50 protein-coding genes (2 of these 50 running past the window's edge) are annotated in these 55,940 nt (G+C 68.2%); 32 read left to right on the forward strand and 18 right to left on the reverse strand.

All coding sequences use genetic code 11. The annotated features are described in order from the left end of the window. From SFB74_RS08930 to SFB74_RS08950, 5 genes are all read left to right on the forward strand, one after another. Positions 1 to 6,181, forward strand: the 3' portion of a protein-coding gene (locus SFB74_RS08930; protein ID WP_432730437.1) for an ESPR-type extended signal peptide-containing protein. The gene continues 2,507 nt to the left of window position 1, outside the view; the window shows 6,181 of its 8,688 coding nt (coding positions 2,508–8,688); its start codon lies beyond the left edge, outside the window; it ends in the stop codon at positions 6,179 to 6,181. 105 nt (positions 6,182 to 6,286) lie between these two features. Then, the gene (locus SFB74_RS08935) at positions 6,287 to 7,438 is read left to right on the forward strand and encodes a DUF2827 family protein (RefSeq protein WP_432730438.1); all 1,152 of its coding nucleotides are present in this window, start codon (positions 6,287 to 6,289) and stop codon (positions 7,436 to 7,438) included. Next, positions 7,435 to 8,559 carry a DUF2827 domain-containing protein gene (locus tag SFB74_RS08940; RefSeq protein WP_432730439.1) on the forward strand — a complete coding sequence of 375 codons (1,125 nt, stop codon included), beginning with the start codon at positions 7,435 to 7,437 and terminating at the stop codon, positions 8,557 to 8,559. Before SFB74_RS08935 ends, SFB74_RS08940 begins: the two co-directional genes overlap by 4 nt. Positions 8,560 to 8,567: 8 nt before the next feature. Then, on the forward strand, positions 8,568 to 9,185 hold the full coding sequence (locus SFB74_RS08945) for a hypothetical protein (protein WP_432730440.1): 618 nt from the start codon (positions 8,568 to 8,570) through the stop codon (positions 9,183 to 9,185). Positions 9,186 to 9,317: 132 nt separating this feature from the next. Continuing rightward, entirely contained in the window at positions 9,318 to 11,591 is a 2,274-nt protein-coding gene (locus tag SFB74_RS08950) for an acyl-CoA dehydrogenase (RefSeq protein WP_432730441.1), read from the forward strand. On the opposite strand, the gene SFB74_RS08955 is transcribed toward SFB74_RS08950, so the two are convergent. After that, on the reverse strand, positions 11,482 to 12,342 hold the full coding sequence (locus tag SFB74_RS08955; RefSeq protein ID WP_432730442.1) for a helix-turn-helix domain-containing protein: 861 nt from the start codon (positions 12,340 to 12,342) through the stop codon (positions 11,482 to 11,484). The two genes, SFB74_RS08950 and SFB74_RS08955, sit on opposite strands and share 110 nt — an antisense overlap. Positions 12,343 to 12,483: 141 nt before the next feature. On the opposite strand from SFB74_RS08955, the gene SFB74_RS08960 reads away from it, so the two are divergent. Further along, entirely contained in the window at positions 12,484 to 12,918 is a 435-nt protein-coding gene (locus SFB74_RS08960) for a hypothetical protein (protein ID WP_432730443.1), read from the forward strand. 170 nt (positions 12,919 to 13,088) lie between these two features. After that, positions 13,089 to 15,956 (forward strand): aconitate hydratase, encoded by a 2,868-nt coding sequence (locus SFB74_RS08965; protein ID WP_432730444.1) that lies wholly within the window; start codon positions 13,089 to 13,091, stop codon positions 15,954 to 15,956. A gap of 31 nt (positions 15,957 to 15,987) precedes the next feature. On the opposite strand, the gene SFB74_RS08970 is transcribed toward SFB74_RS08965, so the two are convergent. After that, the gene (locus tag SFB74_RS08970) at positions 15,988 to 17,433 is read right to left on the reverse strand and encodes a C13 family peptidase (protein ID WP_432730445.1); all 1,446 of its coding nucleotides are present in this window, start codon (positions 17,431 to 17,433) and stop codon (positions 15,988 to 15,990) included. Positions 17,434 to 17,498: 65 nt separating this feature from the next. Between SFB74_RS08970 and SFB74_RS08975 the strand changes: the two genes are divergently transcribed. The 9 genes from SFB74_RS08975 (at position 17,499) to SFB74_RS09015 (ending at position 26,238) form a co-directional block, all read left to right on the forward strand. Continuing rightward, the gene (locus SFB74_RS08975) at positions 17,499 to 17,960 is read left to right on the forward strand and encodes a metallophosphoesterase family protein (protein WP_432730446.1); all 462 of its coding nucleotides are present in this window, start codon (positions 17,499 to 17,501) and stop codon (positions 17,958 to 17,960) included. 187 nt (positions 17,961 to 18,147) lie between these two features. Continuing rightward, entirely contained in the window at positions 18,148 to 18,984 is an 837-nt protein-coding gene (efeU, locus tag SFB74_RS08980) for an iron uptake transporter permease EfeU (protein ID WP_432730447.1), read from the forward strand. 8 nt (positions 18,985 to 18,992) lie between these two features. Beyond that, positions 18,993 to 20,186 carry an iron uptake system protein EfeO gene (efeO, locus tag SFB74_RS08985; protein WP_432730448.1) on the forward strand — a complete coding sequence of 398 codons (1,194 nt, stop codon included), beginning with the start codon at positions 18,993 to 18,995 and terminating at the stop codon, positions 20,184 to 20,186. A 16-nt stretch (positions 20,187 to 20,202) separates the two neighbouring features. Next, positions 20,203 to 21,492, forward strand: coding sequence for an iron uptake transporter deferrochelatase/peroxidase subunit (efeB, locus tag SFB74_RS08990; RefSeq protein WP_432730449.1), 1,290 nt, complete (start codon positions 20,203 to 20,205; stop codon positions 21,490 to 21,492). Between the two features lie 53 nt (positions 21,493 to 21,545). After that, positions 21,546 to 22,382 carry an iron uptake system protein EfeO gene (efeO, locus tag SFB74_RS08995; protein WP_432730451.1) on the forward strand — a complete coding sequence of 279 codons (837 nt, stop codon included), beginning with the start codon at positions 21,546 to 21,548 and terminating at the stop codon, positions 22,380 to 22,382. 132 nt (positions 22,383 to 22,514) lie between these two features. Further along, positions 22,515 to 22,817 carry a FeoA family protein gene (locus SFB74_RS09000; RefSeq protein ID WP_019654612.1) on the forward strand — a complete coding sequence of 101 codons (303 nt, stop codon included), beginning with the start codon at positions 22,515 to 22,517 and terminating at the stop codon, positions 22,815 to 22,817. Next, positions 22,810 to 24,705, forward strand: a complete 1,896-nt coding sequence (gene feoB / locus SFB74_RS09005) for a ferrous iron transporter B (RefSeq protein WP_432730452.1) — start codon at positions 22,810 to 22,812, stop codon at positions 24,703 to 24,705. Before SFB74_RS09000 ends, feoB begins: the two co-directional genes overlap by 8 nt. Before the next feature lie 46 nt (positions 24,706 to 24,751). Further along, complete coding sequence (locus tag SFB74_RS09010) at positions 24,752 to 25,048, forward strand: DUF6587 family protein (RefSeq protein WP_432730454.1); 297 nt, start codon at positions 24,752 to 24,754, stop codon at positions 25,046 to 25,048. A gap of 5 nt (positions 25,049 to 25,053) precedes the next feature. Beyond that, positions 25,054 to 26,238 (forward strand): FAD-dependent monooxygenase, encoded by a 1,185-nt coding sequence (locus SFB74_RS09015; protein ID WP_432730455.1) that lies wholly within the window; start codon positions 25,054 to 25,056, stop codon positions 26,236 to 26,238. Between the two features lie 138 nt (positions 26,239 to 26,376). Here the strand turns inward: SFB74_RS09015 and SFB74_RS09020 are convergent, their stop codons facing one another. The 7 genes from SFB74_RS09020 to SFB74_RS09050 form a co-directional block, all read right to left on the reverse strand. Then, positions 26,377 to 27,627, reverse strand: a complete 1,251-nt coding sequence (locus tag SFB74_RS09020) for an SMI1/KNR4 family protein (protein ID WP_432730456.1) — start codon at positions 27,625 to 27,627, stop codon at positions 26,377 to 26,379. A gap of 117 nt (positions 27,628 to 27,744) precedes the next feature. Then, entirely contained in the window at positions 27,745 to 28,605 is an 861-nt protein-coding gene (kynA, locus tag SFB74_RS09025; RefSeq protein ID WP_432730457.1) for a tryptophan 2,3-dioxygenase, read from the reverse strand. Further along, a complete protein-coding gene (gene kynU / locus SFB74_RS09030) occupies positions 28,602 to 29,879 on the reverse strand; it encodes a kynureninase (RefSeq protein ID WP_432730459.1) in 1,278 nt (425 codons plus the stop codon). The genes kynA and kynU overlap by 4 nt, the downstream gene beginning before the upstream one ends. Positions 29,880 to 29,889: 10 nt before the next feature. Further along, a complete protein-coding gene (gene kynB, locus SFB74_RS09035) occupies positions 29,890 to 30,543 on the reverse strand; it encodes an arylformamidase (protein WP_093198608.1) in 654 nt (217 codons plus the stop codon). 81 nt (positions 30,544 to 30,624) lie between these two features. Next, on the reverse strand, positions 30,625 to 30,939 hold the full coding sequence (locus tag SFB74_RS09040) for a YkgJ family cysteine cluster protein (RefSeq protein ID WP_432730460.1): 315 nt from the start codon (positions 30,937 to 30,939) through the stop codon (positions 30,625 to 30,627). A gap of 28 nt (positions 30,940 to 30,967) precedes the next feature. Then, positions 30,968 to 31,900, reverse strand: a complete 933-nt coding sequence (argF, locus tag SFB74_RS09045) for an ornithine carbamoyltransferase (protein ID WP_432730461.1) — start codon at positions 31,898 to 31,900, stop codon at positions 30,968 to 30,970. Further along, positions 31,897 to 33,105 carry an aspartate aminotransferase family protein gene (locus SFB74_RS09050; protein ID WP_432730463.1) on the reverse strand — a complete coding sequence of 403 codons (1,209 nt, stop codon included), beginning with the start codon at positions 33,103 to 33,105 and terminating at the stop codon, positions 31,897 to 31,899. The genes argF and SFB74_RS09050 overlap by 4 nt, the downstream gene beginning before the upstream one ends. Before the next feature lie 161 nt (positions 33,106 to 33,266). On the opposite strand from SFB74_RS09050, the gene SFB74_RS09055 reads away from it, so the two are divergent. Beyond that, positions 33,267 to 33,596 carry a DUF3579 domain-containing protein gene (locus tag SFB74_RS09055; RefSeq protein WP_432730464.1) on the forward strand — a complete coding sequence of 110 codons (330 nt, stop codon included), beginning with the start codon at positions 33,267 to 33,269 and terminating at the stop codon, positions 33,594 to 33,596. 169 nt (positions 33,597 to 33,765) lie between these two features. On the opposite strand, the gene rpsT is transcribed toward SFB74_RS09055, so the two are convergent. Further along, entirely contained in the window at positions 33,766 to 34,080 is a 315-nt protein-coding gene (gene rpsT, locus SFB74_RS09060) for a 30S ribosomal protein S20 (RefSeq protein WP_432730465.1), read from the reverse strand. 118 nt (positions 34,081 to 34,198) lie between these two features. On the opposite strand from rpsT, the gene murJ reads away from it, so the two are divergent. The 7 genes from murJ to SFB74_RS09095 all read left to right on the forward strand — a co-directional run bounded on the left by murJ (position 34,199) and on the right by SFB74_RS09095 (position 41,108). Then, positions 34,199 to 35,752, forward strand: a complete 1,554-nt coding sequence (murJ, locus tag SFB74_RS09065; protein WP_432730466.1) for a murein biosynthesis integral membrane protein MurJ — start codon at positions 34,199 to 34,201, stop codon at positions 35,750 to 35,752. A gap of 83 nt (positions 35,753 to 35,835) precedes the next feature. After that, complete coding sequence (locus tag SFB74_RS09070) at positions 35,836 to 36,687, forward strand: SirB1 family protein (protein ID WP_418119556.1); 852 nt, start codon at positions 35,836 to 35,838, stop codon at positions 36,685 to 36,687. A gap of 1 nt (position 36,688) precedes the next feature. Further along, positions 36,689 to 37,117, forward strand: coding sequence for a bleomycin resistance protein (locus tag SFB74_RS09075; protein ID WP_432730467.1), 429 nt, complete (start codon positions 36,689 to 36,691; stop codon positions 37,115 to 37,117). Positions 37,118 to 37,256: 139 nt separating this feature from the next. Next, on the forward strand, positions 37,257 to 37,688 hold the full coding sequence (locus tag SFB74_RS09080; RefSeq protein WP_432730468.1) for a YciI family protein: 432 nt from the start codon (positions 37,257 to 37,259) through the stop codon (positions 37,686 to 37,688). A 37-nt stretch (positions 37,689 to 37,725) separates the two neighbouring features. Continuing rightward, positions 37,726 to 38,151: a YciI family protein gene (locus SFB74_RS09085; RefSeq protein ID WP_093307031.1), complete on the forward strand. Its 426-nt coding sequence runs from the start codon at positions 37,726 to 37,728 to the stop codon at positions 38,149 to 38,151. Further along, positions 38,148 to 39,452 (forward strand): RNA polymerase sigma factor, encoded by a 1,305-nt coding sequence (locus SFB74_RS09090; RefSeq protein WP_432730469.1) that lies wholly within the window; start codon positions 38,148 to 38,150, stop codon positions 39,450 to 39,452. Before SFB74_RS09085 ends, SFB74_RS09090 begins: the two co-directional genes overlap by 4 nt. Before the next feature lie 48 nt (positions 39,453 to 39,500). Beyond that, the gene (locus SFB74_RS09095; protein ID WP_432730470.1) at positions 39,501 to 41,108 is read left to right on the forward strand and encodes a M14 family zinc carboxypeptidase; all 1,608 of its coding nucleotides are present in this window, start codon (positions 39,501 to 39,503) and stop codon (positions 41,106 to 41,108) included. A gap of 6 nt (positions 41,109 to 41,114) precedes the next feature. Here SFB74_RS09095 and SFB74_RS09100 read toward each other — a convergent pair whose 3' ends face one another. The 5 genes from SFB74_RS09100 to purM all read right to left on the reverse strand — a co-directional run bounded on the left by SFB74_RS09100 (position 41,115) and on the right by purM (position 45,591). Then, positions 41,115 to 42,116, reverse strand: a complete 1,002-nt coding sequence (locus SFB74_RS09100; RefSeq protein WP_432730471.1) for a GlxA family transcriptional regulator — start codon at positions 42,114 to 42,116, stop codon at positions 41,115 to 41,117. Beyond that, a complete protein-coding gene (locus SFB74_RS09105; protein WP_432731902.1) occupies positions 42,080 to 42,709 on the reverse strand; it encodes a DJ-1/PfpI family protein in 630 nt (209 codons plus the stop codon). The genes SFB74_RS09100 and SFB74_RS09105 overlap by 37 nt, the downstream gene beginning before the upstream one ends. Before the next feature lie 5 nt (positions 42,710 to 42,714). Next, positions 42,715 to 43,275, reverse strand: coding sequence for a cysteine hydrolase family protein (locus tag SFB74_RS09110; RefSeq protein ID WP_093307035.1), 561 nt, complete (start codon positions 43,273 to 43,275; stop codon positions 42,715 to 42,717). A gap of 127 nt (positions 43,276 to 43,402) precedes the next feature. Beyond that, positions 43,403 to 44,497 carry an AI-2E family transporter gene (locus SFB74_RS09115; RefSeq protein WP_432730472.1) on the reverse strand — a complete coding sequence of 365 codons (1,095 nt, stop codon included), beginning with the start codon at positions 44,495 to 44,497 and terminating at the stop codon, positions 43,403 to 43,405. A 53-nt stretch (positions 44,498 to 44,550) separates the two neighbouring features. Next, positions 44,551 to 45,591 carry a phosphoribosylformylglycinamidine cyclo-ligase gene (purM, locus tag SFB74_RS09120; protein ID WP_432730473.1) on the reverse strand — a complete coding sequence of 347 codons (1,041 nt, stop codon included), beginning with the start codon at positions 45,589 to 45,591 and terminating at the stop codon, positions 44,551 to 44,553. Between the two features lie 129 nt (positions 45,592 to 45,720). Here purM and hda point away from each other — a divergent pair, with 129 nt between their 5' ends. The 6 genes from hda (at position 45,721) to SFB74_RS09150 (ending at position 51,503) form a co-directional block, all read left to right on the forward strand. Further along, positions 45,721 to 46,407 (forward strand): DnaA regulatory inactivator Hda, encoded by a 687-nt coding sequence (hda, locus tag SFB74_RS09125; protein WP_301506698.1) that lies wholly within the window; start codon positions 45,721 to 45,723, stop codon positions 46,405 to 46,407. 27 nt (positions 46,408 to 46,434) lie between these two features. After that, positions 46,435 to 48,042: a polynucleotide adenylyltransferase PcnB gene (gene pcnB / locus SFB74_RS09130; protein WP_432730474.1), complete on the forward strand. Its 1,608-nt coding sequence runs from the start codon at positions 46,435 to 46,437 to the stop codon at positions 48,040 to 48,042. Further along, positions 48,039 to 48,653, forward strand: a complete 615-nt coding sequence (folK, locus tag SFB74_RS09135; protein ID WP_432730475.1) for a 2-amino-4-hydroxy-6-hydroxymethyldihydropteridine diphosphokinase — start codon at positions 48,039 to 48,041, stop codon at positions 48,651 to 48,653. The genes pcnB and folK overlap by 4 nt, the downstream gene beginning before the upstream one ends. 126 nt (positions 48,654 to 48,779) lie before the next feature. Beyond that, positions 48,780 to 49,424 (forward strand): DUF47 domain-containing protein, encoded by a 645-nt coding sequence (locus tag SFB74_RS09140; protein ID WP_093198661.1) that lies wholly within the window; start codon positions 48,780 to 48,782, stop codon positions 49,422 to 49,424. A gap of 14 nt (positions 49,425 to 49,438) precedes the next feature. Next, positions 49,439 to 50,449, forward strand: coding sequence for an inorganic phosphate transporter (locus tag SFB74_RS09145; protein WP_432730476.1), 1,011 nt, complete (start codon positions 49,439 to 49,441; stop codon positions 50,447 to 50,449). 94 nt (positions 50,450 to 50,543) lie between these two features. After that, positions 50,544 to 51,503, forward strand: coding sequence for a class I SAM-dependent methyltransferase (locus tag SFB74_RS09150; protein ID WP_432730478.1), 960 nt, complete (start codon positions 50,544 to 50,546; stop codon positions 51,501 to 51,503). On the opposite strand, the gene SFB74_RS09155 is transcribed toward SFB74_RS09150, so the two are convergent. After that, the gene (locus tag SFB74_RS09155; protein WP_432730479.1) at positions 51,491 to 53,131 is read right to left on the reverse strand and encodes a methyltransferase domain-containing protein; all 1,641 of its coding nucleotides are present in this window, start codon (positions 53,129 to 53,131) and stop codon (positions 51,491 to 51,493) included. The genes SFB74_RS09150 and SFB74_RS09155 overlap by 13 nt on opposite strands. An 89-nt stretch (positions 53,132 to 53,220) precedes the next feature. On the opposite strand from SFB74_RS09155, the gene SFB74_RS09160 reads away from it, so the two are divergent. Next, positions 53,221 to 54,564 (forward strand): rhamnan synthesis F family protein, encoded by a 1,344-nt coding sequence (locus SFB74_RS09160; RefSeq protein WP_432730480.1) that lies wholly within the window; start codon positions 53,221 to 53,223, stop codon positions 54,562 to 54,564. Positions 54,565 to 54,574: 10 nt separating this feature from the next. Here the strand turns inward: SFB74_RS09160 and SFB74_RS09165 are convergent, their stop codons facing one another. Next, entirely contained in the window at positions 54,575 to 55,021 is a 447-nt protein-coding gene (locus tag SFB74_RS09165; RefSeq protein WP_184635628.1) for a TM2 domain-containing protein, read from the reverse strand. Beyond that, on the reverse strand, positions 55,018 to 55,542 hold the full coding sequence (locus tag SFB74_RS09170) for a GNAT family N-acetyltransferase (protein ID WP_432730481.1): 525 nt from the start codon (positions 55,540 to 55,542) through the stop codon (positions 55,018 to 55,020). Before SFB74_RS09170 ends, SFB74_RS09165 begins: the two co-directional genes overlap by 4 nt. A 179-nt stretch (positions 55,543 to 55,721) precedes the next feature. Here SFB74_RS09170 and rpsP point away from each other — a divergent pair, with 179 nt between their 5' ends. Next, a protein-coding gene (gene rpsP / locus SFB74_RS09175; protein WP_093198680.1) for a 30S ribosomal protein S16 crosses the window boundary here: on the forward strand, positions 55,722 to 55,940 show its 5' portion. Its footprint extends 45 nt past the window's final position; the window shows 219 of its 264 coding nt (coding positions 1–219); the start codon lies at positions 55,722 to 55,724; its stop codon lies beyond the right edge, outside the window.

Genomic DNA, 55,940 nt, shown 5'->3' on the forward strand with positions numbered 1-55,940 from the left:
CAGCAGCGTCGCCAGCCTGTCGACTTCCACATCGACCGGCATCACCAGCCTGTCGACTGGCCTGAGCACCACCAACAGCAGCGTCGCCAGCCTGTCGACCTCGACCTCCACCGGGCTGAGCACGGCGACCAGCAGGATCAACAGCTTGTCGACGGGGCTGAGCACTGCGACGAGCAGCATCGGCAGCCTCTCGACTGGCCTGAGCACGACGAACAGCTCCGTCACGAGCCTGTCGACCTCCACCTCGACGGGCATCACCAGCCTGTCGACCGGCCTGAGCACGACGAACAGCTCCGTCACGAGCTTGTCGACTTCCACCTCGACGGGCATCGGCAGCCTCTCGACCGGCCTGAGCACGACCAACAGCAGCGTCGCAAGCCTCTCGACCGGTCTCAGCACCTCGGCGAGCGGCATCGCCAGCCTTTCCTCGGGCCTGAGCACCACCAACAGCGCAGTCGCGAGCCTGTCCACTTCGACTTCTACCGGCATCACCAGCCTGTCGACATCCACGTCGACCGGCATAACCAGTCTGTCGACCGGCCTGAGCACGACCAATAGCGCCGTCACGAGCCTGTCGACTTCCACGTCGACCGGCATCACCAGCCTTTCGACCGGCCTTAGCACCACCAACAGCTCCGTCACCAGCCTGTCGACCTCCACCTCGACGGGCTTGAGCACCGCGACCAGCCGCATCAACAGCCTGTCGACGGGCTTGAGCACGACCAACAGCACGGTCACCAGTCTTTCGACTTCGACCTCGACCGGCATCGCCAGCCTGTCGACTTCGACCTCGACTGGCCTGAGCACGACGAACAGTTCCGTGGCGAGCTTGTCGACCTCCACCTCGACCGGTATCACCAGCCTTTCCACTGGCCTGAGCACCACCAACAGCGCTGTGGCCAGCCTGTCGACCTCCACCTCGACTGGCCTGAGCACGACGAACAGCTCCGTGGCGAGCTTGTCCACTTCCACTTCGACTGGCATCGCCAGCCTGTCGACTTCGACCTCGACTGGCCTGAGCACCACGAACAGCGCCGTGGCGAGCCTGTCGACCTCCACCTCGACCGGCATCAGCAGCCTGTCGACCGGCCTGAGCACCACCAACAGCGCTGTCGCCAGCTTGTCGACCTCCACCTCGACTGGCCTGAGCACGACGAACAGCTCCGTGGCGAGCTTGTCCACTTCCACTTCGACTGGCATCGCCAGCCTGTCGACTTCGACCTCGACTGGCCTGAGCACCACGAACAGCGCCGTAGCGAGCCTGTCGACCTCCACCTCGACCGGTATCACCAGCCTGTCTACCGGCCTTAGCACGACCAACAGCTCCATCACGAGCCTGTCGACCTCCACCTCGACCGGTATCACCAGCCTGTCTACCGGCCTTAGCACGACCAACAGCTCCATCACGAGCTTGTCGACCTCCACCTCGACCGGTATCAGCAGCCTGTCTACAGGCCTGAGCACGACCAACAGCTCCGTGGCCAGCCTGTCGACTTCTACTTCGACTGGCATCACCAGCCTGTCGACTGGCCTGAGCACAACCAACAGTTCCGTCGCGAGCCTGTCGACCTCCACCTCGACGGGTATCAGCAGCCTGTCGACTGGCCTGAGCACGACCAACAGCTCCGTCACGAGCCTGTCGACTTCCACCTCGACGGGTATCAGCAGCCTGTCGACTGGCCTGAGCACGACCAACAGCTCCGTCACGAGCCTGTCGACCTCGACCTCGACGGGCATCAGTAGCCTGTCGACTGGCCTGAGCACGACCAACAGCGCTGTCGCCAGCTTGTCGACCTCCACCTCGACTGGCCTCAGCACGACGAACAGTTCCGTGGCGAGCCTGTCGACTTCCACCTCGACGGGCATCACCAGCCTGTCGACTGGCCTGAGCACGACGAACAGCGCCGTGGCCAGCTTGTCGACTTCTACTTCGACTGGCATCACCAGCTTGTCGACCGGCCTGAGCACCACCAACAGCACCGTGGCGAGCCTGTCGACTTCCACCTCGACCGGCATCAGCAGCCTGTCCACCGGCCTGAGCACGGCAACCAGCGGCATCGGCAGCCTCTCGACCGGCCTGAGCACGACCAACAGCAACCTGAGCACCCTGAGCTCCTCGGTCAGCTCGATCTACAACACCGGCACGAAGTACTTCCACGCCAACAGCACCGGCGCGGACAGCCAGGCCATCGGCGCCAACAGCGTGGCCATCGGGCAGAACGCGATCGCCACCGGCGACAACAGCGTTGCGCTCGGCGCGGACTCCGCCGCCAGCCGCACCGCCGCGGCTATGACGAACTACGACGCCTTCGGCCTCACGAGCAAGCAGACCGCGGCCGGCGAAGTGAACGTGGGCAACCGCGTGATCACGGGCGTGGCGCCCGGCACCGCTGACCAGGATGCGGTCAACGTCCTGCAGGTGAAGACAGTCACCGCTTCGCTGTCCAACGGCCTGAGCACGACAAACAGCAGCGTCGCGAGCCTGTCGACCTCCACCTCGACCGGCCTGAGCACTGCCACCAGCAGCATCGGCAGCCTGTCCACCGGCCTGAGCACGACCAACAGCACCGTCGCCAGCCTCTCGACGAACCTCAGTTCCTCGACGAGCGCCATCAACAGCCTGTCCACGGGCTTGAGCACGACCAACAGCAGCGTCGCGAGCCTGTCGACGTCGACCTCGACGGGCCTGAGCACGGCGACGAGCAGCATCGGCAGCCTCTCGACCGGCTTGAGCACGACCAACAGCAGCGTTGCGAGCCTGTCGACCTCCACGTCGACTGGCCTGAGCACTGCCACCAGCAGCATCGGCAGCCTGTCGACCGGCCTGAGCACGACGAACAGCAGCGTCGCGAGCCTGTCGACCTCCACGTCGACTGGCCTGAGCACTGCCACCAGCAGCATCGGCAGCCTGTCGACCGGCCTGAGCACGACGAACAGCAGCGTCGCGAGCCTGTCGACTTCCACTTCGACCGGCCTGAGCACTGCCACCAGCAGCATCGGCAGCCTGTCGACCGGCCTGAGCACGACGAACAGCAATGTCGCCAGCCTGTCGACCTCGACCTCCACGGGTCTGAGCACGGCCACGAGCAGCATCGACAGCCTGTCCACATCGACCTCGACCGGCCTGAGCACCGCGACCAGCAGCATCAACAGCCTGTCGACCGGTCTCAGCACCACCAACAGCAGCGTTGCGAGCCTGTCGACCTCCACCTCGACGGGCATCGCAAGCCTGTCGACCTCGACCTCCACGGGTCTGAGCACGGCCACGAGCAGCATCGGCAGCCTGTCCACGTCGACCTCGACGGGCCTGAGCACCGCCACCAGCAGCATCAACAGCCTGTCGACCGGTCTCAGCACCACCAACAGCAGCGTTGCCAGCCTGTCGACTTCCACATCGACCGGCATCAGCAGCCTGTCGACCTCGACGTCGACCGGCCTGAGCACGGCCACGAGCAGCATCGACAGCCTGTCCACGTCGACTTCTACGGGCCTGAGCACCGCGACCAGCGGCATCAACAGCCTGTCGACGGGGCTCAGCACCACCAACAGCAGCGTTGCGAGCCTGTCCACCTCCACCTCGACGGGCATCGCCAGCCTGTCGACCTCGACCTCCACGGGTCTGAGCACGGCCACGAGCAGCATCGACAGCCTGTCCACGTCGACTTCGACGGGCCTGAGCACTGCCACCAGCGGCATCAACAGCCTGTCGACCGGCCTCAGCACCACGAACAGCAGCGTTGCGAGCCTGTCGACTTCCACGTCGACCGGCATCAGCAGCCTGTCCACCGGGCTGAGCACGACCAACAGCACTGTCGCGAGCCTGTCGACCGGCCTGAGCACGACCGCCAGCAGCATCGACAGCCTGTCCACGTCGACCTCGACGGGCCTGAGCACTGCCACCAGCAGCATCAACAGCCTGTCCACCGGCCTCAGCACCACGAACAGCAGCGTCACCAGCCTCTCGACCTCCACCTCGACGGGTATCAGCAGCCTGTCGACGGGTCTCAGCACCACCAACAGCAGCGTCACCAGCCTGTCGACTTCCACGTCGACCGGCATCAGCAGTCTGTCCACGGGCCTGAGCACGACGAACAGCAGCGTTGCGAGCCTGTCGACCTCCACGTCGACTGGCCTGAGCACTGCCACCAGCAGCATCAATAGCCTGTCGACCGGCCTCAGCACGACCAACAGCAGCGTTTCGAGCCTGTCCACCTCGACCTCGACGGGCATCGCCAGCCTGTCGACCTCGACCTCCACGGGCCTGAGCACGGCGACCAGCAGCATCGACAGCCTGTCCACGTCGACCTCGACGGGCCTGAGCACGGCGACCAGCAGCATCAACAGCCTGTCGACTTCCACCTCGACCGGCATCAGCAGCCTGTCCACCGGCCTGAGCACGACGAACAGCAGCGTCGCGAGCCTGTCGACCTCCACGTCGACCGGCCTGAGCACTGCCACGAGCAGCATCGACAGCTTGTCCACGTCGACTTCGACGGGCCTGAGCACGGCGACCAGCAGCATCAACAGCCTGTCGACCGGCCTCAGCACCACCAACAGCAACGTGGCGAGCCTGTCGACCTCCACCTCGACCAGCATCAGCAGCCTGTCGACGGGTCTCAGCACCGCCACGAGCAGCATCGACAGCCTGTCCACGTCGACCTCGACCGGCCTGAGCACCGCGACCAGCAGCATCGGCAGCCTGTCGACGGGCCTCAGCACGACGAACAGCAATGTCGCCAGCCTTTCCACCGGCCTGAGCACGGTGTCCAGCACGGTCGACAGCCTGTCCACCGGCCTGAGCACCACGACGAGCAACATCGGCAGCCTGTCGACGGGGTTGAGCACGACCAACAGCAGCCTGGCGAGCCTGTCGACCTCGACGTCGACCGGCCTGAGCACGGCCACGAGCAGCATCGACAGCCTGTCCACGTCGACCTCGACGGGCCTGAGCACCGCGACCAGCGGCATCAGCAGCCTGTCGACGAGCCTGAGCAGCACGAACAGCAATGTCGCGAGCCTGTCGACCTCCACGTCGACCGGCCTGAGCACCGCGTTCAGCGGCATCGGCAGCCTCTCGACCGGCCTGAGCACGACCAACGTCAACCTCAACAGCCTGAGCACCTCGGTCAACAACATCTACAACACCGGCACGAAGTACTTCCACGCCAATTCGACGGCGGGCGACTCGGTGGCCAGCGGCCAGGAAGCCGTGGCGATCGGCCCGCAGTCGGTGGCCAGCGGCGCCAACTCCTTCGCCGCCGGCAACGGCGCGAAGGCGACGGCCGACGGTGCGGTGGCGGTGGGCTTCGGCGCGCAGGCGACGGGTACCAACGCGATCGCCATCGGCACCGGGGCATTGGCCACGGGCTCGCAGGCCATCGGCGCCAATGCACGTGCGGGCGGCGGCGGCGTGGCCCTGGGCGACAACGCGGATGCCGGCGGCACGCCGCTGAGCCAGGCGCAGAACGTCTCCAAGGGCACGGCCATCGGCTTCGGCGCGGTGGTGCAGCAAAGCGGCGGCGTGGCGCTGGGCTCGGGCTCGGTGGCTTCCACCGCGGCGGGCGTGGCCGGCTACGTGCCGGGCAGCGCGACGGCGCAGGACCAGGCGGCCATCAGGGCGACCACCAGCACCCAGGCAGCGGTGTCGGTCGGCGACGCAGCCAACGGCCAGTTCCGCCAGATCACCGGCGTGGCGGCGGGTACGGCCGACAGCGACGCGACCAACGTGGCGCAGCTGAAGGCGGCATCCGCGGCGGCGAAGGCCAGCAGCGTGCAGTACGCGACCAACCCCGACGGGTCGGTCAACTACAACCAGATCACGCTGGGCAACGGCCAGGCCCCGGGCGGCACGCGCATCAGCAACGTGGCACCGGGCATCCTGCCGGGCGACGCGGTCAACGTGCAGCAGCTCAACCAGGTGCAAGGCCAGGTCGGCGACGTGGCGCGCATCGCCTACTCGGGCACCGCCATGGCCTTCGCGATGTCGGGCACCTACCTGCCGACGCTGTACCCCGGCGAGAAGACCGTGGGCGTGGGCCTGGGCAGCTACAAGGGCTACAGCGCCGTGGCGCTGACCTTCAAGGCGCTGTCCGACGACGGCAAGATGTCCTGGGGCGCGGGCCTGACGACCACGGGCAAGGAGTGGGGCATCAACGCCGGCATCGGCTGGAAGTGGAAGTAAGGAAACAAGGAAATAAGCCACTGAAAGGCCGCTCACCCGGCCTTCGAACGGGCGCTCCCGTGCCGATGGCGCGGGGGCCGTTTTTTTTGGTACACACTCCGCCTCATGCGCATCGGTATTTCAGTCCTCACCCACGCCGGCCAGAACATCTGGGAGAACGGGATGGGGCAGAACGTCCTGTTCCTCGCCCGGCTGCTGCAACGCATCGGCTTCGTCGAATCCGTCACGCTGATCGACGCGGGCGACCAGCAGGCGATGCCGCCCCAGGTCGACACGGCGGCCATGGGCCTGTCCTTCGGACGCGCGCGCGAGCTCACCGACTCGCTGGACGTGGTCATCGAGATGGCCGGCGCGCTCGACGTGCAATGGCTCTCGTACTTCCGCGCATGCGGCGGCCGCGTGGTGTTCCATTGCGTGGGCCAGCCTTTCGCGGCGCTGGCCGAGCCGATCGTCTTCACCGACAAGGGCCACTTCAGCAGGCCCGACCGCTGCGACGAGGTGTGGCTGCTGCCCAAGGACGCGACCTTCGCGCCCATGATGCGCACCATGCACCGCTGTCCGGTGTTCGAAGTGCCTTACCTCTGGTCTGCGCAGTTCCTGGCCCAGCGCGTCGCCGAGGTCGAGGCCGCGGGCCACCGCTTCGGCTATGTGCCGCGCACGGCCGAGCAACCGGGCTTTCGCGTCGCGATCTTCGAGCCCAACATCTCGGTGGTGAAGTCGAGCAGCGTGCCCATGCTGATCTGCGACGGGGCCTATCGCACAGACCCGTCGGCCGTGACCTCGATGCAGGTGCTCAACACGCTGCACCTGAAGGACCACCCGACCATGCTCTACCTGGCGAACTCGCTGGACATCGTGCGCGAGCACAAGGCGATCTTCCACGGCCGGCACGACTTCGCGGGCTTCATGGTGCAGTTCGCCGACGCGGTGGTCTCGCACCAGTGGCAGAACGACCAGAACTACAGCTATCTCGACGCGCTCTACGGCAACTACCCGCTGGTGCACAACTCGCCCTGGCTGCGCGACGCGGGCTACTACTACCCCGACTTCGACATCGCCGCCGGCGCGGCGCAGCTGCTGCAGGCCGTGCGCGGCCACGACCGGCAGCTCGACGACTACCGCGCTCGTTCGCTGCGTGTCGTCGAGTCGCTCGATCCGCTCAATCCGGCGAACGTCGAGGGCTACGCGCAGCGCCTGCTGCACCTGGTGGGCGGCGACCCCGCGTTCCGCGCCGATGCAGCGAGGGCCGCCGCATGATGCCGGCGAAGCTCAAGGTCGGCGTCTCCATCTTCATCCGCAAGGGCGAGCAGAGCCTTTGGGAGAACGGCGTCTACCAGAACTGCCTGTTCCTCGTGATGCTGCTGCTGCGATCGCCGCGCGTGGAAAGCGCTGTGCTCGTGGCCGGTGGCGGCGACGGCGGCCCGGCGGATGCCACCAGCTTTCTCGCCGATTCACCGGTGCCCATCATCGACATGGCCACCGCGGGGCAGCAGCTCGACCTCATGATCGAGATGAGCGCCCAGCTCGCCATGCCGTGGTCGACGGCCTTCCGCGAGCGCGGTGGCAAGATCGTGTCGATGCGCGTGGGCAACGACTACGTGATCGACATCGAGCGAATGATCTTCGACAAGCCGCACGGCCTGCTGATCTCGGGCGCGCCCTACGACGAGGTCTGGACGATTCCCGAGTACGAGGTGTCGTGCAAGCCCTATTTCGAGAGCACCTTCCGCGCGCCGGTGCGGCTCATGCCGCACCTGTGGAGCCCGATGGTGCTGGAGCGTGCCATGGCTCGTGCGCCCGGCAGCCCGCCCTTCGCCTATGAGCCCGGCCGCAGGCAGTGGCGCGTGGCCATCTTCGAGCCCAACATCTGCATGGTGAAGACCAGCTTCATCCCGATGCTGGGCTGCGAGGCGGCGCACCGCGCGCAGCCGAGGCTCATCGAGAAGATGTGGGTCTTCAACAGCTTCCACCTGAAGGACAAGCCGCTGTTCGTCGGCTTCGCGCAGAGCCTGGACATCGTGCAGCACGGCCTGGCCACCTTCGAGGGCCGCTTTCCGGTCTACCAGGTGATGCCCGGCAAGATCGACGCCGTGTTCGCGCACCACTGGGAGAACGCGCAGAACTACGTCTACTACGAGGCGCTGTACGGCGGCTATCCGCTGATCCACAACTCGCACCTCATCGGCGACTGCGGCTACCGCTATCACGGCTTCGACTGCGAGGAGGGCGGCCTCGCGCTGCGGCGCGCCTTCGCCGAGCACGACGCCGACCTGCCTGCCTACCGCGAGCGCGCGCGCCGCTTCATCGCCACGCTCGACCCCGAGGGCGAGGAGAACGTGCGCGTCTACACCGCCGCCATCGAGAACCTTTACGCATGAGGACCGGTATGAAGCCGACTCCACGATTCCCCCGTCCGCTGCTCGCCATCCTGGCGTGCACTGCCGCCGGCGCCGCGTTCGCCCAGGGTGTGCTGGTGCCGCAGGCACCGCCCGCGCAGCCGCAGGACACGCTCACGCGCGCCGCCACCAGCGTGGGCGTCAAGCGCTGCCTGCCGGCGATCACGCGGCTTTCCACGCTCACCGTGCAGGGCAGCCGCAGCCACGACGTGCTGCTCGACTGGGACCGCAAGCGCCCCGACGCCGGGCCGATGTTCTCGCTGATCGGCATGGAGTTTCCCAACGCGGGCGTTGCGGCGTCGATCACCGCCATTCCCGACGAGAGCGGTGCCTGCACCGTGTCGGCCGAGCGCATCTCGGTGGCGCCCTTCACCTGCGCGAGCGTGGGCCAGCAGGAGCTGGGCAACTACAAGATGACGCGGCTGCTGCCCAACTACGCGGTCTACACCGACGAGAAGGAGCCGACCTCGTCGGTCTCGCTGATCGATTCGCCGCCGGGCTGCCTGATCATCCGGCGCTACGTGGAATACGGCTGGCGCGATCCGGCGGCCGCACCCGCCGCGGCGCCCGCCGGGGCCGGCGCGGCCCAGCCGGCGAAGAAGCGCTAGGCGCCGGGAGTCGACAGGCGCCCGTCTCCGACAAGCGGGGACGCCCTTGACCGGCCTGCGGGGCCGGCCGCAAGCCCGAAGAATGGTGCCGATCCGCACGCGAATGCGCTGCGGAAAAGGAAGGAACGCACCATGCCTCTGGCTTCACTGATCGGCCGATGGGCCATGCAGCCTTTCTCGAAGGCACTGCCGCCGTTGGGCGACACCGAGCGCGCCGCGCTCGAGGCCGGCACCGTCGGCTTCGAGGGGCGGCTCTTCGCGGGCCGGCCCGACTTCGACGCGCTGACCGCCATGGGCCCGAACGGGCTCGATGAGCGCGAGCAGGCCTTTCTCGACAACGAAGTGCGCGAGCTGTGCCGCATGCTCGACGACCACGCCATCGACCAGGCCCGCGACCTGCCGCCCGAGGTGTGGCGCTACCTGCGCGAGAAGCGCTTCTTCGGAATGATCATTCCCGGGGAGTTCGGCGGCCTCGGCTTCGGCCACCATGCGCACGCCACGGTGGTGGCACGCATCGCCACCGTCAACGTGGCCACTGCCGTCACTGTGATGGTGCCCAACTCGCTCGGGCCGGCCGAACTGCTGCTGCGCTATGGCACCGACTCGCAGAAGGCCCACTACCTGCCGCGCCTGGCCGACGGCCGCGAGCTGCCGTGCTTCGGGCTGACCTCGCCCTATGCGGGCTCTGACGCGGCCTCGATTCCCGACCGCGGCGTGCTGGTGGAGCGCGAGATCGACGGGCGCAAGAGGCGCGGCTTCCTGGTCGATTTCGACAAGCGCTACATCACGCTCGCTCCGGTCGCCACCGTGGTCGGGCTGGCCTTCCATGCCGTCGACGAAAGCCGGCCCGGAGGCGAGCGCGAACTGGGCATCACCTGCGCGCTGATTCCCGTGCCGCAGGCCGGCATGGAGATCGGCCGCCGCCACAGGCCGATGGACAGCGCCTTCATGAACGGCCCGATCCATGGCCGGCAGGTGTTCGTGCCGATGGACTGGATCATCGGCGGCGAGCAGCAGGTCGGCCAGGGCTGGCGCATGCTGATGGAATGCCTTGCCGCGGGCCGCGCCATATCGCTGCCGGCGCTGGGCTCGGCGATGCAGCAGACCGCGCTGTACGTGGCCAACGGCTACGGCCAGATCCGCGAGCAGTTCGGCATGCCGGTGGGCAGGTTCCACGCGGTCGCGGGGCTGGTCGCGCAGATGTCGGCCGAGCTGTACGCGAGCGATGCGGCGCGCCGCTTTACGGCCGCCGCGCTCGACAAGGGCGAGCGGCCCAGCGTGGCCAGCGCGATCCTCAAGGTGCAGCTGACCGAGGCGGGCCGGCGCGCGGTCAACCACGGCATGGACATCCTCGGCGGCAAGGGCATCATCTCGGGCCCCTCGAACCTGCTGGGCGTGGCTTACCGCCAGGCGCCCATCGCGATCACGGTGGAGGGCGCGAACATCCTCACGCGTGCGCTGATCGTGTTCGGGCAGGGCGCGGTGCGCTGCCACCCGCACGTGCTCGACGAAATGGCCGCCGTGCAGGCCGGCGACGAAGAGGCGCTTGGCAAGGCGCTGATGGCACATGGCAGGCATGTGGCGCGAAACCTGTGGCGCAGCCTCTTCGGCGCGCCGGTGCTCGGCACGCCGCCGGACGACCTGATGCACGAGGCACGGCTCATCGCGCGCATGAGCGCCAAGTACGCGCTCACGGCCGACCTCGCGATGGGCATGCTCGGCGGCAAGCTCAAGCGCATGGAGCTGCTCTCGGCGCGCCTGGGCGACGTGCTCGCGCATCTCTATCTGGCGAGTTCGTGCGTGTGGCGCTACCGCGCCGATGCGGCGCCCGAAATGCTGCCGTTCGCGCGCGCGGCGATCCGCCTGCAGATCGACGAGGCCGGCAGCATCCTGCGCGATCTCTACGCGAACCTGCCGACGCCGGGGCGGCGCCTGATCGGCGCGATGGTGCTGCGCCGCACCGCGCACCTGGCGCCGCTGCGCGACCTGCAGCTGCTCGAACTGGCCGAGCTGCTGCGCAAGAACCCGCGCATCGTCGAGCGCCTCGCGCCCGACCTGAGCGAGCCCGCCGCGGGCGGCCTGCTCGACCTGATGCATGCGATGGCACTGGGCGCGAAGCTCGGCGACGGCACGGCAGCGCTCAACAAGGTGCTGCGCCGCACGAATTCGCTCGAAGAAGCGGCGCGCTCGGCGATCGACCCCGACCTGGCGCTGGCCTACCTGAAGGCGGCGGACAAGGTCATCCAGGTGGACGACTTCGAAGGCCCGCCGCGCGACGCGCAGGGCAGGGCGGACCTCAGCGCGGTTGCTGTTGCTGCTGCTGTTGCGCCACCAGGGCAGCCAGCGCCGCCGCCGTCTGCTCGTCCGCCGGAAAGAACGATTCCACCGCGAGTTCCTGCAGCGTGACGTCGACCGGCGTGCCGAAGATCGTGGTGGTGCTGATGAAGCTCAGCATGCCGCCGGGCATCATCACCTGGAAGGGCACGGCCACCGCCGACAGCGCGGTGTCGATGATGGGCGCGTCGTGGCTCACGGCGGGAGCGGGGTAGGCCGCGAGTTCGTCGTGCAATGACTGCAGCACGGCGTCGCCGGTGGCGGCGATCTGCTGCTGCAGCCGCTCCAGCAGATGGACGCGCCACTGCGCGAGGTTGGCGATGCGCGGCGCCACGCCCTCGGGGTGCAGGCTCAGGCGCAGCACGTTGATCGGCGGCTTCAGCAGCTCGGGCGCGGCGCCCTCCATCAGCAGCGGCACCAGCGCGTTGTGCGCGACGAGGTTCCAGTGGCGGTCCACCGCCAGCGCCGGAAAGGGCTCATGGCCCTTCAGCACGAGGTCGATGGCGCGCCGCGCGGAAGCCATCGCCGGGTCGTCGAGCGAGCGCTGCCTGTACATCGGCGCGAAGCCGGCGGCCACCAGCAGCGCGTTGCGCTCGCGCAGCGGCACCTCGAGCCGCTCGGCCAGGCGCAGCACCATCTCGCGGCTGGGCGCGGCGCGGCCGGTTTCGACGTAACTCAGGTGGCGGGTCGAGACCTCGGCCTCCTGCGCCAGGTCGAGCTGGCTCAGCCGGCGGTGGGTGCGCCAGTGCCGCAGGTGCGCACCGAAAGGGTCGCGCGCACCGGGCTGGCCGGCCTTGGTCGTGTGGGAGCGGATGGTGTTCATGGGCCTGCATTCTGGCGTGGCGATGGCGCGGCGCCATGACCTCCCAGGTCATCGACCCGATGCACCCGAGCCGGAATCATCGACCCCAACGCGGCAGGACTGGCTTGCGGCGTAACCACCGAGACCCTGAAGGAGATCCACATGTCCGTCTTCGCATCCCCCCGCTTCCTGCCCAACGTCATGTGGGCCGACGCCGCCTCCTGCGCCGCGACCGGCGCGCTGCAGGTGGCCTTCACCGGCGCGCTCGCACGGCTGACCGGGCTGCCCGCACCGCTGCTCATGGGTACCGGCGTGTTCCTCCTGGCCTATGCCGCCATGGCCGCCTTCATGGCCAGCCGCGCCACGCCGCCGCGCACGCTGATCGGCCTTGTCGTCGTCGGCAATTTCGGCTGGGCCGTGGCCTGCATCTCGCTGCTGGTGAGCGGCATCTTTCCGGTCACCGCCGTGGGCGTGGCCTGGGTGCTGGCGCAGGCCGTGTGCGTGATCGTGCTGGCCGAGCTGCAGTGGACCGGACTGCGCCGCAGCCGGGGCGGCGCAAGCCTTGCCGCCAGCCTGACGCCGGCCGGCCGCTGGTGAGACCGTACGTGCCCGCGGCGCCCCTGTTTCCCGTGTTTTTCGCGATGAGGAACAGGGGGCCGGACATCTCGCCGGAAAGGGCCCGCAGGGGAGAAGACCGACTACAACGGTTGACATTCATCCCAGCTATCCTTGAGGAGCTTCCACGAAACAAACTCAGGAGTTCCTCCATGGCCAAAGCACCGGCGCATGCCTTTGCGTCCACCCTCAAGACCTTCAAGACCCCGTCGGGCAAGTCCGGCAGATACTGGTCCCTGAAGGAACTGGCCAAGCAATATCCCTCCGTCGATCGCCTGCCCGTTTCCATCCGCATCGTGCTCGAATCGGTGCTGCGCAACTGCGACGGGCAGAAGGTCTCGGCCAAGCACGTCGAAGAGCTGGCCCACTGGGCGCCGAACGCCGAGCGCGTCGACGAGATCCCCTTCGTCGTCACTCGCGTCGTGCTGCAGGACTTCACCGGCGTGCCGCTGCTGGCCGACCTGGCCGCCATGCGCAGCGTGGCCTCCAAGCTGGGCAAGTCGCCCAAGACCATCGAGCCGCTGGTGCCCGTCGACCTGGTGGTCGACCACTCGGTGATGGTCGACTACTACGGCACGCCCAAGGCGCTCGACCTGAACATGAAGCTGGAATTCCAGCGCAACAACGAGCGCTACCAGTTCATGAAGTGGGGCATGCAGGCCTTCGACACCTTCCGCGTGGTGCCGCCGGGCTTCGGCATCGTTCACCAGGTCAACCTCGAATACTTCGCGCGCGGCGTCTACAAGAGCCCGAACGACAAGGAAGACAAACCTACGTACTACCCCGACTCGCTGGTCGGCACCGACAGCCACACCACCATGATCAACGGCATCGGCGTGGTCGGCTGGGGCGTCGGCGGCATCGAGGCCGAGGCGGCCATGCTGGGCCAGCCGGTCTACATGCTCACGCCCGACGTGGTGGGCTTCGAGCTCACCGGCCAGCTGCGCGAAGGCGTCACGGCGACCGACTTGGTGCTGTATGTCACTTCCATCCTGCGTGCCGAGAAGGTGGTGGGCAAGTTCGTCGAATTCTTCGGCCCCGGTGCCGCGTCCATCGCCGTGCCCGACCGCGCGACCATCGGCAACATGGCGCCCGAGTACGGCGCGACCATGGGCTTCTTCCCGGTCGACGAGATGACCGTGGCGTACTTCGAGGGCACCGGCCGCACCAAGGAAGAGGTCGAGCGCTTCGAGGCCTACTACAAGGCGCAGGGCCTGTTCGGCATGCCCAACCCCGGCGACATCGACTACACGAAGGTCGTCCGCCTCGACCTGGGCACCGTGTCGCCCAGCCTGGCCGGCCCGAAGCGCCCGCAGGACCGCATCGACCTGGGCCACCTCGCCACCAAGTTCTCGGAGCTCTACAGCAAGCCCAACGACGCCAACGGCTTCAACCAGCCGGCCGACAAGCTCAAGCTGCGCTACCCGCTGGCCCCGGCCGGCAAGACCGGCGACGACGAAGCCGCCCCGCCGCCCGCGGGCGCCCCGCTCGACGTGGTCGAGATGGTGGCCAACCGATCGACCAAGGCCGCCGCGCACGTGAGCGCCAGCGCGCCCGCGGCGCCCAAGGGCGAAGTCACCATCGGCAACGGCGACGTGCTGATCGCGGCCATCACCTCGTGCACCAACACCTCGAACCCCAGCGTGATGCTGGCGGCCGGCCTGCTGGCCAAGAAGGCGGTGGAAGCCGGCCTCACGGTGAAGCCGCACGTGAAGACCTCGCTGGCCCCGGGCTCGCGCATCGTCACCGAGTACCTCGAGAAGGCCGGCCTGCTGCCGTACCTCGAGAAGCTGGGCTTCTACCTCGCGGGCTACGGCTGCACCACCTGCATCGGCAACGCGGGCGACCTCACGCCCGAGATCAACGAAGCCATCACGAAGAACGACCTGATCGGCGCAGCCGTGCTCTCGGGCAACCGCAACTTCGAGGCGCGCATCCATCCGAACCTGAAGGCCAACTTCCTGGCCTCGCCGCCGCTGGTGGTGGCCTTCGCCATCGCCGGCAACGTGATGACCGACCTGATGACCGAGCCGGTGGGCAAGGGCAAGGGCGGCAAGGACGTCTACCTCGGCGACATCTGGCCCACTCCGAAGGAAATCGACCAGAACCTGCGCTACGCGATGAACGCCAAGTCGTTCCGCGCGAACTACGACAAGGTCAAGACCGACCCGGGCAAGTTCTGGAGCAGCATCAAGGGCACCAACGGGCAGGTGTACGACTGGCCGAAGTCGACCTACATCGCCGAGCCGCCGTTCTTCGAGGGCTTCAAGATGAAGCCGCACGCGTCGGACGCGGGCTTCAAGGGCGCGCGCATCATGGCGCTGTTCGGCGACTCGATCACCACCGACCACATCTCGCCGGCCGGCTCCATCAAGGAAAGCTCGCCCGCGGGCATCTGGCTCAAGGCGCACGGCGTGGCCAAGGCCGACTTCAACAGCTACGGCTCGCGCCGCGGCAACCACGACGTGATGATGCGCGGCACCTTCGCCAACGTGCGCATCAAGAACCTCATGATTCCGCCGGATGCCAACGGCACGCAGGAAGAGGGCGGCGTCACGCTGTTCCAGCCGTCGGGCGAGAAGATGTTCATCTACGACGCGGCCATGAAGTACATCGCCGAGAACACGCCCACGGTGGTGTTCGGCGGCGAGGAATACGGCACGGGCTCGTCGCGCGACTGGGCCGCCAAGGGCACGCAGCTGCTGGGCATCAAGGCCGTGGTGGCGCGCAGCTTCGAGCGCATCCACCGCGCCAACCTGGTCGGCATGGGCGTGCTGCCGCTGCAGTTCCGCGGCGCCGATTCATGGCAGACGCTGGGCCTTACCGGCAACGAGCAGATCGACGTGGTGATCGGCAGCGAGCTGAAGCCGCAGATGGACGTGAAGCTGGTGGTGCACCGCGCCGACGGCACGCACCAGGAGGTGACGGTGCGCCTGCGCATCGACACGCCGATCGAGGTCGACTACTACAAGCACGGCGGCATCCTGCCGTTCGTGCTGCGGCAGTTGCTCGAGGCCTGAGGGCCGACGGCGGCAGCGGGAGCGGGCCTGCCTACTTGCCGGCGGCGTCGAGCCGCTGCGCAAGTCGGTCCAGCAGCGGGCGGATTTTTTCGCCCACGCTGATCTGCGGGTTCGAGAAGCCGTCTTCCTTGCCGGCGTCGATCTCGCGCTGCTTGATCAGCGGCACGGCCGCGGCGAAGGCGGTCTCGAACGAGCGGGTCTTGCGCAGTTGCTCGTCGAACATCGCGCGGCCGAAGAAGGTCAGCTCCGACAGCCGGCCGCATCCGTACGAGGTGTGGTTGGCGTCGGCGGCGGTCATCACCAGCGTGTCCTCGCTGGCCAGCGGCTCGATCCAGCCGCCCGAGAAGCAGGCCGAGACCGCCACCACCCGGTGGCGGATGCCGGCGCCGTCGAGTTCCTCGCGCAGTTCTTCCGGCGTGAGCCAGGGCACGGTGAGCGGCCAGTGCGCCGCGGCCAGCCGGTGGTCGCGCGCGCCGTGCGAGGTGAGGTACACCACCAGCACGTCGTTCTCGCGGTCCATGCGCGAAGCCAGTGCGGCGATGGCGCGGCGCAGGTTGAGCGGCGTGGCCCAGGGCAGCGTCTCGGCGGTCGTCGGGTGGTTCATCAGGTGGATCACGCGGCCCCTGGCGTCGAAGCGATCCTCCAACACCTGGGTGACCATGTTGCTTTCGCGCAGGAACACGTCTTCCGAGGCATAGGGCGCGAACACCAGTCCGTAGACGTTGGTCTGCCCCGGCTTGCCTGCGGGCAGGGCCTCCACCGTGCGTTCCCACAGCGCCTGCTGTTCCTCGAAGAGCTCCTGCGTCAGCTGCATGCTCGGGCGCTCGGGCTCGGCGGACGCGCTCGCATCGGGCAGCCACATGCGCTCCTGCGTGTAGAGCGATTGCCAGAAGGTGGCAGCCAGCAGCACCACGAAGGCGGGCGCGAAGAGGGCGAGCCGCCAGCGCGCACCGGCTTCTCGCGCGGTGAAGCGCACCAGCGCGACGATCATCCAGGCGCAGCCCAGCCCGAAGACGATCCAGTAGCCGGGCGAGACCGAAATAGCGGCCGGCAGCCAGCCGCGCGTGTAGCCCAGCGCCAGCAGCGAGAGCGCCAGGTTGGCCGGGAACATCGTCCAGGTGGCCAGCGCGAACCAGCGCGCCAGTCCGCCGCCATGGTCCCGGCCGGAGAGCGCGAACCAGCCCAGCCATGCCAGCACCGCCATCACCCACAGCGTGTTGAGGCCGACGTTCGCATACAGCCGGGCGGGACCGGCGATTTCGAGCCGCGCCAGTCCGACCCAGACGAGTTCGGGCAGCAGCACGAGCACCAGCAACTGCCAGGGCGCGGGCCGGGCGTCGATGCGCGGCTGCAGCAGCAGCGAGGCGCGCAGGCCGCCGGCGATCCAGCGCCAGAGGCTTGCACGCGGTGGTCGCGAAGCGGATGCCTCCTCGGCGCTCTCGAGTGGCTGCTGCGGTGCGATGATGTCTTCGGGCATGGCGTCGATCATGCCTTTGCCGGCCGTGTTTTCCTGAACAACTTTCCCTGCCCAACCCTTCGCTCATGCTTCGCATCGGCCTGATCTCCGACACGCACGGACTGCTGAGGCCCGAGGCGCTCGCCTTCCTGAAGGGGAGCGACTTCATCGTCCATGGCGGCGACATCGGCAACGCCGGCATCCTCGAGACGCTCGCGGCCATCGCGCCCCTGACGGTGGTGCGCGGCAACAACGACCGCGAAGCCTGGGCCGATGGCATCGCGGAAACCGAGCTGGTGAAGTTCGGCGATGTGAACCTCTACGCCATCCATGACCTCGCGCAGCTGGACATCGATCCGCGCGCGGCCGGCGTGCGCGTGGTGGTCTCGGGCCATTCGCACAAGCCGAAGGTGGAGGAGCGCGATGGCGTGCTCTACGTCAACCCGGGCAGCGCGGGGCCGCGGCGGTTCAGGCTGCCCATTGCGGTAGCCGAACTGCGGATCGACGGCGGCGCGGTCAGCGCCCATGTCGCCGAACTGACCCCCTGACGCCCGGGCCCCGGGGTGGGGCAATCATTACCATTCGGCAAGAAAAGCCCACAAATGAGAATGTTTCTTATTTGATGCGCTATGCTCGGGCGCTCCTCCGTGGAGCCAGAAGCAAAGGCGAACGCAGACGCGGGCGCTGACCCATGCCGGCTCCGGAGGGCCTTGATTGCCTCCATTTCCGAAGCCGATGCTCATCCCTTTTCTCATCATGCTGCGCGAAGGCATCGAAGCCGCGCTGATCGTCGGCATCGTTGCCAGCTACCTCAAGCAGAGCGGACGCGGCGTGCTCATGCCCGCCGTGTGGGTCGGCGTGCTGCTGGCCGCCGCGCTTTCGCTGTTCGCGGGCGCCGGCCTGCAGTTGCTGGCGGCGGAATTCCCGCAGAAGCAGCAGGAACTGTTCGAGGGCGTGGTCGGGCTGATCGCCGTGGTCATGCTGACCTCGATGGTGTTCTGGATGCGCAAGGCCGCTCGCTCCATCAAGGGCGAGCTGCAGGCCTCCATCGACAAGGCGCTGGGCAAGGGCGCCGACGGGCAGGGCTGGGCGCTGATCGGCATGGTGTTCCTCGCTGTCGCACGCGAGGGGCTGGAGTCGGTGTTCTTCCTGCTGGCCGTGTTCCAGCAGAGCAGCGGCTGGGAGGCGCCGGTGGGCGCGCTGGCCGGCATCGCGGTGTCGGTGGCGATCGGCTGGGGCCTCTATTCGGGCGGCGTGCGGCTCGACCTGCGGCGCTTCTTCCGCTTCACCGGGCTCTTCATCCTTCTGGTGGCCGCGGGCCTGCTGGCCGGCGTGCTGCGCAAGCTGCACGAGGGCGGCGTATGGAATCACCTGCAGACGGTGGTGTTCGACATGAGCACCACGCTACCGATGGACAGCCCCCTGGGGGCCGTGCTCTCGGGCCTGCTGGGCTACCAGGCCGCGCCCGTGGTGGGCGAGGTCATCGTCTACCTGGCCTTCCTGGCCGTCTCGCTGTTCTTCTTCCTGCGCTCGGTCCCCGCGCCGGCGACTCGCGCGGCTGTGGCCCGCTGAAACCTGCAATGTCTTCCTCTTCTTCCGACAACAACAAGCCCTCGTCCTCCAACCTGATGCGCGTGGCGGTGGCCGCGTCGGCCCTGCTGGTGGTCGCGGGCCTCGCCGCCTTCTGGTATGCCTCGAACGAGGCCCGCAAGGCGCCGGCCAAGGCGGCCGACAACGCCGTCACCGTCACCATCCAGGGCAATGCCTGCGAGCCCAACGAGATCACGGTGCCGGCGGGGCGCACCACCTTCACCATCGTCAACAAGTCGAACCGCGCGCTCGAGTGGGAAATTCTCGACGGCGTGATGGTGGTGGAGGAGCGCGAGAACATCGCGCCGGGCTTCTCGCAGACCATGACGGTCAAGCTGCAGCCGGGCGAGTTCGCCATCACCTGCGGCCTGCTGAGCAACCCGCGCGGCAAGCTGCGCGTGACGCCATCGGCCGCGTCGGATGCCGAAGCGGCGCGGCCCTCGCTGGTCAACTACGTGGGCGCGCTGGCCGAGTACCAGACCTTCCTGCGGCTCGAGGCCGGCTCGCTCGACGACGCGGCGCGCGCCCTGGCCGACGCCATCAAGGCCGGCGACCTGCAGCAGGCGAGGGCGCTCTACGTGCCGGCGCATCAGGCCTACAAGCGCATCGAGCCGATGGCGGAGCTCTTCGCCGACCTCGACACCCGCATCAACGCGCGCGCCGACTACTTCGAGAAGCGCGAGGCCGACCCGGGCTTCAGCGGCTTCCATCGCATCGAGTACGCGCTGTACGGCCAGAACGACGTGAAGAGTGTCGCGCCAGTGGCCGACAAGCTGATTGCCGACATCGGCGTGCTCAAGGAACGCTTGCGCGGCCTGAACGTGCCACCGGAGCGGCTTGCCGGCTCCGCATCGAAGCTGCTGCGCCGCGTGGCCGACAACCTACCGGCCGGCGGCGAGGATCACTACGGCCACGCCGAGGCTGCGAACCTGCAAGGCAGCTACGAAGGCACGAAGAAGATCGCCGATCTGCTGCAGCCGCTGCTCGTGAAGGCCGCGCCCGCGCTGCAGAAGAGCGTCGACGAGCGCTTCGCGGCCTTCGACGCTGCGCTGGCGCCTTACCGCGAGGGCGACGGCTTCAAGCCCGCGCCGCTCGACGAGGCGCAGCGAAAGGCGATGGCAGAGACCGTGCGTGCCCTGGCCGAGGAACTCGGCAAGGTGAACGCCGCGCTCGGCCTGGAATGAGTTGAGAGACAGCATCATGGACAAGTCGAACGAGCCCGTTTCCCCGCACCGCCGCCGCATGCTCGGCGCGGCAGGCGCAGCCTTCGCCGGCCTCGCCGCCACATCGGCCCACGCGGTCGCCGCGACGGCCGCCCCGGACAGCGGCGCGCAGGTCACCGACGCGCCGCAGAGCACCCACACGCAGGACCGCGTGCCCTTCCTAGGCACGCACCAGGCCGGCATCGTCACGCCGCGCCCGACGGCCGGGATGATCGCGTCGTTCTACGTGCTGGCCGAGAACCGCGCCGACCTGGAGCGCCTGTTCCGCACGCTCACCGAGCGCGTCGCCTTCCTCACGCAGGGCGGGCCGCAGACGGACCCCGACCCCAAGCTGCCGCCGGCGGGCTCGGGCATCCTCGGGCCGGTGGTGCAGCCCGACGGGCTGACGGTGACGGTGTCGGTCGGCACCTCGCTCTTCGACGAGCGCTTCGGCCTCGCGAAGAAGAAGCCGCTGCGGCTCAGCCAGATGCAGCGCCACCCGAACGACGCGCTCGACGCCGCGCTGTGCCACGGCGACCTGTCGATCCAGTTCTGCGCCAACACGCCCGACACCAACATCCACGCGCTGCGCGACATCATCAAGAACACGCCCGACCTGCTGGTGCTGCACTGGAAGCAGGAAGGCACCGTGCCGCCTATTCCGGCGGTGCCGGGCAAGCCGGCCGAGAGCGCGCGCAACTTCCTCGGCTTCAGGGACGGCTCGGCCAACCCCGACTCGGCAGACGGCGGGCTCATGGACCGCATCGTCTGGGTGCAGCCCGGCGGCGACGAGCCGGCCTGGGCCGTGGGCGGCAGCTACCAGGCCGTGCGCATCATCCGCAACTTCGTCGAGCGCTGGGACCGCACGCCGCTGCAGGAGCAGGAGGCCATCATGGGCCGCCTGAAGCCCACCGGCGCGCCGATGGACGGCGGCAAGACCGAGCACGACGTGCCCGACTACGCGAAGGACCCCGAAGGCAAGGTCACGCCGATGGATGCGCACATCCGCCTGGCGAACCCGCGCACCAAGGCTTCCGACAAGAACCTGATGCTGCGCCGGCCCTTCAACTATTCGAATGGTGTCACCAAGTCGGGCCAGCTCGAGATGGGGCTGCTGTTCATCTGCTACCAGGCCAACCTCGAGAACGGCTTCATCGCCGTGCAGAAGCGCCTCGACGGCGAACCGCTCGAGGAATACATCAAGCCCATCGGCGGCGGCTTCTTCTTCACGCTGCCGGGCGTGCGGGACGAGCACGACTGGCTGGGGCGCTCGCTGATGTCCGCCTGAAGTCTGCCCGAAGGCCGCAAGTTTTTTCATCACTGCCCAGAACAAGGAGATCCATGACCGTGCAGTTCCGCCGCCACTTCCTCGCCACTCTCGTCGCAGGCTTCGCCGGGCTCCATGTCGCCGGCGCGCAGGCCGCCGTGTCGCCGCTCGAACTGGTCGGACCGATCTCCGACTACAAGATCTACGTCGCCGAGAACGTGCGCAAGCTGGCCGCGGACACGCGCGCCTTCACCGCCGCGGTGAAGGCGGGCGACATCGAGAAGGCGAAGAAGCTCTATGCGCCGACGCGCACGAGCTACGAGCGCATCGAGCCGGTGGCCGAACTCTTCAACGACCTCGACAAGGCCATCGACTCGCGCGCCGACGACCACGAGAAGGCCGAGAAAGACCCGGACTTCGGCGGCTTCCACCGCATCGAGTACGGCCTGTGGGTGCAGAAGAGCACCAAGGAGCTCGCCCCCGTGGCCGACAAGCTGCTGGCGAACGTGCTCGAGCTGCAGAAGCGCCTGAGCGCGCTGACCTTCCCGCCCGAGAAGGTGGTTGGCGGCGCCGCGGTGCTGATGGAAGAAGTGGCCGCCACCAAGATCTCGGGCGAGGAAAACCGCTACAGCCACACCGACCTGTGGGACTTCCAGTCGAACTTCGAGGGCGCCTACAAGATCGTCGAACTGCTGCGCCCGCTGGTCGTGAAGGAGAACAAGGCCTTCTCGGACAAGGCAGAGGCCAATTTCAAGGTGGTGTTCGACACGCTGGCCAAGTACCGGACGGCCGACGGCGGCTTCGAAACCTACTCGAAGCTGAGCGAACGCGACCGCAAGCTGCTTGCCGGACGGGTCAACACGCTGGCCGAAGACCTGTCGAAGCTGCGCGGCATGCTCGGGCTGAACTGATCGAAAACCCCTGATTTGGCTGATCTCGAACGCTTTTGAAGGGGTTTGGTCAGGTTTTCGCGAGTGAGAATTGCTAGCATCTGGGTTTTGCTTACAGATGCGCCCGATATTCAGGGCGCCTCCGCCCCCACCGTGCGAACCAACGATTTCGGCGCGGCGCCGACCACCGCCGTCGCCCTGAGCCTCGACCAGCTTCCCGACAACCAGTGGGCCACCGTGCTCGACGTGGCCCGCCCCGACAGCGCGGACGACCGCGACCTCGTGCTGCGCCTGACCGAAATCGGCTTCGTACCGGGCGAGGCGGTGCGCATCGTCGCCAGCGGCATTCCGGGGCGCGAGCCGCTGGCCGTGCGCCTGGGCCACACCACCTTCGCGCTGCGCCGCCACGAGGCCGCGCTGATCCACGTCACGCCGGGAGCCGCGAACCATGGTTGAAGCCGTCGTCCAGGGCCCCGGCCGCCTCGCGCCCACCGCGCAGCCAGGCCGCATCGCCCTGCTGGGCAACCCCAACTGCGGCAAGACCGCGCTCTTCAACCTGCTCACCGGCAGCCGCCAGAAGGTCGCCAACTACGCGGGCGTGACCGTCGAGCGCAAGGAAGGCACGCTGCGCACGCCCTCGGGCCGCCGCGTGTTCGTGCTCGACCTGCCGGGCGCCTACAGCCTGAACGCCCTGAGCGCCGACGAGGCCGTCACGCGCGACATCGTCACCGGCCAGAGCAAGGAAGCCCTGCCCGACCTGCTGGTGTGCGTCACCGACGCCACCAACCTGCGCCTGAACCTGCGGCTGGTGCTCGAGGCCAAGCGTCTCGGCCTGCCGATGGTGGTGGCGCTCAACATGGCCGACATGGCGAAGAAGCAGGGCATCACGGTCGACACGGCCGTGCTCGCGCGCGAACTGGGCGTGCCGGTCATCGAGACCGTCGGCGTGCACACCGGCGGCGCGCAGGGCCTGCTCGCAGCGCTCGACACGCCCGTGGCCGCCGCCACGCCTCAGCCCTGGCAGGCGCCGGGCCTGGACGACGTGCTGGCCACCCAGCGCGAGGTGCGCCGCATCCTCGGCCTCGCGGTGAAGGAGCCGGTCGGCAGCCTCGCCACCAGCGACCGCATCGACCGCGTGGTGCTGCACCCCGTGTGGGGCATGCTGGTGCTGGCCGTCACCATGTTCCTGATGTTCCAGGCCGTGTTCAGCTGGGCCAACGTGCCGATGGACGCCATCAAGGCCGGCACCGAGGGGCTGGGCAACCTGCTGAAGACCTACATGCCCGAGGGCATGCTGCAGAGCCTGCTGGTCGACGGCGTGATCGCCGGCGTGGGTGGCGTGATCGTCTTCCTGCCGCAGATCCTGATTCTTTTCCTCTTCATCCTCGCGCTGGAAGACTCGGGCTACCTGCCGCGCGCGGCCTTCCTGCTCGACCGCGTGATGGGCACCGTGGGGCTGTCGGGCCGCTCGTTCATTCCGCTGCTGTCGAGCTTCGCCTGCGCCATTCCGGGCGTGATGGCCACGCGCACCATCAGCAACTGGCGCGACCGCATCACGACCATCATGATCGCGCCGCTCATGACCTGCTCGGCGCGGCTGCCGGTGTATGCGCTGCTCATCGCGGCCTTCATTCCGGCTCGCACCGTGGGCGGCATCTTCAACCTGCAGGGCGTGGTGCTGTTCGGGCTGTACGTGTTCGGCATCGTCTCGGCGATGGCCGTGGCCTGGGTCATGAAGCGCTTCCGCGACAACGCGCAGCATTCGCCGCTGCTGATGGAGCTGCCGGCCTACCGCTGGCCCAACCTGCGCAACCTCGCGCTGGGCCTGTACGAGCGCGCGTGGATCTTCATCCAGCGCGTGGGCACGATCATCCTCACGCTGACGATCCTGCTGTGGTTCCTGTCGACCTTCCCGTCGCCGCCCGAAGGTGCGACCGGCCCGGCCATCCAGTACAGCCTGGCCGGCATGATTGGCCGCGGCCTGGAGCACATCTTCGCGCCCATCGGCTTCAACTGGCAGATCTCGATCGCGCTGGTGCCGGGCATGGCGGCGCGCGAAGTGGCCGTGGGTGCGCTCGGCACGGTGTACGCGCTCTCCGCCACGGGCGACGACGTCGCGGGCGCGCTGGAGCCGCTCATCGCCGGAAGCTGGACGCTGGCCACCGCGCTGTCGCTGCTGGTCTGGTATGTGTTCGCGCCGCAGTGCATTTCGACGCTGGCTGCCGTGAAGCGCGAGACCGGCTCCTGGAAGTACGTCTGGATCATGGCGGGCTACCTCTTCGCGCTGGCCTATATGGCCTGCTTCATCACCTACCACGTTGCAGTGGCACTCGGAGCCGGTTAAAACCGCCGCTGACGCTGAAAGGTTTGAGGAAAAGGTCGAAGAAGAAATGGCACAGCAACTGATCGTCGGATTGATCGTCGCGGCCGCCGCGTTCTATGCGGTCTGGCGCTGGATGCCCGCGGGATGGCGCCGCGGCGCTGCACAGAAGCTTGCGGCCGGCACGCACCGTGCGGGCTGGGTCGACGAAGAACGCGCCAAGGAGCTGGCGGCCTCGCTGGCCAAGACCTCGGGCTGCGGCTCGTGCGACAGCTGCGGCAGCTGCGCTCCCAAGGCACCCCTCAAACAACCTGAACCAGACAACAGCAGCAAGCTCGCCAGCAGCCAGTCCACGACCGGCCGCTGAGACCGATGCCCGCGCACATCCTCGTCGCCGGGGGCGGCATCGGGGGGCTGGCCACAGCGCTGGCACTCGCCCGGAGCCGGCACCGGGCCGACGTCTTCGAACAGGCGGCCGCCTTCGGTGAAATCGGCGCCGGCGTGCAGCTCGGCCCCAATGCCACGCGGCGACTTCAGCAACTGGACCTCGGCCCCGGACTCGCGGCCATCGCGGCGCGGCCCGAGGCGCTGGTGGTCCACAGCGCCGAAAGCGGCGCGGAGCTGGCCCGAATGCCGCTCGGCGACACCATGCAGCAGCGCTACGGCGCTCCCTATTTCTGCGTGCATCGCGCCGACCTGCACGGCCTCTTGCTCGATGCCGTGCGCGCGCGCGGCACCGGCACGCTGGTGACCGGCGCCCAGATCCGGCAGGTGGAAACCAGCGACGACCTCGTCTGCCTCTCCAGCACCGATGCGCGCGCCTGGGAGGGCGAAGCCGTGGTCGGGGCCGACGGTCTCTGGAGCATGGTGCGGCGCCAGCTCGACAGCGCCTGCGCCACGCAACCCCCGCGCGTCACCGGCCACACGGCCTGGCGCGCACTGATCGAGCAGTCGGCCCTGCCTGCGGCATTGCGGCGCGGCCGGGTCGACGTCTGGCTCGGTCCGCGGCTGCATGCGGTGGCGTATCCGGTGCGCGGCGGCGACTGGCTCAACGTGGTGGTGATCGCCGAATCCGCTCCCGCGGGGGACGCGCGCGACTGGGACCAGTCCACCAGCATCACCGCGCTGAAGCAGGCCATGGGCAGCAGCTGCGCCAGCCTGCAATCCTTGCTCGATGCCATGCCCGGCTGGCGTGCATGGTCGCTGGGCGACCGCGCCCCGATGACCGGCCCGGCCGACATGGCGCACGAGCGCGTCGCGCTGGTGGGCGACGCAGCGCACCCCATGGTGCCGTACCTCGCGCAGGGCGCGGGCATGGCCATCGAGGACGCGGTGGCGCTGGCCGATGCGCTCGGCGACGGCGATGCGGCCGAGGTGCCGGCCGCCTTCTCCCGCTACGCCGAGGCACGCTGGGCACGCAACGCGCAGGTGCAGGCGCGTGCGCGCCGCAATGGCGAGATCTTCCATGCCACCGGACCGATGCGGCTGGGCCGCGACATGGCGATGCGCCTGCTCGGCGCGAAGCTGCTCGACCAGCCCTGGCTGTACGGCGGCTGAGATGCCTATCGGTGCCCGGGAAGAAGCGGGCACCAATGCCGGAAACACCGCGGAACCGGCTTTGCCGGGCCGCAGGTGTTGCCCCCCGGTGAGGGGGTGGCGCAGCGACACGAAGTGCGCGAAGCCTGGGGGGCCAATCTACAGTCTGAAGGTCTGCAGATGCTCGATGCGCTCGGCCAGCCCTTCCTGCCCCAGGTAGTGGCCGTACTTGCCGCCCTGCATCTTCGCGAGCGCGGTTTCCAGTTCGAGCAGCATCGCGTCGCGCTCAGCGACGAAGGCGGGCGGCACGTCGATGCCGGCCTTCGCGCATGCATCCGCGATCAGGTGCGCGCTCGCGGGCGCGCCGCAGGCCGCGCACTTGACGATGGCCGCCACATTGGGCTCCGCGCCGTTGTCCAGCAGCGCGCCCGTGAGTTCAGGCGCGATCTGCCCGTCGATGTTGCGCAGCGCATCGACAGCCACCGGTGCGCCCGCGCGCACCAGCGCCGCGGCGGCGGCGAAGGCGCCGTGGCTCACCGCGACGTCGGTGGCCAGCGCGCTGCCTTGTTGCGGCCCGCCGAAATCCACGCCCGCGGCGGCGAGTTCCGCGATCAGCCGGGCATCGTCGGTCCCGATCGCATGGCGCAATGCCACGCGCGCCAGTTGCGGCTTGTGACGCAGGGTGCCTTCGGCCAGCGGCGTGCGCCAGTCGACCACGGCGCGGCAATAGAAGGTCACGAGCTTGTCCATCAGGTCGAGATCGAGCCCGTGGTCCTCGTGGCGGTCGTCGAGATAGCCGAGCAGCGTCTGGCCCGAGAAGTAGTCGCTGGTGGGTGCGAGCGGGTCTTCGTCCAGGCGCAGCGCCGCGAAGGCGCCGAAGAGGTCCGGCGCGACGGTGTTCACGCTGTCTTCGTGCAGCGCGTGCGTCCAGGCCGGCGGCAGGCCCTTCTTCCAGGCGACGACCTGCCCGTGCGCGGCGCCGGGCTCGACCACGACGTAGATGCGGTCGGTGTACTCGAAGCCGCCGAAGGGCAGGTGCGTGAGCTTGCCGCTCCAGGGCGTACCGTTTTCCTCGGCGGCCTCCTGCGCCAGTTCCTGCTCGTGCTCGATCCAGCCCTGCAGGTCGTGGTAGCCGTCGCTGCCGTCCCAGAAGAGTTCGCTCCAGCTGATGCCCTCGAGGTTGCCGTTCATCTCAAGCGACAGGTCGTAATCGAGCCGTCCGCCCGCCGTCTGCTGCCACAGCGCGATCAGCGCTTCGGGAATGGGGCCCGCGCACATGGCCTGCACGGCATCGATCTGCTGGCCGGGCATCGGCGGCTGCGCGTCGAAGATCACGCGGCCGGCGAACAGCACGATGCCGTGTTCGCGCAGGGTGGAGAGCTCGTCGGTTGTGAACCGGATGTCGTTCATGGCTGGGCCTCCGTTGTTTGCCAAAAATGTAGCGCTTTGCGCTCGCAGGGCAATCCGGGCCACCCCAGCTTCATGAGGGCGTTTGCGGCTGCGGGGCGCCTGGATGGCGCCTGCCGGCTACAGGTCGGTGCGCAGCCTCCAGATTTCGGGGAACAGCACCACGTCGAGCATCTTGCGCAGGTAGCTCACGCCGCCGGTGCCGCCGGTGCCGCGCTTGAAGCCGATCACGCGCTCTACCGTCGTCACGTGGCGGAAGCGCCAGAGGCGGAAGGCGTCTTCGAGGTCGGTGAGCTTTTCGCCGAGCTGATAAAGGTCCCAGTGGTCATGCGGATTGCGGTAGACCGTGAGCCAGGCGGCCTCGACGCCGTCGCTGGGTTCGTAGGGCTGCGTCCAGTCGCGCTCCAGCCGGTCGGCGGGCACGGGCAGGCCGTGGCGCGCCAGCAGGCGCAGCGACTCGTCGTACAGCGACGGCGCGCGGTAGGCGGCATCCACCTGCGCCAGCAGGTCGGCGCGATGCGCGTGCGGCTTGAGCATGGCGGCGTTCTTGTTGCCGAGCGCGAACTCGATGCAGCGGTACTGCGCGCTCTGGAAGCCGCTGGAGTTGGCCAGGTAGGGACGCATCGCCGTGTACTCGGGCGGAGTCATGGTCGAGAGCACGGTCCATGCGTTGACCAGCTGCTCCATGATGCGGCTCACGCGCGCGAGCATCTTGAAGGCGTCGGGCAGTTTCTCTTGCGCGATGCAGCCGATGGCGGCGTGCAGCTCGTGCAGCATCAGCTTCATCCAGAGTTCGCTGGTCTGGTGCTGCACGATGAAGAGCATCTCGTCGTGCGCGGGCGAGAGCGGATGCTGTGCGCTGAGGATCTCGTCGAGGTGCAGGTAGTCGCCGTAGCTCATGGACTTGCTGAAGTCCAGCTGGGCCTTCTCTTCGTGAACGATGTTCTCGGGGCTTTTCGCGGGGCTCTTGTCGGCGGTCATGTCACTGCGTTCTTGCGGTTGAATTCAGGGCGTCGCCAATCGCCGGTCTCGAGCACCTGCACGAGGTGCTCGACCGAGTTCCACACGTCCTCGAAGCCGATGTAAAGCGGCGTGAAACCGAAGCGCAGGATGTCGGGCATCTGCGAGTCGCCGGCGCGGTAGTCGCCGATCACGCCGCGCGCGATCAGGGCCTGCACGATGGCGTAGGCGCCTTCCTCGCGACTCAGGCACACCTGCGAGCCGCGCAGCGCGTGGTCGCGCGGCGTGACCAGCGAGAGGCCCTGGCCGGCGCAGCGCTCTTCGACCAGCCTGATGAACATGTCCGTGAGCGCGAGCGACTTGGTGCGCAGCGCGGACATCGCGCCATGGTCGCCGTTGAAGGATTCGGCCGCGAGCACCGTGTCGAGCCCGCATTCGAGCCCGGCCAGCGCAATGATCGGCTGCGTGCCGCACAGATAGCGGCCGACGCCCGGGGCAGGGCGGTAGTGCGGCGTGAACTCGAAGGGCGCCGCGTGGCCCCACCAGCCGGACAGCGGCTGCTCGAACTGGCCCGCGTGCTTCGTGTGCACCCATGCGAAGGCAGGCGCGCCGGGGCCGCCGTTAAGGTACTTGTAGCCACAGCCGATGGCGTAGTCGGCGTTGGCGTCGTTCAGCGCCACGGGCACGGCACCCGCGCTGTGCGCGAGGTCCCACACCGTGAGCGCGCCCACGGCATGCGCGGCGGCGGTGACGGCCTTCATGTCGTGCATGGCGCCGGTGCGGTAGTTGACGTGCGTGAGCATCAGCACGGCCACTTCGTCGGTCAGCACATCGGGCAACTCGCTCGCGTCGATCAGCTTGAGCGTGAAGCCGCGTTCGCGGCACAGCGATTCGGCGATGTAGAGGTCGGTGGGGAAGTTGCTGCGCTCGCTGATCACGAGCTTGCGGCCGCTGTCCTTCTGCTGTGACAGCGCCGCGAACAGCACCTTGTAGAGGTTGACGGAAGTGCTGTCGGTGCACACCACTTCGCCGGGCGCGGCGCCGATCAGGCGGGCCACCTTGTCGCCCAGGCGCTGCGGCAGGTCGAACCAGCTCGCGGTGTTCCACGAGCGGATGAGGCCTTCGCCCCATTCCTTGGTCACGACTTCGGCGATGCGTGCCGGCGCGGCCTTCGGCATCACGCCGAGCGAGTTGCCGTCGAGGTACAGCACGTCCTCGGGAATGAGGAATTGGTCGCGCAAGGCGCGCAGCGGGTCTTGCGCGTCGAGTGCGCGGCAGTCTGCAAGAGTCGTCATGGTGGAGGTTTCAGCGAGGGAGTTCGCGCAGCACGGCGCGAACGGGGGAGGCATCGGCGCTCACCAGCTTGAGCGGCAGCGCGATGAGTTCGTAGTCGCCTTCGGGCACGTCGTCGAGCACGAGGTTCTCGAGCACGCGAAGGTCGAGGCGGCGGATGCGTTGGTGGCTTTCCAGCGTCTTGCTGTCGGCCGGGTCGATGCTGGCGGTGTCGATGCCGATGAGCTTCACGCCCATGGCCGCGAGGCGCTCGACGGTGGCGGGGGCGTAGGCGGCGAGTTCCGGGTCCCAGCGGCCAACCGGCATGGTTGTGTAGGTGCGGACCAGCACGCGCGGGGGCAGGGTGCTGTCGACGGCGTGGGCGATGTGCTCCCACTCGATCAGCGCGCCCTTGTCGATCGCGTGGATCACCCGGCAGGGGCCGAGGAAGGGCGTGAGGTCGACGTCGCCGATGGTCTGGCCTTCGGGGTCGTAGTGCAGCGGCGCGTCGGCGTGCGCGCCGACGTGGGGCGAGAGCTTGATCTCGCTGACATTGACCGGGCAGCCCGGCGAAATGGTCGCGGCCCAGCGCTGCTGGTAGGGCGTGTCGCCGGGAAAGACCGGCGCGCCTTCATGCACAGGTGGCGAGATGTCCCAGATGCGGGGGCGGGGTTGCTGTGAACGCATGGCGCGAAGTTAGCGCCGCGCGAGGGGTCGTGGTGTCGGTTATTTCCAACACCAGACGTGACGAGTTGAAGCGGAAACGCTTCAGTGCAGCGACGACAGCGCGGGCAGCCCGTGCCGGGCGCGCGCCCGTTCGCAGGCATCGCTGCCGGCCTGCAGCTCATGGCACGGGTTGGGCCGCCATTCGTAGATGCCGCAGCCCACGGACTGGCCGACCTTGCCGGTGAGCGCGGCGCAGCGCGGGGATGCGTGGTCGGTGCCGCGCATGCGGCAGATGGCGTCGTTCACATCGACGGCGAGGCCGGAGGGCACCTGGCCCCCGTTCTCGTCGAGCTCATGCACGCTGAAATCGACGCGGTAGCTGGCGCAGCAGGCGCCGCATTGCTGGCAATCGGACATGCTGCGGCGCCTTTGCTTTACAGGAAGATCAGAGCCTGCCGAGCAGCAGGAACTCCATCAGCGCTTTTTGGGCATGGAGGCGGTTCTCGGCCTCGTCCCACACCACCGACTGCGGCCCGTCGATGACCTCGGCCTGCACTTCCTCGCCACGGTGGGCGGGCAGGCAGTGCATGAAGAGGGCGCCGGGCTGGGCGATGCGCATCATGTCCTCGTCGACGCACCAGTCGGCAAAAGCCTTGCGGCGGGCCTCGTTCTCGGCCTCGTAGCCCATGCTGGTCCAGACGTCGGTGGTGACGAGGTCGGCGCCGCGGCAGGCTTCCATCGGATCCTTGAAGACCTTGTAGCTGTCGCCCGAGCGGATGCCGGCGATCGACTGGTCGACCTCGTAGCCGCTGGGCGTGCTCACGTGCACCGTGAAGCCCAGGATCTCGGCCGCCTGCAGCCAGGTGTTGGCCATGTTGTTGCCGTCGCCCACCCACGCCACCGTCTTGCCCTGGATGGAACCGCGGTGCTCGATGTACGTGAAGATGTCCGCCAGGATCTGGCAGGGGTGGAACTCGTTGGTCAGGCCGTTGATGACGGGCACGCGCGAGTGCGCGGCGAAGGCGTCGATCTTGGTCTGCTCGTAGGTCCGGATCATCACCAGGTCGACCATGCGGCTGATGACCTTGGCGCTGTCCTCGATGGGCTCGGCGCGGCCGAGCTGGCTGTCGCCGGTGGTCAGGTGCACCACGCTGCCCCCGAGCTGGTACATGCCGGCCTCGAAGCTCACGCGGGTGCGCGTGCTGGCCTTCTCGAAGATCATGGCCAGCGTGCGGTCGACCAGGGGCTGGTGCTTTTCGTAGGTCTTGAACTTCTTCTTGATGATCGCCATGCGATCGAAGAGGTAGGCGTACTCGTCGGCGGTGAAGTCGGCGAACTGCAGGTAGTGCCGGATGGTGTTCGCGGTGGCGGTCGTCATTGGGGGGCGGGCTCCGACAGGAAGGCTTTGACGATGGGCGCGAGGATGGCGACGATCTCGTCGGCCTCGGCGATGCTCAGGATGAGCGGCGGCACGAGGCGGATCACCTTGTCGGCCGTCACGCTCAGCAGCAGGCCGGCGTCGCAGGCGCGGTTGAGGATCACGCCGCAGGGACGGTCGAGCTCGATGCCGATCATCAGGCCCTGGCCGCGGATTTCCTTCACGCCGGGCAGGCCGCCGAGTTCGCGATCCAGCGCGGCCTTCAGGTGGGCACCCACGGTGGCGGCGTTGTCGAGCAGCTTGTGCTCTTCCATGATGCGGATGGTCTCGACGCCGGCGCGCATGGCGAGCGGGTTGCCGCCGAAGGTGGTGCCGTGGTTGCCCGGGCCGAAGATGTTGGCGGCCTTGGGGCCGGCCACCACGGCGCCGATCGGCACGCCCGAGCCCAGGCCCTTGGCCAGCGGCATCACGTCGGGCTTGATGCCCGCCCACTGGTGGGCGAACCACTTGCCGGTGCGGCCCATGCCGCACTGCACCTCGTCGATCATCATGAGCCAGTCGCGCTCGTTGCACAGCTGGCGCACCTGCTTGAGGTATTCCCAGCGCATCGGGTTGATGCCGCCTTCGCCCTGGATGGTTTCGAAGAACACGGCGACCACGTTCGGGTTGCCTTCGGTGGCCTTCTTCAGCGCCTCGATGTCGTTCAGCGGCACGCGGATGAAGCCCTCGACCAGCGGGCCGAAACCGGCCTGCACCTTGGGATTGCCGGTAGCCGAGAGGGTGGCGATGCTGCGGCCGTGGAAGGCGGCTTCGTACACCACGATCTCGGGGCGCTCGATGCCCTTGTCGTGGCCGTACTTGCGCGCCAGCTTCAGGGCGGCTTCGTTGGCCTCGAGGCCGGTGCAGCAGAAGAAGGCGTTGGTGAGGCCGGAAATCTCGGTCAGCTTGGTGGCGAGCTGTTCCTGGCCGGTCACGTGGTAGTAGTTGGAGCTGTGGATCAGCTTGGTCAGCTGATCCTGCAGGGCTGGCACCAGCTCGGGGTGGTTGTGGCCCAGCGTATTCACCGCGATGCCGCCGAGGCCGTCGAGGTAGGCCTTGCCCGCGGTGTCCCAGACTCGGCAACCCTGACCGTGCGACAGTGCGATCGGCAGGCGACCGTAGGTGTTCATGACGTGGGGCGAGGTGGGCTGGGCGGTAGCGCTCATTCGGGTTCTCCAGATAGGGAAGGCGGATTCTAGGCGCGTGGTTTGACGGCTTCGTTGAGGATTGCGCATCACAGCAATGCCCCATGTTCAGGATGCAAAAAGGGGCGCGGATAGAATCGCTTGCTGCACCGCAGCACCTGCTCCGGTCGCTTCATTCAACGATGATTTCCCCCACAGCCAAAGAAATCTTCATCCAGGGCATCACCAAGGATGGCCGGACCTTTCGCCCGAGCGATTGGGCCGAGCGTCTGGCCGGCGTCATGTGCTCGTTCCGTCCCGGCGGCGCGTATCCGGGCAGCCACCTGAGCTATTCGCCCTGGTGCATTCCGACGACCATCAACGGCGTGAAGTGCGTGATCGTGAACCGCGAATTGCGCGACGCCGAGCCGATGGCCTGGGATTTCTGCGTGAACTTCGCCAGGGACAACGACCTGCAGGTAGCCGAGGCCTGCCTGGTGCCCGACACGCCCATCCTCCCGAAAAAGGCCTGACAGGCCTTTTTCTTTACCTGTTTGCCTGCCTGTCTTTGGCCCGGCGCCCAGGTTCACGAAACGAACAGGCATGAAAAAACCGCCCGAAGGCGGTTTTTTCACTTTGCTGCAGCGCACCCCGATCAAACGGCGGACCGGAGGATTCCGGTCCGGGCTTGCCTGACAGGTGTCAGGCGGCGGCCTTTGCAGGCGCGAGGGCGAGGGCCTTGACCTTGGCCGACAGGCGGCTCTTGTCGCGGGCGGCCTTGTTCTTGTGGAAGATGCCCTTGTCGGCGATCGCGTCGACGATGCTCTGGGCCTTCGCGAACAGTTCGCTTGCCTTGGTCTTGTCGCCGGACAGAACAGCCTTTTCGACGTTCTTGACAGCGGTACGGTACTTGGAGCGCAGCGAGGTGTTCGCAGCGTTCAGCTTGGAGTCCTGGCGGACGCGCTTACGGCCGGAGGCGAGGCGCGGGTTCTTTTTCTTGGGCTTGGCGGATGCCATGATTTATGTCCTTAGGTGTCTGAGGATGATGCAGCAAAGCCCTCCATTATAGGCCGGGTCGGCTTTTCGGGCGAATCCGGCCGTTTCAGGGCCTCCGCGGGGCCTAAACTCGGCCTCCGTGTCCCTGCTCAAATCCGCCTCCACCGTCTCCCTGCTGACCCTCGCCTCGCGGATCACGGGCCTCGTGCGCGACGTGCTTTTCGCCTCGGTTTTCGGCGTCAGCGCGCTCACCGACGCCTTCAACGTCGCATTCCGCATCCCGAACCTGTTCCGGCGGGTCTTCGGCGAGGGCGCCTTCAGCCAGGCCTTCGTGCCGGTGCTGGCCGCCCGCAAGACCGAAGCGGGGGACGAGGGCGCCCGCCAGCTCATCGACCACGTTGCCACGCTGCTGACCTGGACGCTGGTGATCGTCTGCGTGGCCGGCGTGGCCGGCGCGCCGCTGCTGGTCTGGGCCATGGCCAGCGGGCTGCCCGGCTTCGACGCCGCCGTGGTCATGACGCGCTGGATGTTCCCGTACATCGGCTTCATGTCGCTGGTGGCGCTGGCGGGCGGCATTCTCAACACCTGGCGCAAGTTCGCGGTGCCGGCGGCGTCGCCGGTGCTGCTCAACGTGGCGCTGATCCTGTCGATCCTGGTCGGGGCACCGCTTTTCCGCCATTGGGGCATCGAGCCGATCTATGCGCAGTGCGTGGGCGTCATGGCCGGCGGCGTGCTGCAACTGGCCCTGCAGATACCGGCCTTGCGCAAGCTGGGGCTGCTGCCGCGCCTGGGAATGAGCCTGCGGGCGCTGCGCACCGCCTGGACCGACCCGAACACGCGCAAGGTGCTCAAGCTGATGCTGCCGGCGCTGCTGGGCGTGAGCGTGGCGCAGATCTCGCTGCTCATCAACACGCAGATCGCCTCGCATCTCGCTGTGGGCAGCGTGACCTGGATCACCAATGCCGACCGGCTGATGGAGTTCCCGACCGCCATGCTCGGCGTCGCGCTGGGCGTGGTGCTGATGCCGCAGCTGGCCGGCGCCCGCGCAGCCAAGGACGACGCGCGCTATTCCTCGCTGCTCGACTGGGGCCTGCGCCTCGTGGTGCTGCTGTCGGCGCCTTGCGCCATCGCCTTGCTGCTGTTCGCGAAGCCGCTGGTGGCGGTGCTCTTCCACAACGGCGCCTACTCGGGGGAGGACGTGGGCCGCACCACCCTGGCACTGATGGGCTACGGCGTCGGCCTCGTCGGCATCGTGGCAGTGAAGGTGCTCGCGCCGGGCTACTACGCCAAGCACGACACGCGCACGCCGATGCTCATCGCCGTGGGCGTGCTGGTGCTGACGCAGATACTCAACGTCTTTTTGGTGCCGGTGCTGCAGCACGCGGCGCTCACGCTGACCATCGCGATCGGCGCGCTGGTCAATGCGGCCTGGCTGCTGGTCGGGCTGATCCGCCGCGGCAGCTACAAGCCCGAGCCGGGGTGGGGCCGGTTCGCGCTTCAGGTCATTGCCGGCACCGTGGTGCTCGCGGGCCTGCTGGTGTGGGGCTCGGCGCATTTCGACTGGGTCGCACTGCGCGAGCAGCGCCTGCTGCGCATCGGCCTGCTTGCCGCGCTGATCGCCGGCTCGGCGCTGCTCTATTTCGGCGTACTGGCTGCGGTGGGCGTCCGGCTGCGCAGCTTCATCCGCCGCTGAGGGCTGTGCCGGGGCTGTCCACGCGTGCGCAATACGCGTGTGCCCTGCCTTGACGCTCCTGAAATGCTCCTCTACAAAGCCACATGACGTTCAGCTTTCAGGTTCCAACCGCCCTGGAGTATTTCGAGTCGCTGGTCCGCAGCGACGACCAGTTTCCGCTGCTCGAAGCCGCCGCCAGCCTGGCGCAGGACGAATACCCCGATCTCGACGTGCAGCAGGTGCTGGGCGACGTCGACCAACTCCTGGCGCGCCTGCGCCGCCGCCTGCCCGCCGACGCCGCGCCGCTGGCCCGCCTGCGTGCCCTGAACCAGTTCTTCTTCAACGACCTGAACTTCGGCGGCAACGTCAACGACTACTACGACCCCGACAACAGCTACCTGAACGCCGTGCTGCGCACCCGCCGCGGCATTCCGATCTCGCTGGCCGTGCTCTGGATGGAACTGGCGCAGGGCCTGGGCCTGCAGGCGCGCGGCATCGGGTTTCCGGGGCATTTCATGCTCAAGGTGACGCTGCCCAAGGGGCAGGTGGTGATCGATCCGTTCACCGGCAAGTCGCTGTCGCGCGAGGAACTGGGCGAGCGCCTGGAGCCCTACAAGCGCAGCAACGGCCTGGTCGGCGACTTCGACGTGCCGCTGGGCCTGTACCTGCAGCCCGCCAGTTCGCGCGAAATCATCGCCCGCATGCTGCGCAATCTGAAGGAAGTGCACCACGCGCAGGAAGACTGGCAGCGCGTCATCGCCGTGCAGGACCGCCTGATCGCATTGCTGCCCAGCGCCTGGGGCGAGTACCGCGACCGCGGCATCGCGCATGCCGAGCAAGGCAACACGGCATCGGCCGTGCGCGACCTCGAAACCTACCTGGCGAAGGCCGAGGACGCCCTGGACATCGACGCGATCGCCGAGCGTGTTGCAGCCCTGCGCCGCATGGCGAGCTGAAATGAACACCCAGGCCGGCGTGAGCCCCGCGCCCGACCTGGGCACGCTGCACGAATTCCACGGCGTGCAGCCCGTGCTGCCGGTGTCGGACGTCACGCGCGCCGCGCGATGGTTCCGCGACGTGCTGGGCTTCGAACTCGACTTCGTCGCCGGCGAGCCGCCCAGCTACGCCCGGGTGAAGAAGGGCGACCGCAGCTACGGCGACCCGGTCTACCTGCGGCTGTGGCAGTGCAACGCGCGCGAGGCCAAGCCCTGGCGCGGCGAGATCGTGATCCACGTGGGCAAGGACATCGACGGCCTGCACGCCGCCTACGTGAAGCGCGGCGTGACGATCATCGAGCCGCCCATTTCCCAGCCCTGGGGGCTGCGCGAATTCGCGATCCGGGAGCCGGACGGCCATGTGCTGCGTTTCTGCGGCTACCTGCCCTGAAAACCTCGGTTTCTGAAACACAAAATTACAAATGGATCGATGCGATCGTGTCGATCCGGCTTCCGCTCGTGCGACGTGTGAACAGGAGCAGGCAGATTCCGAAGCCGCTTCACCACCATCAACCTTCAGGAGAAACGACATGCGATTCATGATTCTGGTCAAGGCCAACGCCGATTCCGAAGCCGGCGTGATGCCCAGCACCGAAATACTCACCGCCATGGGCAAGTTCAACGAGGAGCTGGTCAAGGCCGGCGTGCTGCTGGCGGGCGAGGGCCTGCACCCCAGCTCCAAGGGGGTGCGTGTGCGCTGCGAGGGCCCGACCAGGCGCACCGTCATCGACGGCCCCTTCGCCGAAACCAAGGAACTGCTGGCCGGCTTCTGGCTGTTCCAGTGCAAGTCGAAGGAGGAGGCCATCGAGTGGATCAAGCGCAGCCCTTTCCAGGAAGGCGAGATCGAGATCCGCCAGGTGTTCGAGGCCACCGATTTCGGCGACTCCATGACCCCCGAGCTCCTCGCCCAGGAAGACCGCCTGCGCGCCGAGACCGGGGCCCGCACCAAGGCCGCCGGCTGAGCTGCGACCAGATCAACCGAACCCAAGGAGAACCGCCATGCGATTCATGCTGCTGATGATTCCCCACGGCTACGAAACCGCCGCGCCCGGCACTATCCCCGACGACGTCGAGGCGGTGTCGGCCATGATGGCCTACAACGAGTCGCTGCAGAAAGCCGGCGTGCTGATCAGCTGCGACGGCCTGCACCCGCCATCGATGGGTGCGCGCGTGAGCTTCAAGGGCCGCAAGCCCAAGGTCGTCGACGGCCCCTTCGCCGAGGCCAAGGAAGTGCTGGGCGGCTTCTGGATCATCGACGTGCCGTCGCGGGCCGCCGCCATCGAGTGGGCCAGCCGCTGCCCCGGCGGTGACAACGAGGTCATCGAGGTGCGCCAGATCCAGGAAATGGACGACTTCCCGGCCGACGTGCAGGCGGTGGCCGGCGAATTCACCTCGATGCAGACGGTGAAGAAGACGGATTCATGAGCCACGGCGAGGGCCGCGAGGGCACCGCCGCCATCCACCGCACCATCGAGGCGGTGTGGCGCATCGAGTCCGCGAAGATCATCGCCACCGTCGCGCGCATGGTGCGCGACGTGGGCCTGGCCGAAGAACTGGCCCAGGACGCGCTGGTCTCGGCCCTCGAGCAATGGAGCGAATCGGGCGTGCCCGACAACCCCGCGGCATGGCTCACCGCAGTGGCCAAGCGCCGCGCCCTCGATCGCCTGCGCCATCTCCGATTGGCCGAGCACAAGGCCGGCGAGATCGGCCGCGAAATCGACGCGCAGCACGAGATGGCGCAGGACGACTTCGCCGAGGCGGTCGATGCCGCGCTCGACGACGACATCGGCGACGACCTGCTGCGGCTGGTGTTCACCGCCTGCCACCCGGTGCTCTCGACCGAGGCGCGGGTGGCGCTCACGCTGCGGGTGATGGGCGGCCTGACCACCGACGAGATCGCCCGCGCCTTCCTCGTGCCCGAGGCCACGGTGGCGCAGCGCATCGTGCGCGCCAAGCGCACCCTGGCCGAGGCGCGCGTGCCCTTCGAGGTGCCGCGCCGGCACGAGCTCGAGGCGCGGCTCGCCTCGGTGCTGGAGGTGATCTACCTGGTCTTCAACGAAGGCTACTCGGCCACCGCCGGCGACGACTGGATGCGTCCCACGCTCTGCGAGGAAGCGCTGCGCCTGGGCCGCATCGTGGCCGAGTTGGTGCCGAAGGAGTCGGAAGTGCACGGGCTGGTGGCGCTGATGGAAATCCAGGCCTCGCGCACCGCCGCGCGCATGGGCCCCTCCGGAGAGCCGGTGCTGCTGCTGGAGCAGAACCGCGCGCGCTGGGACCAGATGCTGATCCGCCGCGGCCTCGCAGCGCTCGCGCGCGCCGAATCGCTGGGCGGCGCGCTCGGCCCCTACGCGCTGCAGGCCGCCATCGCCGCCTGCCACGGCCGCGCACGCACCGCCGACGAGACCGACTGGGGCCGCATCGCCGCGCTCTACGACGCACTGGCCGAGCTCACGCCGTCGCCCATCGTCGAGCTCAACCGCGCGGTGGCGCTGTCGATGGCCTTCGGTCCGGCGGCCGGGCTGGAGGTGGTCGACGCGCTGCTGGACGAGCCCTCGCTCAAGAGCTACCACCTGCTGCCGACCGTGCGCGGCGACCTGCTCTTCAAGCTGGGCCGTCGCGAAGAGGCGCGCAGGGAGTTCGACCGCGCCGCGACGCTCACGCGCAACACCCGCGAGCGCGCGCTGCTGCTTGCGCGCGCCAGGGCCTGTACCCAGCCGGCGAACTGAACGGCATCTGAATCCGTCGAGGGCCGCGCGGGAGCAGAATGCGCAGCCATGCTGCGTGCCCCCACCCTCCAGCGCCTGTGCGCTTCCGGCCTCGTCCTGCTCGCGACCCTTCCGGCGCAGGCGCAATTCGATCCTTCCAAGGCATGGGTCGAACCGCCCGCCATTGCCGCGCGCTTTCCCGATCCGCCGGTGAGCTACGCCACGCCGGGCTTTCGCGCCGGGCGCACCGACTTTCCCTCGCATGCCGAAGTGCTGGCCTTCCTGGACGAGCTGGCGCGCCAGTCGCCTAACGTGCGCATCGAGCGCCTGGGCCAGTCGCAGCAGGGGCGCGAGATGCCGCTGGTGGTGCTGGCGGAGCAGGGGCGCATCGATCCGAGCCGGCCGACCGTGATGGTGATCGGCCAGCAGCACGGCAACGAGCCGGCAGGCGGCGAGGCGGTGCTGGCGCTCGCGCAGCAGTTCGCGACCGAACCGGGCTCGGCGCTGCTGAAGAAGGTCAACCTCGTGCTGGTGCCGCGCGGCAACCCCGACGGCGCCGAGCGCTTCACCCGCGTCACCGCCAACGGCATCGACGTCAATCGCGACCATCTGCTGTTGCGCACGCCCGAGGCGCGCTCGCTCGCGGCGGCCACACTGCGCTACGCGCCGCAGGTGGTGCTCGACCTGCACGAGTTCACCGTCGGCGGCCGCTGGATCGACAAGTTCGGCGCCGTCATGAAGTACGACGGCCTGCTGCAGCCCGCCACCGTAGGCAATCTCGACGCCGCCATCGCCACCAGCGCGCAGCGCGACTACGTCGACGCCATCCAGGCCGCCTTCGCGCGCGCCGGATTGCAGGGCTTCAAGTACCACACCACCTCCGGCGGCAAGGCGGAAGACCGCACCGTGTCGATGGGCGGCGTGCAGCCCGACACCGGCCGCAACGTGAGCGCGCTGCACCAGGCCGTGAGCCTGCTGCTCGAAGTGCGCGGCGTGGGGCTCGGGCGCGCGCACTTCGCTCGCAGAGTGCACACGCAGGTGCTGGCGGCCACCACGGTCATCGAGACGGCCGCGAAGCAGGGGCCGGCGCTGATGTCGCTCACCGTGCAGGCCGGCCAGCGCGCCAAGGCCGATGCCTGCCGTGGCGACCTGGTGGTCGAGGCCTGGCAGACGCCGGCGAAGCAGCGGCTGGAATTCCTCGATGCCAAGACCGGCGAGGACAAGGCGGTCGACGTCGACTGGCGCGCCGCCGAGCCGCTGAAGATCGTCAATGCGCGGCCGCGCCCCTGCGGCTACCTGCTCGCTTCGAGCGAGACCGTGGCCGTGCAGCGGCTGCAGATGCTGGGCGTGCGCGTGGAGCGCATCGACAGCGCGGCGCCGTGGTCGGTGGAGCGCTACGAAATCCTCTCGCAGACAGATGGCCAGCGGCAGGACGCGCGCGGCGCCATCGAGGACGGCGAGGCGATCCGCAGCTACCGCGTGCGGCTGCGCCATGGCCGTGCGGTCGTGCAGCCGGGCAGCTTCTACGTGTCGCTGGCGCAGCCGCTGTCGCCGCTGGTCAGCGCGGCGCTGGAGCCCGATTCGCAGAACAGCTACGCGGCCAACCGGCTGCTGGAGGTCGGCGACGACAGGCTGCTGCGCGTGCCGGGACCGGCGCCCGCGGGCGTCTGGCACTGAACCGCGTCAGGCGCGGGAAGACGAACCCGCTTCCGAAGGCGATCCCGGCAGCCCGAACTGGTGCCATGCGCGGCGCAGCTGCGTGTCGGAGCCGAAGCCCGATTGCTCCGCCGCCCGCGTGACGCTCGCGCCCGAGGCCAGCGCCAGTTGCGCCGTCGCGAGCCGCAGCCGCCGCAGGTAGGCCAGCGGCGCGACGCCCGCGTGCTCGACGAAGAGCCGCGTAAGGTGCCGCGCCGAGGTATGCGCCACCTCGGCCATGCGCGGCACGCTCCAGTCGGCCTGCGGCTGCTCGCTGACGGCGTCCTGCACGCGGTGCAGGGCGGCATGCAGGTGGTTGCGGTAGGCGAGGAAGGGCGACAGCTCCGGGTCGTGCGGGCCGCGCCGCAGCGCCACCACCATGGTCTGCGCGACCTGCGCCGCGAGCGCTTCGCCGCACAGCCCGGCGATACGGTGGAGGATCAGGTCCACACCGGTGGTCACGCCCGCGCTGCTGTAGAGCGGCGGGTCGATCACGAATACGCGGTTGCTCACCACGTCGCAGCGCGGTTCCACCTCCCGCAGTTCGCCCAGGTGATGGTGATGCGTGGTGGCGCGCCGGCCCGCCAGTGCCCCGGCGTGCGCGGCCAGCACGGCGCCGGCGCAGACCGTCACCAGCTCCAGCCGGTCGCGCTCGAAGCGCAGGCCGCGCAGCCAGTGCAGCAGGTCCTGCGTCTCGGGGTTGTCGATGGCGATGGCGTCGCCGGGCAGGCCGACCAGCACGACCCAGCCGGGGCCGTCCCAGGTGGTCGGCAGCGGCGAGAGCCCGGCCAGCGCCACGCCCACCGAGCCCATGGCCGTCGGCCGGGGGCTGGCGAACTCGATGGCGAAGCGCTCGGGCTGACCCATGGCGCGCAGCCGCTGGTTGGCGATGCGCAGCGCCTCGGCCGGGCCGGCCCAGTCGAGCACCAGGCTGCCGGGCAGGAGGACGAAGACTACGCGGATGGGGGCTGGCTGGGGTTGCGGTTCCATTCGTAGTCCATCTGGCGCGCGGTGCGCTCGGCGAGCTCCAGGCCGGCCAGCCTCTCGACGAGGTGCAGGCTCATGTCGATGCCGGCGCTGATGCCCGCGGAACTGACGATGCGGCCGCTGTCCACCCAGCGCACGCCCTCGCGCACGTCGAGCGAGGGGAAGCGTTCGCGCAGCTCGGGGATGTCTTCCCAGTGGGTGGTGACGGCGTCGTTCGACACCACGCCGCTTTCGGCCAGCAGGAAGGCGCCGGTGCAGACCGAGGCGACGATCTTCGCGCTGGCTGCCGTGCGGGCGATCCAGCGCAGCGTGTCGGGGCTGGCCATCGGCGCGTCGACCACGCCGCCGGGGACGATCAGCACGTCGGCTGCCGGGCTGTCGGCCAGCGTGTGGTTGGCCAGCAACTGCAGGCCGGCGCGCGCCTGCACGGGCTGGCCGCGCTGCGCATGGGCCACCGAGGCGACATCGAACGGCGCCGCCGTGCCCGGCCGCATTCGCTGGCTGACCCGGCTCGCGGTGGTGAACACCTCGAAGGGGCCGGCGAAGTCCAGCGCCTCCACGCCGTCGAAGGCGAGGATCAGCACGCGCAGGGTCATGTCGTTCACGCCACGGCCCGTTCGAGCGCCTGCGCCACGGTGCAGACGGTGGCGAAGCGGCCATGCAGCACGGCGGCGGTGCGCGCCTTGATGTCGGCGGCCGCAAGCGGGCTGCCGTCGGGGTGCTTCATGTCGAAGGTGAGGGTGGCGTCGGTGACGTAGTCGACCTCCCAGCCCAGGTCGGATGCGTGGCGGGTGGTGGTCTCGCAGCACTGCTCGGTGCGGATGCCGCTCACGATCAGCCGGCCGATGCCGTTCTGCGTGAGCCACACGTCCAGACCGCTGTTGACCAGCGCGCTGTGACGGTGCTTGGTGAAGGTGGCGGCTGCGTCGAAGGCGGCCAGGCCGCCGATGGGGCGCACGTGGCCCGACTCGACCGCGAAGGGGTTGCCGGCGTCGGAGGGCTCATCGGTGTGGAAGACCCGCACGATCGGCAGGCCGGCGGCGGCGCAGCCTTCGATCAGCGCGTTCTGCGCCGCGAAGTAGGGGGCTGCCTGGCTTTCGTTCCAGTAGGCGCGCTGGCGGAACGACTCCTGGGCGTCGATCACAATCAGACAGGTTTTCATGGCAAGGCTCGCGGGCGAGGGCGGAGTGGATGATGCCGCCTATTCTTCTGGCCCGCCAGCCGTCGGTCCGCTCACGGCCGGACCGGAATCGATCAGATTCGGACTTCGAGGGGCGGCAAAGGCCCCGTCAGACCAGCCGCGCCGCCTGCAGCTCTTTCTTCAGGTACGCGTAGTACAGCGGCGCCGCCACCAGCCCGGCCGGCCCGAACACCGCCTCGGCCACGAACATCACGGCCAGCAGTTCCCACACGCTCATCTGCGTGCGCGCGCCCACCACCTTGGCGTTGATGACGTATTCGGCCTTGTGGATCACGATCAGGAAGATCAGGCAGGCGGCAGCCGTGACCGGCGACACCGACAGCCCCACCAGCGTGATCACCGAGTTGCAGACCAGGTTGCCCACGATGGGTACCAGCCCGGCAAGGAAGGTGAGGGTGATGAGCGCCGGCGTGTACGGCAGGTGCGCGTCCCACAGCGGCATGACGAAGAGCAGGAAGATGGCCGTCAGCAGCGTGTTGAAGGCCGCGATCCAGAACTGGGCCGCCACGATCTGGCCGAAGGCCTCGCCGAAGGTGCGTACGCGCTGGTGCAATTGCTCGGCCAGCGGCAGGCGATGCAGCGGCGCGTGCGCCACGGCGGCCAGGCTGCCGATGATCAGGCCCACGTACGAGAAAAGAATGCCGTGCAGCCATGCGCGCCCGGCCACGGCCAGCGAGCCGGCCTGCGCGCGCAGGTAGTTGGCGATCACGCGCTGCACTTCGGCCGCGCCCTCGGGCAGGTAGACCGCGATCTCGACCGGCAGCTTGGAGCGCAGCTCCAGCACGGTGCGCGCGGTGTAGTCGAGCAGTTCGCGGTACTGGTCGGGCGCGTCGACGATGTATTCGCGGGCCTGCGACAGCCCCAGCGTGACCAGGGCGATGGGTGCCAGCAGCACCACGGTGACGGCCAGCACGCCTGCCCAGCCGTCGGCGCTACCGGGGCGTCTGGCCAGTACCGGAATGCGCTGGAAGCCGGAAGCCAGCAGGCGCGAGAACCAGCGCGTGACGAGGAAGCCGATGCACACGCACAGCAGGCCCGGCAGCAGGTGCTCCCACATCACCAGCAACAGGGTTGCCAGCATCAGCAGGTAGCTGGCGATGGTCACGCCGCGCGAGGCCGCGGGGCGGATGGCGGAGGCCGTCGAGGCGGCGGTGGTGGTGGCGGGCTGCGGCTTGTTGGCCATCCGGGGCGGGTGCTTGCTCTGTTCTTCGGAAAAGTGGACGGAGCAGCCGGCGCTCAGCCGACGACCACGGCCGCGCCTTCGCCGCGCTCGGCGATCGTGCCGATCTCGTGCACCGTTTCACCGGCGGCACGCAGCGTGGCGGCGCAGGCCGCGGCTTCGGCGGCGTCGATGACGACCACCATGCCGATGCCGTTGTTGAAGGTGCGGTTCATCTCGATGTCGTCGATGCCGGCCACCTTCTGCAGCCAGGCGAACAGCTCGGTCTGCGGCCAGCTGCCCTTCTTCAGGTGGGCGGCGGTGCCTTCGGGCAGCACGCGCGGGATGTTTTCCAGCAGGCCGCCGCCGGTGATGTGGGCCAGCGCCTTGATCGGGTGCTTGCCCAGCGCCTCGAGCACCGGCTTCACATAGAGGTGGGTGGGCTCCATCACGGCTTCGCGGAAGGGCTTGCCGTCGAGGGTGGCGGGGAGGTCCGCACCTGCGCGCTCGATCACCTTGCGAACCAGACTGAAGCCGTTGGAGTGCACGCCGGCGGAGGCCAGGCCCAGCACCACGTCGCCGGGCTTGACGTTCTGGCCCGTGAGGATCTTCGACTTCTCGACCGCGCCGACCGCGAAGCCCGCCAGGTCGTATTCGCCGGCCGGGTACATGCCGGGCATTTCGGCGGTTTCGCCGCCGATCAGCGCGCAGCCCGAGAGCTCGCAGCCGCGGGCGATGCCGCCGACGACCGCCGCGGCCGTGTCCACGTCCAGCTTGCCGCAGGCGAAGTAGTCGAGGAAGAAGAGGGGCTCGGCGCCCTGCACCAGCACGTCGTTGACGCTCATGGCCACCAGGTCGATGCCGACCGTGTCGTGCATGTTCCATTCGAAGGCCAGCTTGAGCTTGGTGCCCACGCCGTCGGTGCCGCTCACCAGCACGGGTTCCTTGTAGCGCTTGGGCACCTCGAAGAGGGCGCCGAAGCCGCCGATGCCGGCCAGCACGCCTTCGCGCAGGGTTTTCTTGGCCAGCGGCTTGATGCGGTCGACCAGGGCGTCGCCTGCATCGATGTCGACACCGGCGTCCTTGTAGCTGAGCGGGGTGGGCGTGGAGGAAGTCATGGGTGGTCGAGGTCGGGAGAGACGCAAAGAGTGGGGGCGGAAGGGGCGCCGGTAACCATGGTGGCCGGGCCGATAGAATTCCCGATGATTTTAAGGGCCCTCGCGGCCCCCTCCATGAACCTTCCCGGGATGAAACAGCTCGCGCTCGATATCGGCATTGCGACGGGCCCCAGCTTCGACGCCTTTTTCGCCGGCCCCAACGAGGCGGCGCTGCGACACCTGCAAGTGTGGGTGGGCGGCGCCGGCAGCCCTGCGCTGCACTCGCCGGTGCCCACCTACCTGTGGGGCGACGGCGGCAGCGGCAAGACCCATCTGCTCGAATCGGTGCGCGTCGCACTGCGCGAGCAGGGCGCCAGCGTGGGCTGGCTGCACGCCGGCCTGCTGGAGCCGCCTGAGTTCGACGAGCGCTGGGGCGCCGTCCTGCTCGACGACGTGCACCTCTACACCGCCGTGCAGCAGCACGCGGCCTTCAACTGGTTCGTCAACGCCCAGACGCTGCAGCGCGGCGTGGTCGCCGCCGGCGCATTGCCGCCGGCCGACCTGCCGCTGCGCGAGGACCTGCGCACCCGCCTCGGCTGGGGCCACGTGTTCCACATGCAGGTGCTGAGCGAAAGCGAACGCCGCGCCGTGCTGCGCCAGGCCGCCGACGCGCGCGGCGTGATGCTGTCGGACGACGTGCTCGACTACATGCTGCACCGCTTCAGCCGCGACCTCGGCAGCCTGATGGAACTGCTCACGCAGCTCGACGGCTACGCCCTGCAGACACAACGCGCGATCACCATTCCGCTGATCCGCTCCATGCTCGAGAACGAATAAAAGAGCGAACAAGGCTTCCAACCAACAATGATCAAGAAATTCATCGACAAGCTGCTCGGCAAGGGTGCCGGCGGCACGCAGGGCAAGAGCCGCTTCGGCAAGCGCCAGGAGGTGCCGGCCGAAGTCCACGGAATCGATCCGGCCCTGGTCGACGAACGTGCCAAGAACGTGGTCACCACGCTGCAGCAGGCCGGCTACGAGGCCTACGTGGTGGGCGGCGCGGTGCGCGACCTGCTGCTGGGCCTGCGCCCCAAGGACTTCGACGTGGCCACCAACGCCACGCCGGAACAGGTGAAGGCGCTGTTCCGCCGCGCTTTCATCATCGGGCGGCGCTTTCGCATCGTGCACGTGGTGTACGGCCGCGGGCGCGAGCACGAGGTGATCGAGGTCTCGACCTTCCGCGCCTACATGGACAACACCGCCGCCGAGCAGGTGTCGGGCAATGAGCGCACCAGCAAGGGCGAGCTCGCGAGCATGAAGCACGCGGTGGACGCCAGCGGCCGCGTGCTGCGCGACAACGTCTGGGGCCCGCAGGAGGAAGACGCCGCCCGTCGCGACTTCACCGTGAATGCCATGTACTACGACCCGGCCAACCAGGTCGTGGTGGACTATCACAACGGGATCAAGGACGCCCAGAAGCTCACGCTGCGCATGATCGGCGACCCGGCCACGCGCTACCGCGAAGACCCGGTGCGCATCATCCGCGCCATCCGCTTCTCGGCCAAGCTCGCGGCCCTGGGCTTCAAGATGGAAGCCAAGACGGTCGCCCCGCTGGTCGAGTCGAGCAAGCTGCTGGCCGACGTGCCGCAGAGCCGCCTGTTCGACGAGATGCTCAAGCTGCTGCAGACCGGCCATGCCATCGCCACCGTCGAGCAGCTCAACAAGCTCGGCCTGGCCCGCGGCATCTATCCGCTGCTCGACGTGGTGGTGGAGCGCGCCGACCAGCCCTTCGTGAAGGCCGCGCTGCAGGACACCGACCGCCGCGTGGGCGAGGGCAAGCCCGTGGCGCCCAGCTTCCTGCTGGCCTGCGTGCTCTGGGCCGACGTGCGCGACGGCTGGGCCCAGCGCCAGGAAGGCCGCAACGGCCAGCGCGCGCAGGCGCCGTTCCCGGCGCTGCAAGACGCCATCGACGACGTGTTCAATGCGCGCATCGGCGACGTGTCGGGCCGCGGCAAGCTGGCCGCCGACATGCGCGAGATCTGGATGATGCAGCCGCGCTTCGACAAGCGCACCGGCTCCACGCCCTACAGCCTGGTCGAGCAGGCCCGCTTCCGCGCGGCCTTCGACTTCATGCGCCTGCGCGCCGATGTGGGCGAGGTGAACGAGGCGATTGCCGAGTGGTGGCAGGAATTCAGCACCTCCGACGACGCGCGCCGTACCGACCTGCTGGAGCAGGTGCGCGAGGAACAGAAGGTGCGCCAGCGCGTGCGGGTCCGCGAGACGCCGCAGCCTCCGAAGCCGCGCGGCGAGCCGTCGGCGCGCCGCGCAGCGGAGCCGGGCCGGAACGACGAGTCAGACGAGGTCGACACCGTGGCCGTGCCGCCCGATGGCGAGGCGGTCGCGCCGCGCAAGCGCCGGCGCAGGCGTAAGCCGCGCACCGGCGGTGAGGGCGGCGCAAGCGCCGCGGGCGAATGAACAAGCCCGATCGGCCCCGGGGCGACGGCCAGAAGAAAAGCAGCGCGCCGCGTGCCCCCGCGGGCAAGCGCGCGGCACCCGTGAAGCGTGCCCAGGCCCGGCCCTCCGGCGGCGGTCCGGCCGCGCGCCGTCCCAGGGAGGACTACCCGACCGTGCAGGCATTCGTTGCCATCGGCGCCAACCTGGGCGATGCCCAGGCGGCGGTGAGCGCGGCCATGGACGCCATCGGCACCATCGAGCGCACCGTGGTCACGGCGCGTTCGTCGCTGTACCGCAGCGCGCCCATCGAGTCGTCGGGGCCCGACTACATCAATGCCGTCGTGGCGGTGCGAACGGGCCTGACGGCCGAGGCTTTTCTTTCCGAGCTGCAACTGCTCGAAGAGCAGGCCGGGCGCGAGCGGCCCTTTCCCAACGCGCCGCGCACGCTCGACCTCGACCTGCTGATGCACGGCAATTCGGTCAAGGACACGCCCAAGCTGAGCCTGCCGCATCCCCGCATGCGGGATCGCGCCTTCGTGCTCAAGCCGCTGGCCGAGATCGCGCCCGACAAGGTGCCGCGAGCGGCGCTGGCGCGGGTTTCAGGCCAGGTCATTGAGCGCATCCGCGGCTGAGCGATGGCCGGGCGGTAGCCCGTCCGGCCGGCCCGGTGCCTCCCTCCCGGTACACTTGCACGGTTTTTCATCACACTGTCACACGTTTGTGGCAGGCAAGTTCCGAGATCCAGGAGAGCGCCACCCATGTTCGGCAAGCTGCTGCCCCGCGAGGGGAATTTTTTTGAGATGTTCAACCAGCACGCCGAGCGCATCGTCGAGGCGGCGCGGGCGTTCGAGCAACTGGTGACCAACTACAGCGACGTGCACCTGCGCGAGCAGTACAACCGCGACGTCGACAACGCCGAGCGCGCCGCCGACCGCGTGACGCACGACGTCAACCGGCTGATCCACAAGACCTTCATCACGCCCATCGACCGTGAGCAGATCCACAAGCTCATCAACACGATGGACGACGTGGCCGACCTGATCCAGGACTCGGCCGAGACCATGGCGCTGTACGACGTGCGCCACATGACCGACGAGATCGTGCGCCTCACCTCGCTGAGCGTGAAATGCTGCGACCGCCTGAAGGACGCCGTCAAGTTCCTGGGCCGCATCGCCGACCCGGCCGTGGCCGAGGCCACGCTGAAGACCTGCGAGGAAATCGACCGCCTCGAGTCGGACGCCGACCGCGTGATGCGCAGTGCCATGAGCAAGCTGTTCCGCGAGGAGCCCGACGTGCGCGAAGTGATCAAGCTCAAGGCGATTTACGAGCTGCTCGAGACGATCACCGACAAGTGCGAGGACGTGGCCAACGTGATCGAGGGCATCGTCCTCGAGAATTCGTAAGCGGGCAGCGACCGATGGCAACGGTTCAGGTCGCCCTCTGGGTGGTTGTGGTGCTGGTCGCTCTGGCGATCCTGTTCGACTTCATGAACGGCTTCCACGACGCCGCCAATTCGATTGCGACGGTGGTTTCCACCGGGGTTCTCAAGCCCGGGCAGGCCGTGGTCTTCGCGGCCTTCTTCAACCTGGTCGCGATCTTCATCTTTCACCTGAGCGTTGCCGCCACGGTGGGCAAGGGCATCGCCCAGCCCGGGGTGGTGGACGTGCACGTGGTGTTCGGCGCGCTCGTGGGCGCCATCAGCTGGAACCTCGTGACCTGGTACTACGGCATTCCGAGCAGCTCGTCGCACGCGCTGATCGGCGGCATCGTGGGCGCCGTGATCGCCAAGACCGGCACCAGCGGCCTCGTGGCCTCGGGCATCTGGAAGACCGTGGCGTTCATCTTCGTCTCGCCGCTGCTGGGCTTCCTGCTGGGCTCGCTGATGATGGTCGTGGTGGCCTGGGGCTTCCGCCGTGCCACGCCATCGCGCGTGGACCGCTGGTTCCGCAGGCTGCAGCTGGTCTCGGCCGGCGCCTACAGCCTGGGCCATGGCGGCAACGACGCACAGAAGACCATCGGCATCATCTGGATGCTGCTGATTGCCACGGGCTATGCCTCCGCCAGCGATTCGACGCCCCCGAACTGGGTCATCGTGAGCTGCTACGCAGCGATCGCGCTGGGCACCATGTTCGGCGGCTGGCGCATCGTGAAGACGATGGGCCAGAAGATCACCAAGCTCAAGCCCGTGGGCGGCTTCTGCGCCGAAACGGGCGGTGCGCTGACGCTGTTCCTGGCCACCGCGCTGGGCATTCCGGTGTCGACCACCCACACCATCACCGGCGCCATCGTCGGGGTGGGGTCCACGCAGCGCGCGAGCGCGGTGCGCTGGGGCGTGGCGGGCAACATCGTCTGGGCCTGGATCTTCACGATTCCGGCTTCGGCCTTTGTTGCTGCGATCGCCTACTGGATCAGCATGCAGCTGTTCTGAGTCGGGCCCGGTCGCAGCGGGGCGCCCTGAACCGGCGATGGCATACTGCAACAAATTGTCAGTTTCCGAGCCGATTCATTCGTGAGGCGACCGCATGCGCCATCTTGAGCCCGAGAAATCAACCACCGGAATCGCATGTTCGGTGGAGCGCTATTCCTTCTTCCACGAGACCGTCCACCTCACCGGCCACGCCGTCGCGGACCATGACGACGTGGCCAGCGTGGCGCTGGTGTTGGGCGATGGCCGGACTTTCCCGATCGCGCGGCACGGCCTGCCAAGCCCGGACCTGACGCGGCGCTACGGTCATCGCGCCAACGCGTGCCGCTTCGACGAACTGGTGCGGGTTGGTGCGGACACCCAGTCGCTGTGGCCGGCATCGGTGGTGCTTACGCTGGCCGATGGCCGCACGCACTCCGCAGCCATCGACCCCGCCGCTGCCGAGGAGCCATCCGTGGCGCTGATGCACCGCTTCTTCGCGATGCTCGCGCAGAGGCCTCCGGGCCATATGCTGGAGATCGGCTCGCGCATGCGCACGGGCGCGCTCTACACAGGCCATCTCCCGCCCGGCTGGCGCTACACGGGGCTCGACGTGATGGAGGGCCCCAACGTCGACGTGGTCGGCGACGCCCATCAACTCAGCCGGCTGCTGCCGCTGCAGGAGTTCGACGCCGCCATGTCCTTCGTGGTCTTCGAGCACCTGCTGATGCCCTGGAAGGTGGTGCTCGAGATGAATCGCGTCATGCGAGTCGGCGGGCTTGGCCTGGTGATGGCGCCGCAGACCTGGCCGCTGCACGAGGAGCCCTGCGACTACTTCCGCTTCTCCAAGCATGCGTGGAAGGCGCTGTTCAACCGCGCGACCGGCTTCGAGATCATCGAGGCGGTGCATGGAACGATGGCCTACGTGGTGGCGCACAACTTCTCGCCCGGCGCCAATTTCGGCGAGATGCACACCGTGGCGCTGATGTCCTGCGTGCTGTTTCGCAAGGTCGGCGAGACCACGCTCGACTGGCCGGTCGAGATGGACGACATTGCCGAGGACGTCTACCCCCTCTGAACCGCCGATCGGCGCGCAAGGACCGACAGCGCCGGTCCCGCCGCGTGTCCGGGCTCCTCATGCTGGATGTCGATGCGGTCGAAGCCCAGCATGCCCAGCACCCGGATCAGGTCGTCGCGCTCCATCCACAGCGGTTCGGCCGCGGCGCTGCCGCAGAAGCGGACATCGGTGACGGGGCCGTAGGGTCGTCGGTGCAGCTGCACCGTCTCGTCGCGCCAGCGCTTCTCGAGCGTGCCGGTGATCGCGGCGCGTCGCGGGTCGTCGGATGGCATGGCGACGGCGTCGACGACGTGGGTCCACAGGAAAAGCGTGTCGGTCCTCGCCGCCAGCAGTTCAAGCAGTCGCAGCGGATCGGCCATGTGATAGAGCACGCCGCTCGCCACGATCAGCGGCCACCGGCGCGCATCGGATTCGAGGAACGCGCAGAAATCGCCGAGCAGGAAACGAGCGTCGCGCAGCCCGAGGATTTCCTTCGAGACAAGGCAGCGCAGATAGGCGTCCTTGTTGGCTTCGATCGCCAGGACCGATCGCGCGCCGGCATCGAGCAGGAACTTGGTGTGGCCCGCTTCGAGCGGTCCGAGTTCGAGGACGTCGAGGCCCTTCACGCCGCCTGCCGCCTCCACCAGCCAGCGCAGGCGAATGTCGTCGTGCAGGACCACGTTGCCGGCCTGCAATCGCGAGTCGGCTGGAAAAGCCGAGACCCATCGTCCCTTGAACAGATCGACGGCGTGTTGCGGATGGGGCGGTTCGTTCACATAGCCCTGCGCCACGTCGATGGCTGCGAGGGGCTGGGCCAAGGCGGCAGGTGCGTCCGCATGCACGCCGCCGCGTGCTGCCTCCAGGATCGCCTCCCGCGCCAGCGAGCTGCGCTCGGGAATGGGTCCCGCGCCATCGCGCGACAGCGTGATCATGAATTCGCAGCCCACGCTCTCGTGGAAGAAGGTCTCGCCCATCGAGATCAGGCCCATGGTGCGCAGGTCGGCAAGAATCAGCCGCATGCTCGCGGGCGTGAATACCCAGGCGTGGCAATCGATGTACCCGGTGCTCTTGTTCACTGCGTTCACGTAGCCGTCCAGCGGTGAGCTGGCAAAGGCGATGTGGCCGCCGCCGCTGTCGCCCCAGACCTGCACGCCGTCGCGCGCTGCATTGGAGGCGTAGTGGTCATACAGCGCGCCGGCGTCGTGGCGGCGCTGTTCGCTCAGGTAGGCGCGCAGCAACTGGCCGGTCGTGCTGACGGGGCGCAGGTAGTCGAAGGTGAACCGGCGATCGGGAATCAGCAGGATCAGCCGGCCGGTGTCGCCGAGCGCGCGTTCGCAGCGCTGCAGGAAGTGGATCGGATCGGGCAGGTGCTCGAAAACGTGGCTTGCAAGGATGAAGTCGAAGGAGTCGCCTTCCTCGAGCAGTTGAGTGAATTCGCCGCCGTCGTCGATGGCGTCGACGGGCTCGATCTTGCGGGTGTCGACGCCCATGGCGCCGTATTTGGAGCGCAGCTGTTCCTGGTCGGCATGGTCGATCACGAACACGTCATAGCCCTCGGATTTCGGAAGGATCGGCGCATACGACGCGCCGATCTCGATGCCCTTGTCTGTCTTGGAGGTGGTCTGACGGATGTGGCTGCGGAAATCCATGAAGTGGCTGTGTCTTGAAGGAGGTGGCCGGGCCGAAGGGCTATAAACTGTGAAACAAATATTAACTGAGATTACTGGATGGAGGCTTCATGAGAGCACTGCTCAGGATGCTCCGTGCGACGGCGACCCGCCTCGCGTATTACGCCTATTGCGCGACGACCAAAGTCCGTCAGTGGCCCTCGGTCGTGCGCGAGCGTCGGCCGGCCTTTCTTTCGGACGAGACACCGCGGCTGGCGCAGGGCGACATCTTCGCCATCGTCGTCAAGTACGCCAAGTTCGGCCTTACCCCCGATTTCCTCGACCTGCTGCAGTCGTTGGAAGAAGGGGGCGTCAATGCCATCGTGGTGTGCAACGGCAAGCTCGATGCGGCCTCCCATGCACTGCTGCTGCGCAGCGCACACCGCGTGCTGGTCCGCAGGAACGTGGGGCGGGACATGGGCGCTTACCGGGCGGCCACGCTCTACCTGAGCGAGCAGGGGCTGAGGCCGGGGCGGATGCTCTATCTGAACGACAGCATCTTCTTCCTCAAGGGCAAGGAGCTCGACGACCTGGTTGGCGCGCTGTGCCAGAGGCGTTTCGATGTGACCGGTGCCTTCGAGAACCATGAGAAATCGCACCATATCGGTTCATATGCGCTGGCAGTGTCGGGCGAGGTGTTCTTGGACTCCGACGTCCTGCGTTTCTGGCGGCGGTACCGACCCTACGACCTGCGACCCTACGCGATCCTGCACGGCGAGGTGGCCCTGTCGGCCTGCCTCAAGCAGCGCGGCTACAGCATCGATGTCATCTACAGTGCCGAGAAGCTCGTGCATCAACTGAATGCGCTCGACCTGCGGGGGCTGATTTCCCTGACTCAAGTCATGCGGCCGGCGTTCCGGCTGCAACCGCTGGACGGGCTGATGGCGCAGTCGATGGCGGCGCTGCGGCTGGTCGAACCCCTGTCGGTTTCCAGCCAGACCGGGCCCGCCGTCGCTGCTGCGTCGGCCGTGCCTGTCGAATCCGCCATGCCCGTTGCCCCCGTGGTCACGGCGTCGGGCACGCCGACGCTGGCCAGCTATCGGGCGAGACGGGCGCAACTGGCCGAGCAGGCGCGAACGCCTGTCTCCCCCGTGCCGGATCCGGTCGACGATCAGTCATTGAAGGTGGCGCAGGCGCTGGCTCGCCGTGCGCTGGTCGACCGGTTGATGATGGAGGTCACCCAGGGCAGCCAGATTCACCTCGGCTTCGGGCTCTTCCGGACACTGATGCGCTGCCCCATCGTCAAGAAGGACCTGATCGCGCGCGACATCTACTTCGAGCACGACTGCGAAATGATCCTGCAGGACGTCGAAAGCGAAATGCGCTCGAAGATCGTGCGCGAGATGGTGAACCGAGGCCGGCCGCTGTTCGTGCAAGGGCGTCTGCGGTTCCTGCTCGACCACGGCCTGGTCTAGAGGCCCTGGGCTACTGCGAAATCTTCCGCCCCTCTTCGATCTGGTGCTCGAAGTAGCGCTGGAAGCTGAAGACGATGCTGGCCATCAGGATCGTGCTGCCGAAGAAGAGAGCCAGCACGACGGCGCCGATGGTGAACCAGTTGGTGCGGCCGGGTTCGGCATCAGCCGGCGCGCTGGCGTTGAAGCGGGCGTTCCACTTCTCGGGCGTCATGAGGCCGTAGACGATGGCCATCAGGGCGCAGCCGGCGATGGTGAAGCCCAGGAGCGGGATCAGTGCCCAACTCAGGCCGTCGTCCACGCCGTACATGCGTACGCGCTCGATGCCGTAGACGCCCAGCGCGGTGGGAATGGGCAGCAGCCAGCCGAGCCAGTCGCCCATGCCGCGCAGGTAGAAGCGATGCAGCCCCAGGGGGCCGCCGAGAAAGGAGAGCCAGGCGGCAACGGTCTTGTTTTTCATTCGGGTCTGGTGGTGCTGCCTTCGCCGAGCACCTTTTCCATCAATACGACGTCTCGCCATTCGCCGAACTTCCAGCCGCAGTCCTTCAGCACGCCGACGTGCGTGAAGCCCTGGCTGCGATGCACGCCGACGGAGCCTGCATTGGCGGAGTCGCCGATCACCGCGATCAGCTTGCGCACGCCCGCCGCCTCGGCTGCCTGCGACAGCGCCGCCAGCAGCTTGGCGCCCAGACCCTTGCCGCGCGCTGACTCCGCCACGTAGATCGAGTCCTCGGCCGAAAAACGGTAGGCCGGGCGCGGCTTGAACCAGTTGCAGTAGGCAAAACCCAACACTCCGCCGTCTTCTTCAGCGACCAGGTAAGGCAGGCTCCTGGCGAGCACGTCCGCGCGGCGGGCGGCCATTTCGGTGGGGGAGGGAGGCTCGGTCTCGAAGGTGCCGGTGCCGTGCAGCACATGGTGCGCGTAGATGGCGGTGATGGCTGCGATGTCTTCTTCGCGGCAGGGGCGGATGGCGAGGGGCATGCGTGTGAAACAGGCGGCGCGAGGCCGGAATTCGGAGAAAAACGCGGGTCGGGCTATAATCGCGGGCTTTTCAGCGTGTCGCTGGCCGGGTGGCCAGTCGCGTGTCTCGACGCTGGAAGAACATTGTGAGCGGGCCTTTTTTCAATCCACGAGGCCTGCTGACCACCCAAGGATAAATCATGGTCGTCATTCGACTCTCCCGCGGCGGCTCCAAAGGCCGTCCGTTCTTCAACATCGTCGTGTCGGACAAGCGCGTTCGCCGCGATGGCCGTTTCATCGAGCGCCTGGGCTTCTACAACCCGACCGCCAAGGAAAACGAAGAAAGCATCCGTATCGCCCAGGACCGTCTGGCGTACTGGAAGAGCGTCGGCGCACAAGCTTCGCCCACCGTTCTGCGC

The sequence above is a fragment of the Variovorax xiamenensis genome, assembly GCF_050916385.1.
Lineage (GTDB): Bacteria > Pseudomonadota > Gammaproteobacteria > Burkholderiales > Burkholderiaceae_C > Variovorax.

What these genes read in the sequence shown, in the direction of transcription:
- SFB74_RS09090 (WP_432730469.1), top strand. Translation starts at nt 38,148, where the DNA reads ATGAGCCACGGCGAGGGCCGCGAGGGCACCGCCGCCATCCACCGCACC.
- efeU (WP_432730447.1), top strand. Translation starts at nt 18,148, where the DNA reads ATGCTCATCCCTTTTCTCATCATGCTGCGCGAAGGCATCGAAGCCGCG.
- SFB74_RS08965 (WP_432730444.1), top strand. Translation starts at nt 13,089, where the DNA reads ATGGCCAAAGCACCGGCGCATGCCTTTGCGTCCACCCTCAAGACCTTC.
- SFB74_RS09145 (WP_432730476.1), top strand. Translation starts at nt 49,439, where the DNA reads ATGGCAACGGTTCAGGTCGCCCTCTGGGTGGTTGTGGTGCTGGTCGCT.
- feoB (WP_432730452.1), top strand. Translation starts at nt 22,810, where the DNA reads ATGGTTGAAGCCGTCGTCCAGGGCCCCGGCCGCCTCGCGCCCACCGCG.
- SFB74_RS08940 (WP_432730439.1), top strand. Translation starts at nt 7,435, where the DNA reads ATGATGCCGGCGAAGCTCAAGGTCGGCGTCTCCATCTTCATCCGCAAG.
- SFB74_RS09095 (WP_432730470.1), top strand. Translation starts at nt 39,501, where the DNA reads ATGCTGCGTGCCCCCACCCTCCAGCGCCTGTGCGCTTCCGGCCTCGTC.
- SFB74_RS09155 (WP_432730479.1), bottom strand. Translation starts at nt 53,131, where the DNA reads ATGGATTTCCGCAGCCACATCCGTCAGACCACCTCCAAGACAGACAAG.
- SFB74_RS09100 (WP_432730471.1), bottom strand. Translation starts at nt 42,116, where the DNA reads ATGGAACCGCAACCCCAGCCAGCCCCCATCCGCGTAGTCTTCGTCCTC.
- rpsT (WP_432730465.1), bottom strand. Translation starts at nt 34,080, where the DNA reads ATGGCATCCGCCAAGCCCAAGAAAAAGAACCCGCGCCTCGCCTCCGGC.
- kynB (WP_093198608.1), bottom strand. Translation starts at nt 30,543, where the DNA reads ATGCGTTCACAGCAACCCCGCCCCCGCATCTGGGACATCTCGCCACCT.
- SFB74_RS09070 (WP_418119556.1), top strand. Translation starts at nt 35,836, where the DNA reads ATGACGTTCAGCTTTCAGGTTCCAACCGCCCTGGAGTATTTCGAGTCG.
- SFB74_RS08960 (WP_432730443.1), top strand. Translation starts at nt 12,484, where the DNA reads ATGTCCGTCTTCGCATCCCCCCGCTTCCTGCCCAACGTCATGTGGGCC.
- kynA (WP_432730457.1), bottom strand. Translation starts at nt 28,605, where the DNA reads ATGACCGCCGACAAGAGCCCCGCGAAAAGCCCCGAGAACATCGTTCAC.
- SFB74_RS08970 (WP_432730445.1), bottom strand. Translation starts at nt 17,433, where the DNA reads ATGCCCGAAGACATCATCGCACCGCAGCAGCCACTCGAGAGCGCCGAG.
- SFB74_RS08975 (WP_432730446.1), top strand. Translation starts at nt 17,499, where the DNA reads ATGCTTCGCATCGGCCTGATCTCCGACACGCACGGACTGCTGAGGCCC.
- SFB74_RS08945 (WP_432730440.1), top strand. Translation starts at nt 8,568, where the DNA reads ATGAAGCCGACTCCACGATTCCCCCGTCCGCTGCTCGCCATCCTGGCG.
- SFB74_RS09085 (WP_093307031.1), top strand. Translation starts at nt 37,726, where the DNA reads ATGCGATTCATGCTGCTGATGATTCCCCACGGCTACGAAACCGCCGCG.
- SFB74_RS09150 (WP_432730478.1), top strand. Translation starts at nt 50,544, where the DNA reads ATGCGCCATCTTGAGCCCGAGAAATCAACCACCGGAATCGCATGTTCG.
- SFB74_RS09080 (WP_432730468.1), top strand. Translation starts at nt 37,257, where the DNA reads ATGCGATTCATGATTCTGGTCAAGGCCAACGCCGATTCCGAAGCCGGC.
- kynU (WP_432730459.1), bottom strand. Translation starts at nt 29,879, where the DNA reads ATGACGACTCTTGCAGACTGCCGCGCACTCGACGCGCAAGACCCGCTG.
- SFB74_RS09020 (WP_432730456.1), bottom strand. Translation starts at nt 27,627, where the DNA reads ATGAACGACATCCGGTTCACAACCGACGAGCTCTCCACCCTGCGCGAA.
- SFB74_RS08935 (WP_432730438.1), top strand. Translation starts at nt 6,287, where the DNA reads ATGCGCATCGGTATTTCAGTCCTCACCCACGCCGGCCAGAACATCTGG.
- SFB74_RS09015 (WP_432730455.1), top strand. Translation starts at nt 25,054, where the DNA reads ATGCCCGCGCACATCCTCGTCGCCGGGGGCGGCATCGGGGGGCTGGCC.
- SFB74_RS09115 (WP_432730472.1), bottom strand. Translation starts at nt 44,497, where the DNA reads ATGGCCAACAAGCCGCAGCCCGCCACCACCACCGCCGCCTCGACGGCC.
- SFB74_RS09075 (WP_432730467.1), top strand. Translation starts at nt 36,689, where the DNA reads ATGAACACCCAGGCCGGCGTGAGCCCCGCGCCCGACCTGGGCACGCTG.
- SFB74_RS09165 (WP_184635628.1), bottom strand. Translation starts at nt 55,021, where the DNA reads ATGAAAAACAAGACCGTTGCCGCCTGGCTCTCCTTTCTCGGCGGCCCC.
- purM (WP_432730473.1), bottom strand. Translation starts at nt 45,591, where the DNA reads ATGACTTCCTCCACGCCCACCCCGCTCAGCTACAAGGACGCCGGTGTC.
- efeO (WP_432730448.1), top strand. Translation starts at nt 18,993, where the DNA reads ATGTCTTCCTCTTCTTCCGACAACAACAAGCCCTCGTCCTCCAACCTG.
- SFB74_RS09055 (WP_432730464.1), top strand. Translation starts at nt 33,267, where the DNA reads ATGATTTCCCCCACAGCCAAAGAAATCTTCATCCAGGGCATCACCAAG.
- SFB74_RS09040 (WP_432730460.1), bottom strand. Translation starts at nt 30,939, where the DNA reads ATGTCCGATTGCCAGCAATGCGGCGCCTGCTGCGCCAGCTACCGCGTC.
- SFB74_RS09105 (WP_432731902.1), bottom strand. Translation starts at nt 42,709, where the DNA reads ATGACCCTGCGCGTGCTGATCCTCGCCTTCGACGGCGTGGAGGCGCTG.
- SFB74_RS08950 (WP_432730441.1), top strand. Translation starts at nt 9,318, where the DNA reads ATGCCTCTGGCTTCACTGATCGGCCGATGGGCCATGCAGCCTTTCTCG.
- SFB74_RS09010 (WP_432730454.1), top strand. Translation starts at nt 24,752, where the DNA reads ATGGCACAGCAACTGATCGTCGGATTGATCGTCGCGGCCGCCGCGTTC.
- SFB74_RS09110 (WP_093307035.1), bottom strand. Translation starts at nt 43,275, where the DNA reads ATGAAAACCTGTCTGATTGTGATCGACGCCCAGGAGTCGTTCCGCCAG.
- SFB74_RS09160 (WP_432730480.1), top strand. Translation starts at nt 53,221, where the DNA reads ATGAGAGCACTGCTCAGGATGCTCCGTGCGACGGCGACCCGCCTCGCG.
- SFB74_RS09140 (WP_093198661.1), top strand. Translation starts at nt 48,780, where the DNA reads ATGTTCGGCAAGCTGCTGCCCCGCGAGGGGAATTTTTTTGAGATGTTC.
- SFB74_RS09170 (WP_432730481.1), bottom strand. Translation starts at nt 55,542, where the DNA reads ATGCCCCTCGCCATCCGCCCCTGCCGCGAAGAAGACATCGCAGCCATC.
- SFB74_RS08955 (WP_432730442.1), bottom strand. Translation starts at nt 12,342, where the DNA reads ATGAACACCATCCGCTCCCACACGACCAAGGCCGGCCAGCCCGGTGCG.
- efeO (WP_432730451.1), top strand. Translation starts at nt 21,546, where the DNA reads ATGACCGTGCAGTTCCGCCGCCACTTCCTCGCCACTCTCGTCGCAGGC.
- hda (WP_301506698.1), top strand. Translation starts at nt 45,721, where the DNA reads ATGAAACAGCTCGCGCTCGATATCGGCATTGCGACGGGCCCCAGCTTC.
- SFB74_RS09050 (WP_432730463.1), bottom strand. Translation starts at nt 33,105, where the DNA reads ATGAGCGCTACCGCCCAGCCCACCTCGCCCCACGTCATGAACACCTAC.
- argF (WP_432730461.1), bottom strand. Translation starts at nt 31,900, where the DNA reads ATGACGACCGCCACCGCGAACACCATCCGGCACTACCTGCAGTTCGCC.
- folK (WP_432730475.1), top strand. Translation starts at nt 48,039, where the DNA reads ATGAACAAGCCCGATCGGCCCCGGGGCGACGGCCAGAAGAAAAGCAGC.
- pcnB (WP_432730474.1), top strand. Translation starts at nt 46,435, where the DNA reads ATGATCAAGAAATTCATCGACAAGCTGCTCGGCAAGGGTGCCGGCGGC.
- efeB (WP_432730449.1), top strand. Translation starts at nt 20,203, where the DNA reads ATGGACAAGTCGAACGAGCCCGTTTCCCCGCACCGCCGCCGCATGCTC.